At 65.0% G+C, this 41,870-nt stretch carries 31 protein-coding genes and 1 pseudogene; 11 read left to right on the forward strand and 21 right to left on the reverse strand.

What is annotated here, in order from left to right; genetic code table 11:
- The 9 genes from BRAS3843_RS29365 to BRAS3843_RS29405 form a co-directional block, all read left to right on the forward strand.
- Positions 1-833 (forward strand): cytochrome c-type biogenesis CcmF C-terminal domain-containing protein (locus BRAS3843_RS29365; protein WP_035983195.1); only part of this gene is annotated, 833 nt, incomplete at its 5' end.
- 5 nt (positions 834-838) lie between these two features.
- Positions 839-1,327, forward strand: coding sequence for a cytochrome c-type biogenesis protein (locus BRAS3843_RS29370; RefSeq protein ID WP_008972782.1), 489 nt, complete (start codon positions 839-841; stop codon positions 1,325-1,327).
- 131 nt (positions 1,328-1,458) lie between these two features.
- Complete coding sequence (locus BRAS3843_RS29375) at positions 1,459-2,802, forward strand: HAMP domain-containing methyl-accepting chemotaxis protein (RefSeq protein WP_008972783.1); 1,344 nt, start codon at positions 1,459-1,461, stop codon at positions 2,800-2,802.
- Between the two features lie 426 nt (positions 2,803-3,228).
- Complete coding sequence (locus BRAS3843_RS29380; RefSeq protein ID WP_008972784.1) at positions 3,229-5,238, forward strand: methyl-accepting chemotaxis protein; 2,010 nt, start codon at positions 3,229-3,231, stop codon at positions 5,236-5,238.
- Between the two features lie 644 nt (positions 5,239-5,882).
- A complete protein-coding gene (locus BRAS3843_RS29385) occupies positions 5,883-6,689 on the forward strand; it encodes a tetratricopeptide repeat protein (protein WP_083841458.1) in 807 nt (268 codons plus the stop codon).
- A 1,017-nt stretch (positions 6,690-7,706) separates the two neighbouring features.
- Entirely contained in the window at positions 7,707-9,284 is a 1,578-nt protein-coding gene (locus BRAS3843_RS29390; protein ID WP_008972788.1) for a Do family serine endopeptidase, read from the forward strand.
- Positions 9,285-9,575: 291 nt separating this feature from the next.
- Positions 9,576-10,256: a response regulator transcription factor gene (locus BRAS3843_RS29395; RefSeq protein WP_035983198.1), complete on the forward strand. Its 681-nt coding sequence runs from the start codon at positions 9,576-9,578 to the stop codon at positions 10,254-10,256.
- Complete coding sequence (locus tag BRAS3843_RS29400) at positions 10,240-11,700, forward strand: ATP-binding protein (protein ID WP_008972790.1); 1,461 nt, start codon at positions 10,240-10,242, stop codon at positions 11,698-11,700. The genes BRAS3843_RS29395 and BRAS3843_RS29400 overlap by 17 nt, the downstream gene beginning before the upstream one ends.
- Positions 11,697-14,654, forward strand: coding sequence for a bifunctional [glutamine synthetase] adenylyltransferase/[glutamine synthetase]-adenylyl-L-tyrosine phosphorylase (locus tag BRAS3843_RS29405; RefSeq protein WP_008972791.1), 2,958 nt, complete (start codon positions 11,697-11,699; stop codon positions 14,652-14,654). Before BRAS3843_RS29400 ends, BRAS3843_RS29405 begins: the two co-directional genes overlap by 4 nt.
- Before the next feature lie 31 nt (positions 14,655-14,685).
- Here the strand turns inward: BRAS3843_RS29405 and BRAS3843_RS29410 are convergent, their stop codons facing one another.
- From BRAS3843_RS29410 to BRAS3843_RS29430, 5 genes are read right to left on the reverse strand one after another with little or no spacing between them, the layout of a single operon-like run.
- Complete coding sequence (locus BRAS3843_RS29410) at positions 14,686-14,922, reverse strand: formate dehydrogenase subunit delta (protein ID WP_008972792.1); 237 nt, start codon at positions 14,920-14,922, stop codon at positions 14,686-14,688.
- The gene (gene fdhD / locus BRAS3843_RS29415; RefSeq protein WP_175361162.1) at positions 14,912-15,760 is read right to left on the reverse strand and encodes a formate dehydrogenase accessory sulfurtransferase FdhD; all 849 of its coding nucleotides are present in this window, start codon (positions 15,758-15,760) and stop codon (positions 14,912-14,914) included. Before fdhD ends, BRAS3843_RS29410 begins: the two co-directional genes overlap by 11 nt.
- 4 nt (positions 15,761-15,764) lie before the next feature.
- Positions 15,765-18,644 (reverse strand): formate dehydrogenase subunit alpha, encoded by a 2,880-nt coding sequence (gene fdhF, locus BRAS3843_RS29420; RefSeq protein ID WP_008972794.1) that lies wholly within the window; start codon positions 18,642-18,644, stop codon positions 15,765-15,767.
- A 10-nt stretch (positions 18,645-18,654) separates the two neighbouring features.
- Positions 18,655-20,211, reverse strand: coding sequence for an NADH-quinone oxidoreductase subunit NuoF (locus tag BRAS3843_RS29425; protein WP_008972795.1), 1,557 nt, complete (start codon positions 20,209-20,211; stop codon positions 18,655-18,657).
- Positions 20,208-20,684: a formate dehydrogenase subunit gamma gene (locus tag BRAS3843_RS29430; protein ID WP_008972796.1), complete on the reverse strand. Its 477-nt coding sequence runs from the start codon at positions 20,682-20,684 to the stop codon at positions 20,208-20,210. The genes BRAS3843_RS29425 and BRAS3843_RS29430 overlap by 4 nt, the downstream gene beginning before the upstream one ends.
- A 241-nt stretch (positions 20,685-20,925) precedes the next feature.
- Here BRAS3843_RS29430 and BRAS3843_RS29435 point away from each other — a divergent pair, with 241 nt between their 5' ends.
- Complete coding sequence (locus BRAS3843_RS29435) at positions 20,926-21,819, forward strand: LysR family transcriptional regulator (RefSeq protein WP_008972797.1); 894 nt, start codon at positions 20,926-20,928, stop codon at positions 21,817-21,819.
- 19 nt (positions 21,820-21,838) lie between these two features.
- Here the strand turns inward: BRAS3843_RS29435 and BRAS3843_RS29440 are convergent, their stop codons facing one another.
- The 9 genes from BRAS3843_RS29440 to BRAS3843_RS29480 all read right to left on the reverse strand — a co-directional run bounded on the left by BRAS3843_RS29440 (position 21,839) and on the right by BRAS3843_RS29480 (position 32,860).
- A complete protein-coding gene (locus BRAS3843_RS29440; RefSeq protein ID WP_083841459.1) occupies positions 21,839-23,062 on the reverse strand; it encodes a YbfB/YjiJ family MFS transporter in 1,224 nt (407 codons plus the stop codon).
- Positions 23,063-23,168: 106 nt separating this feature from the next.
- Positions 23,169-24,470, reverse strand: a complete 1,302-nt coding sequence (locus tag BRAS3843_RS29445; RefSeq protein ID WP_008972799.1) for a sorbosone dehydrogenase family protein — start codon at positions 24,468-24,470, stop codon at positions 23,169-23,171.
- 164 nt (positions 24,471-24,634) lie between these two features.
- Positions 24,635-25,180 (reverse strand): isoprenylcysteine carboxylmethyltransferase family protein, encoded by a 546-nt coding sequence (locus tag BRAS3843_RS29450; protein ID WP_008972800.1) that lies wholly within the window; start codon positions 25,178-25,180, stop codon positions 24,635-24,637.
- Positions 25,181-25,241: 61 nt separating this feature from the next.
- Positions 25,242-25,664 (reverse strand): ester cyclase, encoded by a 423-nt coding sequence (locus BRAS3843_RS29455; RefSeq protein ID WP_008972801.1) that lies wholly within the window; start codon positions 25,662-25,664, stop codon positions 25,242-25,244.
- 355 nt (positions 25,665-26,019) lie between these two features.
- Positions 26,020-28,344, reverse strand: a complete 2,325-nt coding sequence (locus BRAS3843_RS29460; RefSeq protein WP_008972802.1) for a PAS domain-containing sensor histidine kinase — start codon at positions 28,342-28,344, stop codon at positions 26,020-26,022.
- 208 nt (positions 28,345-28,552) lie between these two features.
- Entirely contained in the window at positions 28,553-29,941 is a 1,389-nt protein-coding gene (locus BRAS3843_RS29465; protein ID WP_008972803.1) for a cation diffusion facilitator family transporter, read from the reverse strand.
- A 111-nt stretch (positions 29,942-30,052) separates the two neighbouring features.
- Complete coding sequence (locus tag BRAS3843_RS29470) at positions 30,053-31,021, reverse strand: zinc-binding dehydrogenase (RefSeq protein WP_008972804.1); 969 nt, start codon at positions 31,019-31,021, stop codon at positions 30,053-30,055.
- A 132-nt stretch (positions 31,022-31,153) separates the two neighbouring features.
- Positions 31,154-31,570: a CBS domain-containing protein gene (locus BRAS3843_RS29475; protein ID WP_008972805.1), complete on the reverse strand. Its 417-nt coding sequence runs from the start codon at positions 31,568-31,570 to the stop codon at positions 31,154-31,156.
- 279 nt (positions 31,571-31,849) lie between these two features.
- Positions 31,850-32,860, reverse strand: a complete 1,011-nt coding sequence (locus BRAS3843_RS29480; protein WP_008972807.1) for an NAD(P)-dependent alcohol dehydrogenase — start codon at positions 32,858-32,860, stop codon at positions 31,850-31,852.
- Between the two features lie 81 nt (positions 32,861-32,941).
- On the opposite strand from BRAS3843_RS29480, the gene BRAS3843_RS29485 reads away from it, so the two are divergent.
- The gene (locus BRAS3843_RS29485) at positions 32,942-33,289 is read left to right on the forward strand and encodes a MerR family transcriptional regulator (RefSeq protein WP_035983200.1); all 348 of its coding nucleotides are present in this window, start codon (positions 32,942-32,944) and stop codon (positions 33,287-33,289) included.
- Between the two features lie 176 nt (positions 33,290-33,465).
- On the opposite strand, the gene oxlT (BRAS3843_RS29490) is transcribed toward BRAS3843_RS29485, so the two are convergent.
- The 7 genes and pseudogenes from oxlT (BRAS3843_RS29490) to oxc form a co-directional block, all read right to left on the reverse strand.
- Positions 33,466-34,794, reverse strand: a complete 1,329-nt coding sequence (gene oxlT, locus BRAS3843_RS29490) for an oxalate/formate MFS antiporter (RefSeq protein ID WP_008972809.1) — start codon at positions 34,792-34,794, stop codon at positions 33,466-33,468.
- 233 nt (positions 34,795-35,027) lie between these two features.
- Complete coding sequence (gene oxlT / locus BRAS3843_RS29495; protein WP_008972810.1) at positions 35,028-36,338, reverse strand: oxalate/formate MFS antiporter; 1,311 nt, start codon at positions 36,336-36,338, stop codon at positions 35,028-35,030.
- Positions 36,339-36,576: 238 nt separating this feature from the next.
- On the reverse strand, positions 36,577-36,714 hold the full coding sequence (locus BRAS3843_RS41725; protein WP_175361163.1) for a hypothetical protein: 138 nt from the start codon (positions 36,712-36,714) through the stop codon (positions 36,577-36,579).
- 225 nt (positions 36,715-36,939) lie between these two features.
- Positions 36,940-37,197 (reverse strand): annotated as a pseudogene (locus BRAS3843_RS29500) (CoA transferase); the annotation flags it as partial.
- A gap of 139 nt (positions 37,198-37,336) precedes the next feature.
- A complete protein-coding gene (locus tag BRAS3843_RS29505; protein ID WP_008972812.1) occupies positions 37,337-38,845 on the reverse strand; it encodes a tetratricopeptide repeat protein in 1,509 nt (502 codons plus the stop codon).
- Positions 38,846-39,234: 389 nt separating this feature from the next.
- Complete coding sequence (gene frc, locus BRAS3843_RS29510; RefSeq protein WP_008972813.1) at positions 39,235-40,512, reverse strand: formyl-CoA transferase; 1,278 nt, start codon at positions 40,510-40,512, stop codon at positions 39,235-39,237.
- A 63-nt stretch (positions 40,513-40,575) separates the two neighbouring features.
- A partial coding sequence (gene oxc / locus BRAS3843_RS29515; protein WP_035983202.1) for an oxalyl-CoA decarboxylase occupies positions 40,576-41,870 on the reverse strand: 1,295 nt, incomplete at its 5' end.

Below are 41,870 nucleotides of genomic sequence, written 5' to 3' on the forward strand. Positions count from 1 at the left end.
CGGTCGGGGCGCCGTTCTTCAATCTCACCTTCGGTCCGCTGTTCGTGCCGCTTCTGGTCGCCGTCCCGTTCGGGCCGATGCTGGCCTGGAAGCGCGGCGACCTGCTCGGCGCCGCCCAGCGTCTGCTGGCGGCTGGCATCGTCGCGCTGGTCGCGATCGCCTTGGCCTGGGCCTGGGCGCGTGGCGGCAGCGCGCTGGCGCCGATCGCGATTGGGCTCGGCATCTTCGTCATCGCCGGCGCGGTGACGGATCTTGCCGAGCGCATCGGCCTGTTCAGGATGCCTGCGAACACCGCGTTGCACCGGGCGCGCGGCCTGCCGCGGGCGGTCTGGGGCACCGCCTTCGCCCATGCCGGCCTCGGCGTGGCCCTGATAGGGATCGTCTGCGAGACCACCTGGAACAGCGAACTCATCGGCACCATGCGTCCGGGCGACGTCAGAGGGCTTGCGGGTTACGAGATCGCATTCAACGGCATGAGCCAGCGTCAGGGCCCGAATTTCAACGAGCTGATCAGCTCGTTCTCGGTCAGCGTCGACGGCCGCCGGATCGGCGTGATGACGCCGTCGAAGCGCAGCTTCACCACCCGCGGCATGTCAACGACGGAAGCCGCGCTGATGACGCGCGGCGTCAGCCAGCTCTACATTTCGCTCGGCGATACGACCGCCGACGGCGGCATCGCGGTCCGCGCCTATCACAAGCCGCTGGTGCTTCTGATCTGGTTCGGCCCGGTGCTGATGGCGTTTGGCGGTCTGCTGTCGCTGTCCGACCGGCGTCTGCGCGTCGGCGCTCCGCAACCGGCGCGCAGCCTGCGCGGCCTGCAGCCGGCGGAGTAGCGACCATGCGGCGGATGTTCCCGGCGATGTTCCTGATGCTCGCTCTGTTGGCGTCGCCGGCGGTTCACGCGGTGCAGCCGGACGAGATCATGGCCGATCCGGCCAAGGAGGCGCGGGCGCGCAACCTGTCGCGCGAACTGCGCTGCATGGTCTGCCAGAACCAGTCGATCGACGATTCCGAGGCGCCGCTGGCGCGCGATCTGCGCCTGCTCGTGCGCGAGCGGATCGCGGCCGGCGACAGCGACCATCAGGTGATTGACTTCCTGGTCGCCCGCTACGGCCAGTTCGTGCTGTTGAAGCCGCGCTTCGAGCGCGAGACGCTGGCGCTCTGGCTGCTGCCGCCCTTGGTTTTACTCGGCGGCGGCATCGCGCTCTGGCTGCAGGCGCGGCGGCGCGGACAGCGCGCCATCGATGCAACGCCCCGCCTGTCCGCCGAGGAGGAGGCGCGGCTCGCCGCGTTGATGTCGGCCGAAGGCAAGCCGCCGCTGTCGTGAGCGGTATTGCGCGGCGCGATGCGCGCAACGGAGGGCAGCTCCGTGCTTGTCACGCGGCCAAACTTACCGCTTATTTTACCTTTCTCTGGAACTTTGCGGGCTATGCGTCCACGTAGCTCTGAGCAAAGCCGATGTTCTCCAACAGCAATCTGACGATCCGCTTCCTGGTCGGAGGCGTGGTGGCGTCTCTTCTGTTCCTGCTGGCGATCGGCGGCGGCACCGGCTTCATCGCGGTGCTCTATCTGAACAACCACATCACGAGCCTGTCGTCGGATTTCGCGAGCCTGAGCGGACCGGCGCGGGAGCACGCGACGCTGATCTATCAGCAGGCGCAGTCGGCCTTCTCCTATTTCCTGATCGCCTGCGCCGCGATCGCCGTGTTCGCCTGCACCGTCTGCCTCACCACCTATGCGGCCGTGCAGAACGGCATCCTGCGGCCGCTCGCCGCGATGGTGCGCGCGATGCGCGACGTCGCCGATCAGAAATTCGAGACGAAGATTCCGGGCCTCGGCCTCTCCAATGAGATCGGCCTGCTCGCGAGCGCGCTCGAAGTGTTCAAGACCAACGGCATCGAGCGGCAGCGCCTGACCGAGCGCGAGCGGCAGGAGGCGCAGCGCCAGGGCGAGCGCTCGCGTTATCTCGACGGCCGCATCGAGACCTTCAACGACATGGTGGCCAATGTCGTCGGCAGCGTTGCCTCCTCGGCTGTGCGGCTGAAGAGCAATGCCGAGACGCTGTCGCGCGCCGCCAACGACACCACGACCAAGGCCAACGCGGTCGCGGCTGCGGCGAGCCACGCCAATCGCAGTGTGCAGACGGTCGCCGGCTCGACCGAGGAGATGACGCAGTCGATCGGCACCATCAGCCGCCGTGTCTCCGATGCCACCCAGCGCGCCGAAGGCGCGGCGTCGCAGGCCGAGAAGAGCAAGAATACGATTCACGCGCTGTCGGACGCGGCCGAGAAGATCGGCGCCGTGGTGCAGCTGGTGCAGGCGATCGCCTCCCAGACCAACCTGTTGGCGCTCAACGCCACCATCGAGGCGGCGCGCGCGGGCGAAGCCGGCAAGGGCTTCTCGGTGGTCGCATCAGAAGTGAAGAACCTCGCCGACCAGACCAGCAAGGCCACCGACGAAATCTCCTCGCACGTCGCCAGCATCCAGGGCATCACCGCGGAGACGCGCGGCGCCATCGACGGCATCTCGACCACGCTGTCGGAGATCAGCGCCATCATGTCCGGCATCGAGGTCGACACCTCGCAGCAGCGCAACGCCACCCAGGATATCTCGAAAAGCGTCCAGGAAGCCGCGCGCGGCACGCTGGATGTCTCCAACCACATCGCCCAGATCACCTCGACCTCGGCCGAAACCGGCAAGATGGCCAACGACGCCCGCGACGCTGCCGGCGAACTGTCGCAGCAGGCCGAGACGCTGAAGCGCGAGGTGGATGCGTTCATCATCAGCGTCAAGGCGAGCTGACGCGCGACCTATTCCGTGTCATCCCCGCGCAGGCGCCGCGGCTTAGCCGTCTTAAGCGCTGTCGCCACTATCACCGTCATTCCGGGGCAAGGCCGCAGGCCTTGAACCCGGAATCTCGACATTGTCTTGCGCAACAATCTCGAGATTCCGGGTTCAATCGCCAACGCGCATTCGCTTCGCGTCTGCGCATTGACGATTGCCCCGGAATGACGATGCTGGTGACGCCAGCGGAACCGCCATCCATCACGTAGCCCGCGCTCAGCCCACGGGGGCATCTCTAACCCGCTATTAGCAAATGTCGCGCATTGTGCACGCTGCTCAGCATTCATCGCCGCCCGGCGATCGATGCTGCAAGAAGGGCGCCTGGCGACCTCGGCTCGCTGGGCTGCCTCCGCGTCTCATAAAAATAGCGGACAGTGGGTGGAAATGGTGGGCTTCCGTTTGAAGATCAGAGGGCGTCTTTACGCCGGCTTTGCAGCGCTGGTGGCCGTGGGCGTGATCATGGCGGCCGTGGCGGTCTGGAACCTGTGGGCCGTCCGCGACCAGGTCGCCAACCTGTCGACGCTCTCCGACAGCACCGCGCGGATCCTGCAGATCTCGAACCATCTGCAGGCGATCCAGCGCGCCAATTTGCGCTATATCCATGACGGCAACGAGCCCGCGCTGAAGGAGGCTGCGGATCGCGAGACTGCGGTAACCGAGCTGCTGCAGGCCGCCGCGAGCGGATCACTGTCCGCGGAGCGCCGAAAGCTCTACGACGATCTCCTCAGCGATATCGCCAAGATGCGAACGCAGCGCGACGCGCTCCAGGACGCGGTCAAGCAGACCAAGACGGGCCGGGCGACGCTGCTTCCGGGAGGCGAGGACCTCGCTGCCAAGTCCGCCAAGCTCGGCATCGCGGCGCGCGGCTCCAAGGACGCCGAGATCATCACCGCGGTTGCGGATATCGAATCCCGGCTCCAGCTGGTGCGGATCGCGACCTGGCGCTTCCTGGCCTTGCGCGACACCAAGTCGGCCTCGGCCTTCCGGGCGGGTGTCGACAATGTCGAACAGCGACTGGCGGCACTGGAGAGTGCGACGCCGCCGGCGAACGTCCAGTCTGCCATCGCGCCGGTGAAGGTCTCGCTGGAGCTCAACAAGAACGCGTTCGAGGCGACGGCCGCCGCAACGCTCAAGTCCGAGGACATCTACCTCAACAATATCGAGCCGCTGATCGCCAAGAGCATCGAGACGCTCAAGGCCGCAGAGACCAGTATGAATGCCGAGTCTCAGGTCTCGCGCGCGACCGCCGAGCGCGCCATTGCCAGTACGACGTCGATGCAAATCAAGGTCGGCGCGGTTGCCGTCCTGTTCGGCTGCCTGGTCGCGTTCCTGATCGCCCGTGGCATCGTCGGTCCGCTGGCGTCGATGACAACAGCGATGGGATCGCTCGCGAGCGGCGACGTCGCCGTCGAGATTCCCGGCCGCGGCAACAGTGACGAGATTGGCGCGATGGCCAAGGCGATCCAGGTGTTCAAGGACAACATGGTCGAGACCGAGCGCCTGCGCGCCGAGCAGAAGGACGCCGAGGGGCGGCAGGCCGCGCAGCGCAAGGCCGACATGGTCGCTCTGGCGCAGCAGTTCGAGCAGGCCGTGGGTGATATCGTCGGCGCGGTGTCCTCGGCCTCGAGCCAGCTCGAAGCCTCGGCCGGCTCGCTGACCACCACGGCCTCGCGCGCCCAGGACCTGTCGACGGAAGTGGCGGCGGCGTCGCAGGAGGCGTCCGCCAACGTGCAGGCGGTCGCCTCCGCGGCGGAAGAGCTCTCGTCCTCGGTGAGCGAAATCTCGCGCCAGGTGCAGGAATCGGCGCGCATCGCCGGCGAGGCGGTGGCGCAGGCGAGCCGGACCAATGAGCGCGTCGGCGCGCTCTCGAAAGCCGCCACGCGCATCGGCGACGTGCTCGAGCTGATCAGCACCATTGCCGGCCAGACCAATCTGCTCGCCTTGAATGCCACCATCGAGGCGGCGCGGGCCGGCGAGGCCGGCCGCGGCTTCGCCGTGGTCGCCTCCGAGGTCAAGGCGCTGGCCGAGCAGACCGCGAAGGCCACCGGCGAGATCGCCCAGCAGGTCTCCGGCATCCAGGCCGCGACGGAAGAGTCGGTCGGCTCGATCCGGGAGATCGGCAGCACCATCGGGCGCTTGTCGGAGATTGCGGCGGCGGTCTCGGCGGCGGTGGAAGAGCAGGGCGCCGCCACGCAGGAAATCTCCCGCAACGTCCAGCACGCCGCCAGCGGCACGCAACGCGTCTCGACCAACATCGACAACGTCCAGCGCGGCGCCTCCGACACCGGCTCGGCCTCCTCGCAGGTGCTGACGGCCGCAAGGTCGCTGTCGGCCGAGAGCAGCCGCCTGAAGCGCGAGGTCGACGCGTTCATCGTCCGCGTGAAGGCAAGCTGAGCTAGTAGTTTGTAGGCGGATTGGCGCAGCGTAATCCGCCATCGTCGGCCGAGACCGCCGCGCAGCGGCTTACGCCTGCGGCCCCCAAGCGCGTCTGGGTCCCGGCTCTGCGGTGCGTCACTTTGTGCCGCACCGCGTCCGGGACAAGATATCCGTCGCTCAAATACTCCGCCGTTTTGCGACTTCGCACCCGCTCCGTGTCCCGGACGCGGTGCAGCACGGAGTGCTGCGCCGCAGAGCCGGGACCCAGCGATGCCCAATGTGAAGATTGAGATGGTGCGGTAGCTCGAGTATGCAGGCACGGATTAATTAGCACGAAGCGCAGCCCCATCCACCATGCCGCATCTCTCCCCCGTCATTCCGGGGCATTCGCGCAAGCGCATGAGCCCGGAATCCATAACCTCGAACCATCATTGTCGGCGAAAGCCGTCGGTGCATCTCGTTCCGACCATTGCCGGCAGTGGTTATGGATTCCGGGCTCGCGCTATCGCGCGCCCCGGAATGACGGCGGAGAGAAGTTGCAAAAGCTCGATGAGCGGTTAGCCTGTAGCCCGGATGAGCGAAGCGATGTCCGGGTTCTCGGTCCCGCATGTCGCTGTCGCTCATGCGGGCTACATTTGCTAGATGACGGGATCGAATGATCAATGAGTTGCCGTGCTATTCAATGCATAGCCGTTGCTGAGTTTTTCGCTGGCGCTTTGTTCGGCACGCCGGCTGCAGCAGAGATGTCGCAAGAATGGATGGTGTGTTCGGGCAAAGTTCCCGCCGCTCAGCCCGATCAACGAGTGGCAGCGTGTACCGCGATAATCGAGGCGGGTGGCGAAACGCCGACAAATTTGGCCGCTGCGTACTGTGCTCGCGGTGTCGCCTATCATGCCAGGGACCAAGTCGATCGTGCCATGGCGGACTACAAGGAGTCCATCAGGATCGCGCCGAATAGCGCTAGTAGCAAGCTGTGCCGCGGCTACGGAAATCTCGCAAAGGGCTCTGTGGAGGACGCGATTCGCGACTTAAGCGAAGTCATCGCAGTCGATCCTAGCTCTGCGTCGGCCTTTCTGGGCCGTGGTCGTGCATACCGTATGAAAAAAGAATTCAATCGCGCGATCTCGGACTATGATGAGGCTATCCGTCTCAATCCGAAAGATGCTTCGGCTTTCAACAACCGCGGCGCGGCAATGATCTATGTGCAGAACTACGAGCGCGCGATCCAAGATCTGGACGATGCGGTCCGGCTCAATCCAAGCTATTCAGAAGCGTTCATGAACCGTGGTCTCGCTCACGCTCGTCTGCGGGAATCCGAGCGCGCGATTGCGGACTTTACCGAGGCGATCCGTATTGATCCGAGGAATGCCGTTGCATTTCATAATCGGGGCGTCGCATACGCTGCGAAGGGAGATGGCGCGCGGGCAAAGGCGGACTTTGATCAGGCAAGATTCCTAACAGGACGATAAATCGATATACGCGTTTCAGTATCCCAGCGGTGGAATCCCTCGTCGGGCAAATCACCTGAAAACTCCGTCAAGACCTTCGGGAAAACATAAATCGCTTGGCGCTGCCCCCAAATCAGCCGTATCCTCTGCCCGTTCCGTTCCGCTGAGGGGACGTATCGCGATCGTCACGGACGTCGGAGTCGGAATGCGATGGACGCGGGCTGCCGCAGCGGGGCTTTCGCTTCGCCGACGAACGGCATGACCGCGGACGTGAAATCGTGTGGTCCTGGCCTCCCGGTGCTGAGGCCGAGTCGGTGGTGATGATCCGCCGATGATGGGGGCAAGAGAGCCGGTCCCCAAGGAGAGCGCGTATAAGCGTTAACACCGTCGCGCAGGGAAGGCCGGGTGTGTTCGGCCAGACCTGTGGTTCCTGCCCCGTGCATTTTCTCCCGCACGGGGGCCACGGGCGCGGCCAGCGCCCGGCCTTCCCTGTGCCCTCTGTCCTGGAGAGGGCGACATTGACGCAAAGCTCGGGCGCGGAGCGCGCCGCGAGGCGGCGGACGTATGTCGTCGTGGAGTGGCTGTTCGAGATTGTGGATCGGTAAGCTGCGCAGCGCGGCGTCATTCGCCGCGGTGGAGCTTGGCGCGGCGGGTTACGCCTTCGGCTAACCCGCCCGACGCAAGCGCACGGGCGTCATTGCGAGGCGCGGAGCGCCGAAGCAATCCAGAGTCGCGCGCGCAAGGGCCCTGGATTGCGACGCCGACTATCGTCCGGCCGCGCCTTCGCGCGGACCGGGTGGCTCGCAATGACGGAGATGACGGCCAAGGCCGCAACCTCCAGGACACATTGCCACGGGGGTGACCTGGCCGTCTCACGGGGAATCTACGGCCTGCGCCATTCTGACGCAGGTCTATGTCGGTCCATTACAGAAGTTTAACGCGTTCGCCAGCACGCCGTAAGGCGGGACTCCCCATTTTCATCCCTGAACGGTGCTTCACCTCAGCACGTCAAAAGTTTCCCTTTCTGGAGAAAGCCGTATGACCGAACGTCCGACCGACCTGTCCTCCTTCCCATCCTACCGCAAGTCGCGGCTGTCCCTGTTCTCGGCGCGCAAATTCGCGCTGATGGCCTCGGTGGTTGCGGGGCTGGGTGTCGCGGCCTATGGCCTGAGCCCGTCGAACGGTCCGGTGGACCTGTTCTCGAGCCCGGCGCATGCGCAGGTGGCCAATGAGGTGAGCAAGGTCGCCCGGCCGATCGGTTTTGCCGACATCGTGGAGCGGGTGAAGCCGTCGGTGATTTCGGTCAAGGTCAACATCAACGAGAAGGTCGCCAAGGACGACAGCGGCAACGATGACGATTCGCCGTTCCAGCCGGGCTCGCCGATGGAGCGCTTCTTCCGCCGCTTCGGCGGTCAGGATGGTATCCCAGGCCTGCGCGGCAATGGCCGCCGTGCCATCACCGGGCAGGGCTCCGGCTTCTTCATCTCGGCCGACGGCTTTGCCGTGACCAACAACCACGTGGTCGACGGCGCCAGCAAGGTCGAGGTGACGACCGACGACGGCAAGACCTACAGCGCCAAGGTGATCGGCACCGACCAGCGCACCGACGTCGCCCTGATCAAGGTCGAGGGCGGCTCGAACTTCCCGTTCGCCAAGCTGGCCGACGGCAAGCCGCGGATCGGCGACTGGGTGCTGGCGGTCGGCAACCCCTTCGGTCTCGGCGGCACGGTGACGGCCGGCATCGTCTCGGCGATGGGCCGCGACATCGGCAACGGGCCGTATGACGACTTCATCCAGATCGACGCGCCCGTGAACAAGGGCAACTCCGGCGGTCCGGCCTTCAACGTCGACGGCGACGTGGTCGGCGTCAACACCGCGATCTATTCGCCCTCCGGCGGCAGCGTCGGCATCGCGTTCTCGATTCCCGCCTCGACCGTGAAGAGCGTTGTGGCCCAGCTGAAGGACAAGGGCTCGGTCAGCCGTGGCTGGATCGGTGTCCAGATCCAGCCGGTGACGCAGGATATCGCCGACAGCCTCGGCATGAAGAAGGCGGAAGGCGCGCTGGTCGCTGAGCCCCAGGCCAGCGGCCCGGCCGCCAAAGCCGGGATCGAATCCGGCGACGTCATCACCTCGGTCAACGGCGAGTCGGTGAAGGATGCGCGCGAGCTCGCCCGCACCATCGGCGGCCTCGCGCCGGGGACCGCGGTCAAGCTCAACGTCCTGCACAAGGGCCAGGAGAAGGCGATCGACCTCACGCTCGGCAAGCTGCCCGACACCATCGAGGCCAAGGCCGATACCGGCAACGACAACAGCGGTCCGACCCGCGGTACCGACGTGCCGAAGCTTGGCCTGACGGTCGCCCCGGCCAACAGCGTGGCCGGCGCCGGCAAGGAAGGCGTGGTCGTGACCGAGGTCGATCCGAAGAGCGCGGCGGCCGAGCGCGGCTTCAAGGAAGGCGACGTCATCCTCGAAGTCGCCGGCAAGAACGTGAGCTCGGCGGGTGACGTGCGCGATGCGCTCGCCGCGGCCAAGAACGATAACAAGAACAGCGTGCTGATGCGCGTGAAGAGCGGCGGCCAGTCGCGCTTCGTCGCGGTGCCGATCGCCAAGGGCTAAGTGGCGCGTCAGGCTGTTCTTTCGAGACGGAGGAGATCGCCGGCATGTTGCCCCCGCGCCGGTGGGCTCCTTCGGGGGGCGGGCTTCGTGCCCGCTCCCTTAAACCTTCCGTTGGACAACGCCCCCCTCCGTCGGAAGGAACTCGGGCGGTGAAGTCCCCCCAAGCTTCACCGCCCACCTTTCTTGACTTCGTCTGCCTCGATTAACCCCCTGGCGCGGGTCGCCTTGCACCGAAACGGCGGCCGCGCCATGTAGATGGAAGCAGAACCCGTGACCGGCCCCGTTTCCGAAATGCGCCTGTTGATCATCGAAGATGACCGCGAGTCCGCCGATTATCTCGTGAAGGCGTTTCGCGAGGTCGGGCACATCGCCGATCTCGCCAGCGATGGCGAGGAGGGGCTCGCGATGGCCGAGACCGGCGACTATGATGTCCTGGTCGTCGATCGCATGCTTCCCAAGCGCGACGGGCTGTCGCTGATCGGCGTGCTGCGCGACAAGGGTGACCGGACACCGGTGCTGATTCTTTCCGCGCTCGGCCAGGTCGATGACCGCATCAAGGGCCTGCGCGCCGGCGGCGACGATTATCTCCCGAAACCCTACGCTTTCGCCGAACTGTTGGCGCGCGTCGAGGTGCTCTCCCGCCGCCATGGCGGTCCGGCCGAGGAAACGGTCTACCGCGTCGGCGATCTCGAGCTCGACCGGCTGTCCCATCGCGTCGCCCGCGGCAAGGACGAGCTGACCTTGCAGCCGCGCGAGTTCCGGCTGCTCGAATACCTGATGAAACATGCCGGACAGGTGGTGACCCGCACCATGCTGCTGGAAAACGTCTGGGACTATCACTTCGATCCGCAGACCAATGTGATCGACGTGCACATCTCGCGGCTGCGCTCCAAGATCGACAAGGGCTTCGAACGCCCGCTGCTCCATACCATCCGCGGCGCGGGGTACATGATCCGTGACGGCCTTCGGTAAGCTGATCCGAACCACCGCGTTCCGGTTGACGCTGGTCTATCTGGCGCTGTTTGCGCTGTTTGCGGCCTCGCTGCTCGGCTATTTCGCCTGGAACACCCGCCGCCTCATCACCGAGCAGATCTCGACCACCGTCACCGCCGAGATCAGCGAGATGATCGACATCTACTCGCGGCGCGGCCTGCACGGGCTGGGGCTCACCATCGAGAGCCGGGCGCTGCGCCCGGGCGCCAATCTTTACCTCGTCACCACGCCGACCGGCCAGGCGATCGCCGGCAATGTCGGCTCGCTTGCGCCGGGCGTCATGGGCTCATCCGGCTGGTCGGAGACGTTCTACCGGCGCTTCGATGATCGCGGCGAGGAGAACCATCGCGCGCTGGTCTATGTCACACAGCTCAGTAACGGCTTCCGCCTGCTGATCGGGCGGGACCTGGAGGAGCGCAGGCGGATGTTCGGCATCGTGGCCAAGGCCGCGCAATGGTCGGTGCTGGTGGTCGTCGTGCTCGGCATCGGCGGCGGCATCTTCGTTGCGCGCCGGGTGCTGCGCCGGATCGACGCGATGACCGGCACCACGCGCCGGATCATGGCAGGCGACCTGTCGGGCCGACTGCCGGTGGGGCGCAGCGGCGACGAGCTCGATCGTCTCGCCGAAAACCTCAATGCGATGCTGGAGCGGATCGAGGCGCTGATGACCGGCCTCAAGGAGGTTTCCGACAACATCGCGCATGATCTGAAGACGCCGCTGACGCGCTTGCGCAACCGCGCCGAGGAGGCGCTGGCGAAGTCGCGCACCGAGGGCGAATATCGCTCCGCGCTGGAGCGCACGATCGAGGAATCCGACGGCCTGATCCGTACCTTCAATGCGCTCTTGATGATCGCGCGCGCCGAGTCGGGCCAGGCGCGCGGCGACATGGTCGATTTCGACGCCGCCGAGGTTGCGAATGGTATTCATGAGCTTTACGAGCCGCTCGCCGAGGACGATGGCATGGTCCTGCGTGTCAAAGCGGTGGCGGCGCCGCTTCACGGCAATCGTGAGCTGATCAGCCAGGCGCTCGCCAACCTGGTCGAGAATGCGATCAAATACGGCAAGCCCGCTGCGCTGCCGCTCGGTGCCGAGGCGGCGGCTGTTAGCAAAGAGATCTGGATCGAGGCGCGGCGCCAGGGCGATCAGGTGCTCCTGAGCGTGACCGATCGTGGTCCGGGGATTCCCGAAACCGAGCGTAAGCACGCTGTCGAGCGTTTCGTGCGTCTGGAGGCCAGCCGCACCCTGCCGGGTTCCGGCCTCGGCCTCAGCCTGGCGTCGGCGGTGGCCACCCTGCACGGTGGCGAACTCCGGCTCAGCGACGCCAATCCCGGCCTGGTCGCAACCCTGCTGCTACCTGCCGCCGCAGGTCTTCCCGCAAGGCTTGCAGCTCAAACCGCGGATGTGCCACAGAAGGCCGCATGATCTCATCCGCGCCGGGACACGCGGACGGAAACATGCTGGCCGCGCGCTTCGTGAGCGGCCCGCATGTCCGTACGCCCGTCAAAGCCGAAGCTCGCCTCAATGACTGGCTCGCCGAACTGGAGCCGGCCCAGGCGGCCGGCTTGCGGGCTCTGCTGGGAGAGGGTGTTGCGCGAACCATCCTGCTCGGCATCGCCGAGCACTCGCCCTATCTCTTCGACCTCATCCGCGCCGACGCCGCGCGCTTGTTGCGCCTTCTCCGCAGCGAGCCGCAATCGCATCTTGCCGGTCTGATCGAGGGGACCTCGCGCGAGGTGTTCGCCGCGAGCAGCGAGGCCGACGTGATGCGTCTGTTGCGGCGGATGAAATCCGAGGCAGCGCTGCTGATCGCGCTGTGCGACATCGGCGGGGTCTGGCCGGTGATGCAGGTCACGGCGGGGCTGACCGACATTGCGGTGAATTCGGTGCAGATGGCGCTGCGCTATCTGCTCCGGCAGGAGGCCATGCGCGGCCGGCTGCTGCCTCAGGATGCCGAGCGCCCGGAAGCAGGCAGCGGCCTGTTCGCGCTCGCCATGGGCAAGATGGGCGCAGGCGAGCTCAATTATTCCAGCGACATCGACCTGATCGTGTTCTTCGATCCCGAAGTCACGAATCTGGCGCGCGACATCGAGCCGCAACCGTTCTTCGTGCGGGTGACGCAGGCGATGGCGCGGCTGCTTCAGAGCCGCACCACTGACGGCTACGTCTTCAGGGTCGACCTGAGGCTGCGGCCCGATCCCGCTTCAACGCAAGTGGCGATGTCGACCGAGGCCGCGCTGCACTACTACGAGCGGGAGGGGCGCACCTGGGAGCGCGCCGCGATGATCAAGGCGCGCGTCTGCGCCGGCGATGTCGAGGCCGGCGAGGCGCTGCTCGCGGAGCTTTCGCCGTTCGTCTGGCGCAAGCATCTCGATTTCCAGGCGCTTGCCGATGTCCACGACATGAAGCGGCAGATGCAGGTCTATCGCGGCCAGAGCGAGATCTCGGTCGAAGGCCATAATGTCAAGGTCGGTCGCGGCGGCATCCGCGAGATCGAGTTCTTCGCTCAGACTCAGCAGCTGATCGCGGGCGGCCGCCACGCGGACCTGCGCGTCCGCCAGACCCTGCAGGCGCTCGACGTGCTCGCGGCCAGCAACTGGATCACCGATCAGGCGCGCGACGAGCTGGCTACGGCCTATCAGTTCCTGCGCCGGGTCGAGCATCGCTTGCAGATGGTCGCGGACGAGCAGACCCATAGCCTGCCCGAGGATCCCGAGGCGGCGGAGCGGTTCGCGCAGTTCTTCGGCTATGAGAATCGCGACGCCTTTGCCAAGGACCTGCTGTTCCAGCTCGACATCGTGCAGGGCCATTACGCGAAACTGTTCGAGGGCGATCCCACGGGAACGGCGAGCCTGCCGCCGGTCGAATATGGCGTCGGCCCCGAGGAGCCGCGGCTGCTCGAGCATCTCGTCACGCTCGGCTTCCGTGATCCCGTTACGGTGGCGAAGACGCTGCAGCAATGGCTGGCAGGCGAGTATCGCGTGTTCAGGACCGAGACGACGCGTGCAGCCTTCACCGATTTCGTGCCGGCGCTGATCGATTGCCTGGCGCGTGCCGACGAGCCCGACCGCGCGGTCGCCGCGTTCGACCGCTTCCTGCAGGCGCTACAGCGGGGTGGGCGGCTGATCACGCTGCTCGGGCAGAACCGCGATCTGGTCGCGCTGGTGGCGCTGGTGCTCGGCGCCGCGCCGCGGCTCGGCGACATGCTGGCGCGGGCTCCGCAGCTGATGGACGGGCTGATCGATCCGCGCTTCTTCGGCGCCATGCCCGACAAGCGTGAATTGTCGGAGCGGCTTGCGGCGACACTCGCGGACGCCGGAACCTACGAAGAGTTTCTCGATCGTCTCAGGCTGTTCGGCCAGGAAAGCCTGTTCCTGATCGGAACGCGCATCCTCTCCGGCACGGTATCGGCGCAGCAGGCGGGCCTTGCTTTCGCGGACGTCGCCGAGGGCATCGTCCACACCGTGCACGGCCTCGTCACCGAGCGGTTCGCCGCCCAGCACGGCCGCATCAAGGATCAGGAGACCGCGATTATCGCGATGGGCCGGCTCGGCGCGCGCGAGATGACCGCGTCCTCCGATCTCGACCTGATCCTGCTTTACGACTTCGATCCCGATGAGCCGGAGTCGGATGGCGAGCGTTCGCTGCAGGGACCGCATTATTTCGCCCGCTTCACCCAGCGGCTGATCTCGGCCTTCACCTCGCGCACCAATTACGGCGTGCTCTATGACATCGACATGCGGCTGCGGCCCTCGGGCCGCGCCGGGCCGCTGGCCTCGCATATCTCGTCGTTTGCGCATTATCAGGAGCGTGAGGCCTGGACCTGGGAGCACATGGCGCTGACCCGCGCGCGGGTGATCTCGGCCTCGCCGGCGTTTCGGGCCCGGATCGAGGAGATCATTCAAACCGCGCTGCGGCGGCCGCGTGATGCTGCGGCGATCGCGCGCGACGTCGCCGACATGCGGCGCGCGATCGCGATGGAGAAGGGCGAGGGCGATCTCTGGAATCTCAAGCAGGCCGCCGGCGGCATGGTCGATATCGACTTCATCGCGCAATATCTGCAACTCGTGCACGCCGCCAGGCGGCCTGAGATCCTCGACGTCTCTTCGCTCCAGGTGCTCGAGAACGCGGAGCGGCTGGAGGTGCTGCCGCGCGCGGATGCCTATATCCTGCGCCAGGCGGCGCGGCTCTATCAGGATCTCACCCAGATCGTCAGACTCTGCGTCAGCGGCAAGTTCAAGCCGGAGCAGGCCGGCGAGGACCTGTTGCGCGTGATGGCGCGCGCCGGCGACGCGCCGGATTTCTCGGCGCTGGAAGCGCGCGTGCGCGAGACCCAGGCCGAGGTGCGCAGGGTGTTCGTGGCGCTGCTGGAGGGCTGATCGCTTCGGCGCTCAACGCCGCGACAGATTCTCAGGCCTTTTCCTTCGCGGCCTGCTTCAGCGTGGCGATCGCCTCGAATACATCGGGATCGAGGCCGGCGCCGCCGGCATCGTGATGGGCGAAGATCGACTTGCGCATGCGCGGGTCCCAGAATTTCTTGATGTGCTCGGCGACTCCGGCAACCGTCTTGTCGCGGCCCTGGGCGTGAAAGAATTTGCCGATCTGGTTGGCCATGTAGATCAGGCGATCGTGGGTGTCATGCGACATGCATTGTATCCGCTTGGCTGGATCGCGCGTCTGCATCGATAGCGGCGGCGATCCGTTCGGGGTGGGTGAAGATCTCAAAACCGTCGTTGCGGGCCACCGCCACCAGCGTGATGCCGGCGGCGTCGGCCGTTCGTATCGCGAGCGCGGTCGGCGCGGAGACCGCGACCACGACCGGCGCGCCCATCGCGGCTGCCTTCTGGACCATCTCGACCGAGACGCGGCTGGTCAAAAGGACGATGCCATCGTGCGCCGGCGTGCGGGCCTGTGCGAGGCTGCCCGCGAGCTTGTCGAGCGCGTTGTGGCGGCCGACATCCTCGCGAAGGGAGACGATGCCACGCCCTGCGGTCCAGAACGCCGCAGCATGCACGGCGCGGGTCTCATGATTGAGCTTCTGCAGCGGCTCGATCGAACCGAGCGCCGTCATGATCTCGCGCGGGGAGAACCGCCGCCCAGTCGGGACCGGCGAAGGTGGACGGACCGCCTCCGCAATCGAATCGATGCCGCAGAGGCCACAGCCGGTGGGGCCGGCGATATGGCGGCGGCGTTCGGCCATGCGCGCAGCGAGTTCGGGCTTAAGCCACATCCTGATCTCGACGCCGTCATCGAGCGTGACGATCTCGAGTGAGGTGATGTCGTCGCGCGAGGCAACGATGCCTTCGTTGAGGCTGAAGCCGATGCCGAAATCGGCGAGGTCCTGCGGCGTCCCCATCATGACGGCATGGGTGCCGCCATTATAGGTCAGCGCAATCGCGGTCTCCTCCGGCACGCGACGGGTGCCTTCGCTGAAGGCTCCGTCGCGCCAGACCAGACGATCTGCGATGCGCACCGCATCCGACATCAGCTCACTCCGCGGCTTCCACGACGGGCGCGATCCGGCGTGAGTTCCGGGCCTGCTCGTCATAGGCCTTCTGCCAGTCCGACGGACCGTTCGACGGCGAGATCTGCACCGCCGTGACCTTGTATTCGGGGCAGTTGGTGGCCCAATCCGAATAGTCGGTGGTGATCACGTTCGCCTGCGTCATCGGGTGGTGGAAGGTGGTGTAGACCACGCCCGGCGCCACGCGCTCGGTGATCAGCGCGCGCAGCGTCGTCTCACCGGCGCGGCTGGCCAGCCGCACCCAGTCGCCGTCGCGGATGCCGCGCTGCTCGGCGTCGTGCGGATGGATTTCCAGCCGGTCCTCGCCATGCCAGACCACGTTGTCGGTGCGCCGCGTCTGGGCGCCGACATTGTACTGGGACAGGATGCGCCCGGTTGTCAGCAGCAGCGGGAAGCGCGGTCCGGTCCGCTCGTCGGTCGCGACATATTCGGTGACGACGAACTTGCCCTTGCCGCGCACGAAGCCGTCGATATGCATGATCGGCGTGCCCTCGGGCGCCTTGTCGTTGCAGGGCCACTGCACCGAGCCCATTTCGTCCAGCTTGGCGTAGGACACGCCGGTGAAGGTCGGGGTCAGCGCCGCGATCTCGTCCATGATCTCGGACGGGTGGCTGTACGTCATCTCGAAGCCCATGGCCTTGGCGAGGCCAATGGTGACCTCCCAGTCGGCGAGCCCATTGCGCGGGCTCATCACCTTGCGCACCCGCTGGATGCGGCGCTCGGCATTGGTGAAGGTGCCGTCCTTCTCCAGGAAGGTCGAGCCGGGCAGGAACACATGGGCATAGTTCGCGGTCTCGTTCAGGAACAGATCCTGGACGACAACGCACTCCATGGACGAAAGTGCCTGGACGACGTGGCTGGTGTTGGGATCGGACTGCAGGATGTCCTCGCCCTGCACGTAGAGGCCCTTGAAGGTGCCCTCGATCGCGGAGTCGAACATGTTGGGGATGCGCAGGCCCGGCTCAGGGTTGAGCTTGACGTTCCACATCGCCTCGAACTGGTCGCGCACGGCGTCGCCCGCGATGTGCCGGTAACCCGGCAGTTCGTGCGGGAACGAGCCCATGTCGCAGGAGCCCTGCACGTTGTTCTGGCCGCGTAGCGGGTTCACGCCGACGCCGCGGCGGCCGATATTGCCGGTCGCCATCGCCAGATTGGCGATCGCGATCACGGTGGTCGAGCCCTGGCTGTGCTCCGTGACCCCCAAGCCGTAGTAGATCGCGGCATTGCCGCCGGTGGCGTAGAGCCGCGCCGCGCCGCGCAGTTCCTTCGGATCGACGCCGGTGATGAGCGCGACCGCCTCGGGGCTGTTCTTCTCCTGGGCAACGAAGGTGGCCCAGTCCTGGAATTCGCTCCAGTCGCAGCGCTCGCGCACGAAGGCCTCGTTGACCAGCCCTTCGGTGACGATCACATGCGCCATCGCGGTCAGGACCGCGACATTGGTGCCGGGCATCAACGGCAGATGGTGATCGGCCTTGACGTGCGCCGAGCTGACGAGATCAGTGCGGCGCGGATCGACCACGATCAGGTGTGCGCCCTGGCGCAGACGCTTCTTCATGCGCGAGGCGAACACCGGATGCGCGTCCGACGGATTGGCGCCGATCACCATCACGACGTCGGTGTCCTCGACCGAATCGAAGTCCTGGGTGCCGGCCGAGGTGCCGAAGGTGGTGGCGAGGCCATAGCCGGTCGGCGAGTGGCAGACGCGGGCGCAGGTGTCGACATTGTTGTTGCCGAAGCCCGCGCGGATCAGCTTCTGCACCAGATAGGTCTCTTCATTGGTGCAGCGGGAGGAGGTGATGCCGCCGATCGCGTCGCGGCCGTATTTCTGCTGGATGCCGCGCAGCTTTTGCGCAGCGAAATTGAACGCCTCGTCCCACGACACTTCGCGCCAGGGCTCCGCGATGGTCTCGCGGATCATGGGCTTGAGGATGCGTTCCTTGTGCGTCGTGTAGCCCCAGGCGAAGCGGCCCTTGACGCAGGAATGGCCGCGATTGGCCTTGCCGTCCTTGTACGGCACCATGCGCACCACTTCCTCGCCGCGCATCTCCGCCTTGAAGGCGCAGCCGACGCCGCAATAGGCGCAGGTGGTGACCACCGAATGCTCGGGCTGGCCGATCTCGATCACAGACTTTTCGGTCAGGGTCGCGGTCGGGCAGGCCTGCACGCAGGCGCCGCAGGAGACGCATTCGGAGCCCAGGAAACTTTCGCTCATGCCCGGCGACACCCGGCTGTCGAAGCCGCGGCCGGAGATGGTCAGCGCGAAGGTGCCTTGCACTTCCTCGCAGGCGCGGACGCAGCGCGAGCAGACGATGCACTTGGCGGGATCATAGGTGAAATAGGGGTTCGACTCGTCCTTCGGCAGCCAGGCCGGATTGACGTCGCCCTTGGCCTCCGCGAACACATGGTTCTCGCCCTGATAGCCGTAGCGGACGTCGCGCAGGCCGACAGCGCCGGCCATGTCCTGGAGCTCGCAATCGCCATTCGCCGCGCAGGTCAGGCAGTCGAGCGGATGGTCGGAGATGTAGAGCTCCATCACCCCCTTGCGCAGCTTCTTCAGCCGTTCGCTCTGGGTGTGCACGACCAGACCCGCCGCCACCGGCGTGGTGCAGGAGGCCGGGGTGCCATTGCGGCCCTCGATCTCCACCAGGCACAGCCGGCAGGAGCCGAAGGCGTCGACCATGTCGGTCGCGCACAGTTTGGGGATCTGCGTGCCGGCCTCCATGGCCGCGCGCATGATCGAGGTGCCCTCGGGTACCGTGATGCTCTGACCGTCGATGGTCAGCGTCACCATGGTCTCGGACTTGGAGCGGGGCGTGCCGTAGTCGGTTTCCTGGATGAGCGACATGGTGATGTCCTTACTCTGCAGCCTGCAGGCGCGGCTGCTGCGGTCCGAAATCTTCGCGGAAATGTTTGAGCGCTGACAGCACCGGGTAGGGCGTGAAGCCGCCAAGCGCGCAGAGCGAGCCGAGTTTCATGGTGCCGCAGAGGTCTTCGACCAATGCGATGTTCTCGCCGACGCGGTCGCCGCGACGGATCTTGTCGATGGTCTCCACGCCGCGGGTCGAGCCGATTCGGCAAGGCGTGCATTTGCCGCAGGATTCGATGGCGCAGAACTCCATCGCGAAGCGCGCCTGCTTCGCCATGTCGACGGTGTCGTCGAACACGACGATGCCGCCATGGCCGATCAGGCCGTCACGCGTGGCGAAGGCCTCATAGTCGAACGGCGTGTCGAACAGCGCGCGGGGGAAATAGGCCCCGAGCGGCCCGCCGACCTGCACCGCCCGCACCGGGCGGCCGGTGAAGGTGCCGCCGCCGACCTCGTCCACCAGTTCGCCGAGCGTGATGCCGAACGCCGTTTCGAACAGGCCGCCATATTTGATATTGCCGGCGAGCTGGATCGGCATCGTGCCGCGCGAGCGCCCCATGCCGAAATCGGCATAGGCCTTGGCGCCCTCGTCGAGGATGAACGGGATTGCAGCGAAGGAGAGCAGGTTGTTGACCACGGTCGGCTTGCCGAACAACCCATGGTGCGCCGGCAGCGGCGGCTTGGCACGGACGAGCCCGCGCTTGCCTTCGAGGCTCTCCATCAGCGCGGTCTCTTCGCCGCAGACATAGGCGCCGGCGCCCATGCGCACTTCGAGATCGAAGGAGAAGTTCGAGCCGGCGATCTTGTCGCCGAGCAGGCCGGCCTTCCTGGCAATCGCGATGGCTTTCGCGGTCGCCGCGATCGCGTGCGGATATTCGGAGCGGCTGTAGATGTAGCCCTTGGTGGCGCCCACCGCGATGCCGGCGATCGTCATGCCCTCAATCAGGACGAAGGGGTCGCCCTCCATCAGCATGCGGTCGGCGAAGGTGCCGCTGTCGCCCTCATCGGCGTTGCAGATGACGTATTTGCGATCCGCTGCCGTCTGCGCCACCGTCTTCCACTTGATGCCGGTGGGGAAACCGGCGCCGCCGCGGCCGCGCAGGCCCGAGGTCGTGACCTCGGCAATGATCTCGTCCGGTGTGAGCGTCAGTGCGCGGGCCAGCCCGCGATAGCCGCCATGGGCGCGATAGTCGTCGAGCGAGAGCGGATCGATGATGCCGCAGCGGGCGAAGGTGAGGCGGGTCTGCCGCTTCAGCCAAGGGATGTCTTCGACCGCGCCGAGCCGGAGCGGATGCTGACCACTGGAGACGATGGCATCGAGCAACGAGGCCGCATCGGCCGATGTCGCCGGGCCGAATCCGATCCGGCCCGCCGGGGTCGCGACTTCGATCAGCGGCTCCAGCCAATACAGGCCGCGCGAGCCGGTGCGGACGATATCGATCGTGAGGCCGCGCTGGCTCGCGACCGAGGCCAACGCCTGCGCGACCTCATCGGCGCCGACCGCAAGGGCGCCGGCATCACAGGGAACGTACAGACGCAGGCTCATCGCTGGGCCTCCGACACGAGTGCATCGAGCCTGTTTTCGTCGAGCCGCCCGACCAGGCGACCGTCGAGCATCGCCGATGGCGCGGTGGCGCACAGCCCCAGGCAGTAGATCGGCTCCAGCGTGACGCGCTGGTCCGCCGTGGTGTTGCCCAGGGCGATGCCGAGCTTGGCCTCGGCGCGGGCGGCCAAAGCATCGCCGCCGGCGGCCTGGCAGGCCTCGGCACGGCACAGTTTCAGCACATGGCGGCCGGCCGGCCGGCTGCGGAAGTCGTGGTAGAAGGTGAACACGCCGTAAACTTCCGCGCGCGACAAATTGAGCGCGGAGGCGATCATCGGCAGCGCCTCTTCCGGAACATAGCCGAACGCCTCCTGGAGCGCGTGGAGGATCGGCAGGGTCGCGCCCTCCATCTGGCTGTGTTCGGCGATGATGTCGGCGCCGCGCGCCGCCTCCCAAGGTTCGTAGACCGACGTCATTCTTGTCCCAATCAATGTTGCTGGCTTGCCTTGATGAGAATTGGAATTGATCCAAATATCAATAAAGCTGTCCCGTGCTGCGATAGCGAAAGGCAATCGAAGCATTGCTAAAATTGGACGGAAAACAGGCCCTTAGCGGTTCTGCGTCGCAGCTTTGCCATGTTGCGACCGCGTTCGCCATGGTAATGAAACCAGTGTAGGAAAAGCGCTCCGCACCACAACCTCCCGGAAGGCCGCGTTTTTGATCGATAAGCTCGAACTTCTGCTGGCGCTCGCCAAGGAGCGACATTTCGGCCGCGCCGCGGAGGCCTGCGGCGTCACCCAGCCGACCATGTCGACCAGCATCAAGCAGCTGGAGGAGATCCTCGGCGTCATGCTGGTGCAGCGCGGCTCGCGCTTCCAGGGCTTTACGCCCGAGGGCGAGCGGACCCTGGACTGGGCGCGGCGTATCGTCGGCGATTTCCGGGCGATGCGGCAGGAGATCAACGGGCTCAAGGACAAGCTCTCGGGCGAGATCCGGATTGCCGCGGTGCCGACCGTGCTCGGCATGGTGGCGTCGCTGACCACGCCGTTCCGCGCCCGTCATCCGGACGTGCGCTTCCGCATCATGTCCTGCACCTCGGCCGACGTGCTCGGGCTGCTCGAGAATCTCGAGGTCGATGCCGGGCTGACCTATATCGAGAACGAGCCGATCGGCAAGGTCCGCACCATCCCGCTCTATAACGAGAGCTATCGGCTGTTGACCGCGCCGGATGCGATGTTCGGCGACCGTGAGCAGGTGACATGGAAGGAGGTCGGGCAGGTGCCGCTCTGCCTGCTGACTCCCGACATGCAGAACCGCCGCATCATCGACCGTGCGCTGCGGGCGGCCGGCAACGAGGTGACGCCGACGCTGACCTCCAATTCACTGCTCGTGCTCTACACGCATGTGAAGACCGGCCGCTGGGCCAGCGTGATGCCGGCCAAGCTCGCCGAGACGCTCGGCCTGGCCGACAAGGTCCGCTCGATCCCGATCGTCGATCCCGTGATCAACTACTCGATCGGGCTGGTGATTCCCCAGCGTGACCCGATGACGCCGCTGATCGCAGCATTGGTGCACGTCGCCCGCGAGGTCGCGCCCAGTTTGCAGGCGTGACGGGCCGCGCGGCCGCGCCTCAGGCGTGCCGACGCAGCAGGGGCACGATCAGATCGATCGCGAGCGCGGCGGTCACCGCGACGGCGCCGACGGCGAACAGCGCCGTGTAGTTCCCGCCCGTTCGCGCGAAGGCATAGGACAGCCCGTAGGCCCCGATGGCCTGAAACAGCGCGAAGCTCGTGGTCGCCTGTCCCCATGCAGCGCGCTGGTTGGCAGCGTTATGGGGGATGACCTCGTGGATGCGGCCGAGCACCAGCGGTACGATGCCTGGCGTGAAGGCGCCGACGATGACGCTGGAGACGATCAGTGCGGCCGGCGTCACCGTGAGCGCGGGCAATGCAATCGCTATGGCCTCGATCAGGAAGGCGGCGCGCAGCGTCGGGCCGAAGCCCGCGCGGTCGGCGACATGTCCCGTCAGCAGCGGTCCGATCATGGCGCCGATTCCGTACAGCACCCAATAGTCCGATCCGGCCGAGATGCCTTGTCCGAGCCCGCGCGCGACCAGATCGACCAGGAATACCATGTGCGGCACCAGCGCCACCGCGTTGAGGCCGTATTCCGCGCTCAGCAGCAACACCAATGACGACTGTTTGCGCGATCTGGATTGATGACCGGCAGGCGCTTGTGCGCCCCTTATATCGGACGGCCAGGCCCGCCAGCTCACGAGCGTCAACAGCGCCGAGAGCGCGCCGAGTGCGTACCAGGTCTGCATCAGTCCCTGCTGCAGGAGCAGCGGGACCAGCGTGCCGGATGCGGCAATGCCGAGGCCGACGCCAGCAAAGATCACCCCGCCGACGATGCCCCTCTTGTCAGGCGGAGTGTGCGGCAGGATGGTTGACGCCGCCAGCACCATGATGACGCCACCGGACAGTCCGGCCAGGACCCGCCAACCAAAAAACCAGGCGAATGATAGCGGCGACGCGCAGGCAATGCAGCAGAGCGAGGCCAGCACCATCATGGCGCGCAGGCTGAAGACCGCGCCGACGCGCGCGGCCAGCTGACGCGCAAGCACGGCACCGCCGAGATAGCCGGCGAGGTTGGCCGCGCCGAGATACACCGCATCCGATGGCGCAAACCAATGCGCCGCGATCAACGCCGGGATCAGCGGCGTGTAGGCGAAACGCGCCAGCCCGAGGCCGACCAGGGACGCGCAGAAGCCCGCCAGCGCCAAGGGCCACAGCGGTGCGCGGGCGCGGTGACGTGTTGTTGGCTCAGGATGACGGTTGAGACGGATGCTCGACATGGCATGGTGCTAGCCGTTCCGAGCATGCGCGAAAAATGGTTTGCTGTGATGAGAGCCATCGCTGGGCGCGATGGCGCGGCATGTCGGCGGAGACGCCTCGCTCGCCTCACGCCCCCGTCACGCGCCAGATGCAGTCGCCGACATCGTCGGCGACGAGCAGCGAGCGGTCGGGGCCGAGCGTGACGCCGACCGGCCGGCCATAGGAGGCGCGCTCGTCGGGCGCGAGGAAGCCCGACAGGATGTCGCGTGGCGGACCGGATGGGCGGCCGTTCTCGAACGGGATGAACACGACCTTGTAGCCACTGAGCTTGCTGCGGTTCCAGGAGCCGTGCTGGCCGATCACCATGCCGTCGGGAAAGCCGGGCAGGTGGCCGGCCGGCATCCAGCACAGACCGAGCGAGGCGGTGTGGCCGCCGAGCGCGTAGTCCGGCTGGATCGCCTTGGCCACCATGGCCGGATCCTGCGGTACGCGGTCATCCACCGTCTTGCCCCAGTAGCAATAGGGCCAGCCATAGAAGCCGCCCTCGCGCACCGAGGTCAGATAGTCGGGCGGCGTCTCGTCGCCGAGGCCGTCGCGCTCATTGACCACGGTCCAGAGCACGTTCGTGGTCGGCTCGAAGGCGAGGCCGACCGCGTTGCGCAGGCCTGAGGCGAAGATGTGGCTTTCGCCGCTGGCGACATCGAGCTCATAGATGCAGGCGCGGCCTTGCTCGACCTCGAAACCGAGCTCGGCGATATTGGTGAGCGAGCCGACTCCGCAATAGAGCTTCTTGCCGTCCGCGCTCGGCAGCAGGCTGCGCGTCCAGTGCCCGGCGGGCTTGAAGGTGGTGAGCCGCCGTCCTTGCGCGGTGATCTTGTCGGCCCCGGCCGCATAGGGAAACGCGACGATGCCATCGGTGTTGCCGACATAGAAGGTGTCGCCGATCAGCGCCATGCCGAACGGCTGGTTCAATCCTTCCATGAAGGTCGTTTGAACCTCCGCAACGCCATCGCCATTGTCGTCGCGCAGGCGGGTGATGCGGTTGGCGCTGATGCCGAGCGCAGCGGCGCGGCGCATCGTTGCCTGCATCGCGTACTGAAAGACGTTCCGGGGCGGCGTGGCGACCTGCGTCGCCTCGGCGACGAGGACGTCGCCGTTGGGCATCACGTTGATCCAGCGCGGGTGTTTCAGCCCGGTCGCGAAGGCATTGACCTTGAGCCCCGCTGCCGTCGTCGGGACGTGCCCGGCGCTCCAGCCCTGCGCGGTCGGCATCTTCAGGGTCGGGAGCGCGCCCTGCGGCTTGGCGGTGGGGATCTCCGGTTGCTGGCCCCAGGCCGGCTTCGGCGTGTCGCCCTGCAACCGCCGCCATTGCAGCGCCGCACCACCCACCAGCGCGACACTGCGCGCGAAGATGCTGGAAAAACTCATGGGGTTCCTCTGTCGATTTTCTGCGCTCTGGCGTCCCGGCCGATCAGGCGCCGCCGATTAGACGCATTGTCGATCTGCAAGTCTACCGGCCGAACGGGCCGCCAATCGCATAGCTCCGTCGCATGCCGAGGAGATGACGGCCGGCGCGCGGTGGCGCGGCAGCTTCAATACTCCGCGAAGGCCTCGCGCATCACCGTCTCCTCTTGGCGGATGCGCAAGGTGAGCGGTACGGCATAGACGATCAGGCCGACGATCAGCGTCGCGAAGGCGTGGAGCGTCAACGCATAACCGATCAGCTCGGGCAGGATATTGAGGAAATAATTGGGGTGACGCACGGCCCGGAACAGCGGATGCGTGACCAGTCGATGATCGCGCGCGATGAACAGTTTCACGGTCCAGAACCGCCCGAGCAGCCGCGACACCACGAACAGCATCACCGCGCCGAACAGGTAGATGGCGAAGCCTGCCGCGCTGATCGCGTCAAAGGCGGCTGCGCGGACAATGCCCTCGGCCGTTGCAGCGAGATAGAATGCAACGTGGGCGATGGCGAGCCAGCGCGACACCGGAGCGCCATATTCGGTGGCGCCTTCGGCACGCAGGCGCTTTTCGTTTCTGATGGAGACCGCGAGCATCGCGAAGCGATATGCAAAGGCGGCGACGATGAAGAGATAGATCACGCTGACAATCCGATGGTTTGGATGCGCAGCCATAATTGCTGATCCATCGGATCGTCAATTGTCATCTGCGATGCTCGCGCAACGAGCCGCTGCGTCACGCCATCGGGGGAGGGCTGGTCCAGCGCTCCTGCGCCAGCGGATCGCTCCAGGCCGAGCCGATCGGCTGCAGCGTGACCCACGTCTCGGCGAGCTTGCCATTCTCGACGCGGTAGCTCTGCAGGCCCGCCCGGGTGCAGATCTTTCCCTCGCCCTGATCGGTCCACTTCATCGTGAAGCGATACCAGGCCCGATTGCCATGGAGCGCATGATCATAGACGATGATCCGTATATCGGGCCTGGCCTGCCTCAGCTTGGCGAGCTCGGCTGCATAGGCCTCTCGGGTCACGGTTCGGTCGCCGGCTTCGTCATGCCTGATGTAGTGCGGGCAGACGCATGCGGAGACGAGGTCGAAGCGTCCTTCATGCCAGACCTGTTCCCATCGGTCGAACAGATCGCGGAGCGGTGTCGGCTCGGCCATCATTGGACCTCATCATGAACCGAGGCGCCAAGTATGGTGCGCGCCAGCTGCGCGTCAAAAGTGGCTTATCCGGCAGTCGCGTCAAGCTGCAAATATGTGCAAAGAGGCCTGCGTCGAAATGCGGAGTTCGTCCGCCGTTTCAACGCGAAGCGCGTTATCCAGATCTCCGAGATGGCAACGTCGTTGCATCAATCGCGGTCATCATCACCCGCGAAAGCGGGTGATCCAGTACGCCGAGACGTCTCTGCTAGTAACCGCTGTCTCTGGAATACTGGATCGCCCGGCCGAGCGGGGCGATGACGGTGGGGCGTGGGCGTATTGAATCGCAGATCAGACCAAGCTCGGTCCGCGCAGCTCACGCTGCAGCGAAAATCGCTGCAGCGGCCTTGTAGGCATCGCGCGGCAGGGTCACGCGCACCACCGTGCCGGATTCGAGCTTGGAGCGCAGCCGCATCGAGCCGCCGTGCAATTGCGTGAGCGAGCGCGCGATCGCAAGCCCCAGGCCCGAGCCGTGATAGGTCTTGGTCATCTGGCTCTCGACCTGCTCGAAGGGCCGCCCGAGCCGTGCCAGCGACTGCGGCGGAATGCCGATGCCGGTGTCGGCGATGACGAGCACGATTCTGTCGCCGAAGATGCGGCTGCGCATGGTGACGCGGCCGCCGTCCGGGGTGAACTTCACGGCGTTGGAGAGCAGGTTGACGACGATCTGCTTGGTGGCCCGACGATCGGCGATGATCGGAATGCTGCCCGCGATGTCGGCATCGAGGACCAGGCTCTTGTCCTGGGCGCGCCCGGAGACCACGCGCAGCGATTCCGCGAGCGTCTTGGAGAGATCGAGCGGCTCCATGTCGAGCTTCATGCGGCCGGCCTCGATCTTGGACATGTCGAGGATGTCGTTGATCACCTCGAGCAGATACTGACCCGAGGTCAGGATGTCGTGGCAATATTCCTGATACTTCTCCGAGCCGAGCGAGCCGAACATGCCGCTGCCCATGATCTCGGAGAAGCCGATGATGGCGTTGAGCGGCGTGCGCAGCTCGTGGCTCATATTGGCGAGGAATTTGGATTTGGTCTGGTTGGCTTCCTCGGCGCGGTTCTTCTCCTGGGCATATTTCTCGGCGAGGTCGGCCAGCTCGATGGCCTGCCGCTCCAGCACCGCCTGCGAGCGCTGCAAGTCGATGACCGTGGCGCGCAGCCGCAGATCATTGTCGACCAGTTTCTGCTCGTGCTCCTTGATGCGGGTGATGTCGGTGCCGACCGAGACATAGCCGCCGTCCTTGGTGCGGCGCTCGCTGATATGCAGCCAGCTGCCGTCGTCGAGCTGGGCCTCGAAGGTGCGAGCGCCGGGAAGGTGCGGGCCGCTGTCATGCAGCCGGGTGCGGACCTCCGGCATCTTGCCGACCTCGATCACCGTCTCATAGGAGGTGCCGGGAATGACCGCCGACTCCGGCAGCTTGTGCAGCCGTTGGAAATGGGAGTTGCAGAGCACGAGCCGGTTGCTCGCGTCCCACAGCACGAAGGCCTCGGGGATGGTCTCGATCGCGTCGCGCAGCCGCAGGTCGGCTTCGACGGTCTTCTCGGCGAGGCTCTTCTGCTCGGTGATGTCGACGGCGATGCCGATCAGGTGCAGGCCGGACTCGGTTGCGCCCTGGCCCAGCTCGCAGCGCACGCGCAGCCAGATCCAGTGGCCGTCGGTATGCCGCATGCGGAAGCTCTGGTCGATCTGGGCGATCTCGCCCGCGACCAGCTGGTCGGCGATCGCAAACAGATCGATGTCGTCGGAATTCACCAGCGCATTGACCTCGCCGAAGGTCAGGAGGTCGCTGCGATTGTTGAGGCCGAGCATCGCGAACATCGAGTTCGACCAGAAGATGCGGCCGCGCGACAGGTCCCAATCCCACAGCCCGCAGCGGCCGCGATTGAGCGCGGTGTCGATGCGGCCGCGCACCGCGTCGTTGATGAGATCGCCTTCGCGGGCGCGGGTGGACTGCCAATGGAAGGCGAAGCCGAGGATCAGGACGACGAAGCCGGTGGTGGCCGACAGCGTCACCGAGAGCGCGGCATCCGATCCCCAGATCGGCTCGAGCTTCTCCTGGATCACGACGACGCGGCCTGGCAGCGCCTTGATCAGCTGCGAGATCGCGAGCGCGCTGCGGCCGTTCGGCAGGATGATCTCGGTGACGGTGCCCTGCAGGCCCGGTGTGGCCAGCAGCTGTGCCGTCGAGATCAGGTCGAGGATGCGGTCGTTCTCGCCGAGGCTGGAATCGATCGGAACCCGCGCAAGAATACGGTGATCGGCGCCGGTGACGATGACATGGCGGCCGGCGGCGATACCCCAGGCCGGGATGAGATCCGGCAGCAAGGTCTGCAGACGCTCGATATTGCTGATGCGGTCGGGCCGCGTCGACAGATGGCCGATCCGGTCGGCCAACAGATCGGCGACGGCGGCGAGGTCCCGCTTGTTGGCTGTCCGCTTCTGCCGGCTCTGGTCGAGGACCTGCACGAAGGCGCCGAGGCAGATCGTGACCAGAAAGGCGATGATCAAGGTTGGGACGGCACGACGCAAGACCGGCTCAGCGGTCAACAGCCTCTGATAGGCTGGTTTCGCAATCGACTGCGCCAACCCTTTGATCGAGTCAGAAGATTGGACATACGCGTTCGCGGCATGCGCACGCGCCATGCTGAAGACCCCCGCAAAACTTCGATGAACACCTAAGTTTCGAAAGAGCCCCCAGCACTTCCGAATCAACCTGATTTGAATCCAGTTTTTGTGGCCTGTCGAGAGTCAACGATTTGGTTAAGGCGAATAAATCTTATCCAATGAGGAATCGCGGTGGCGAAAAGCCGGCTGAACGAGTCCGAAGCGGGAACGTCGTGTGACGTTCGCTTCAAGCATGTGGCGGTTCTGCGTGGCTGATGACACGTTTCACGCTGGGGAAGGCGCGACGCAGGCTGCGCTCGATGTGATCGACATTGTCGTGCACCTTGAGCACGCTCATCGACGGCGCCGCGCGGCAATGGAAGTTGACGATCTCGCCGGCCTCGGTGTTGCGCACGCGGACGTTATGGACGTCATAGACCTCGGTCTCCGCCGCGAAGCGCTGGAGCGCCGCGGCGATCTCGTTGACGCGGTCGGGGGCGGCATCGGCACCGAACGGCAGTTCGGGCTCCAGCGGCTCGATATGGGTATCGACCTCGACATCAGCGCCGAATTCGTCGCGAATGCTGACTTCGAGCCGATGCGCGATGTCATGAGCTGCCATCAGGCTCATATTGCCGTCGACCTCGAGATCAATGGCGACGATCAATTGCCCGCTGACATCGTGCACGGTCACGTGGTGGATGGCGAGGCCGGAGTTGCGCGCGATCACCATGATGCGTTCGCGCACGCTCTCATTGCTCAGCGCCACCGGCACGGTGGTGAAGGTGACGTCGGCGCCGCCGAGCCTGGCGTCGACGGCGGCCTGGGCCTTGCGCTTGATCTCGTCGATCCGATCGATCGGATAGGTGCGCGGCACCTTGACCGTTGCGTCGACGAAATGCGTGGCCCCGACCAGCCGGACCCGCAGCCGCTCGATCTCGACCACGCCCGCCACCGAGCGGATCGCGCCGCGCGCCTTGTCGGCAGCGCCTTCAGGGGCGCGATCGAGCAGTGTTTCTACGGTGGAGCGGGCGAGCCGGAAGCCGAGGACGGAGATCATCAACGCGACCGCGATCGCCGCGGCCGCGTCGCCCCACCAGAAGCCGAGCGCGGACAGCCCAAGGCCGATGATGACTGCGATCGAGCCGAGCACGTCGGATGCGAAGTGCAGCGCGTCCGCCGCCAGCGCCTGGCTATGCGTCTTGTGCGCGGCCTGGTGCAGCGCGCGTGCCCGCCAGAAGTTCACGGCGATGTCGACCAGCAGCACCAGGAACGGAATCGCCGAGATGATCGGAGCAGGCGCGGCCTCCCGCAGCCGGCTGTAGGATTCGACCAGCACGCCGCCGGCCAGCACGTAGAGCAGGGCGATGACGCCGAGCGCCGACAGGCTTTCCAGCTTGCCATGCCCGTAGTGATGCTCCTCATCGGCCGGGCGATCGGAGACGCGGACCACCATCCAGGTGATCACGGTGGCCACGACGTCCACCGCGCTGTGCAGGGCCTCCGAGATCAGGGCCAGGCTGCCGATGATGACGCCGACCACGAGCTTGGCAGTGGCCATGCTGGCGCTGGCGACAATCGAGATTGCCGCGACGCGGGTCTTGCCGTGGTCGGTATGGGCGAGGGCATCCGTCATGGGCGCGGATTTAGCAGCCCGTTTCCGGCGTTGAAAGCCGGGATCGCGCGGGAAGCCACTATTCCCCGCGCATTCCGTTTTTTACTGCGTCTAAATGTCAGAAGCGCGTTGTCACAGCGTCACGACGATCTTGCCGAGATGCTTGTTGGCTTCCATGTGCGCGAACGCCCGGCCGATGTCGTCGAAGGCGAAGACGCGATCGATCGGCAGCCGCAGCGTGCGCGATTCGACCGCGCTCCAGATATCGGTTTTGACCGCGTCGAAGATCTCGCGGATCTCCTCGATCGAGCGCGTGCGGAAGGTGACGCCGATATAGGTGATGCGTCGCGCCGCATGCAGATCGAAGTTGAAGTCGGCATGGGTTCCGCCGAGGCGGCCGACATTGACGATGCGGCCCTTGACCTTGGTTGCCGCGAGATTCTGGTTGGCCACTTGGCCGGAGACCTGGTCGATGATCAGGTCGGCGCCCGCGCCATCGGTTGCCTTCAGCACCTCGTCGACCCAGGCAGGATCTTTGGAGTCGATTGCAAGGTCGGCGCCGAATTCCTTGAGCCGGCTACGCCGCGCCGGATCGGTGGAGGAGCCGATCACGCGCGCAGCACCCTTGAGTTTGGCGATCTGCATCGCCATCAGGCCGACGCCGGAGCTCGCGCCTTGAACCAGCACGCTCTGGCCGGGCTGCAGCGCGCCATTGGTGACCACGGCGTTGTGCATGGTGGTCAGCGCGATCGGCAGGGTCGCGGCCTCGTCGAAATTCATGTTCGACGGCGCGTGCAACAACCGGCCGTGATCGGCGAGCGTATATTCGGCGAAGGCGGCCGCACCCGATCCCATCACCTTGTCGCCGATTTTGATGCCCCTGGCTTCAGGGCCGAGCTCGGCCACTTCGCCGGCCCATTCCATCCCGAGCACGGTGCCGACACCGCCGGCCGAACCATGGACATGGCCCTTGGTCATGCCGAGATCGGCGCGGTTGAGGCCGCAGGCCCGCACGCGGATGAGGACCTGCGTGCCTTTCGGCGTGGGCTTCGGAACGTCTGAAATCGCGGCGCCATTGGCGCCGTAGACATAGGCCTTCATTGAGCTTGTCCCTGTCAGGCGAGAGGAGCAGGGACTCTACTGCGGCAGCCTCCAATGCACACCGGCCAACACGGCATGGCGACTGCACCAGTCGTTCATCGGTGCAGCCTGCCCACGGCGGTCAGCGCTCGCTCACGCGGCGACGGCGGCGGCCTCGTCGAACGCCGCCGAGACGTCGCGCATGCTGATGACGCCGGCGAGCGCGAAGTCGTCGATCACGGGGAGATGCCGGATGTGATGCACGTTCATCAGATGGCGGACGTGATCGAGCGTATCGGTGGTGCTGCAGGAGATCAGCCGCTGCACCGAGATCAGCTGCGACACCTTCATGGTCACGCCAGCCGCGCCATGTTCGGCAACGGCGCGGACCACGTCGCGCTCGGTGAACATGCCGACCGCCGTATTGCCCTCGGTCCGCACCACGTCCTTGACGACGAGGGCGCTGATGTTGCTGGCGCGCATCAATTGCGCGGCCACGCCAACGGTCTCGTTCATCCGCACTGTAACCACGCGCGCTGTCTTGTTGCGCAGGATGTCTCCGACGTTCACGGCACCCTCCTTGGTTTATTGATATTGGACGGATCAAATCCTGGTATACAAAATGCCAATTGTCAATTGCTTTAGCAGGGAATTCACGACCGAGAAGCCTTTGAGATAACGTAAGTAATGCTGTCGGACTGTCTGGTACATTTGGAAGAATAGCAAAGGAGGCGAGTTACTGGCATGCCAGAACGGATGGTGAGCATTGGATTGATCGATCGAGCCTCGCTGCGGCGGCATGAATTGCCGCCGCACATCGGCCATGAGCCCTCAAGCCAGGGGCGCTCTCTACAGCTTCACGACGACCTTGCCGAAATGCGATCCGGCCCGGAGATCGGCATACGCGTCGGGGACGTCGTCGAAGCCATAGGTGCTGTCGACGATCGGGTGGATCGCGTGTTCCGCCAGGAAGCGATTCATCGCGGCGAAATGCTCGACCGATCCGACGGTGACACCGATGATGTCGGCATTCTCCCATTGAAGGCGCGCGAGATCAGGCTTCGGGCCGAACCCGGTCAAGACGCCGATCTGAACGATCTTGCCACCCGAAGCGACCGATCGGATGGATCGGTCATAGGTCGCGGGACCGCCGAGTTCGAGGATATGACTGGCGCCTTGGCCGTCCGTGGCTTTCATGACGGCAACATCCCAGTCGGTCGTGTCGCGGTAGTTGATGAGGATCGAGGCTCCCAGCGCCTTGGCGCGGTCGAGTTTCGCGTTCGAGGATGAGATGACAATGACGCGTGCGCCAAGCGCCACGGCGAACTGAAGGCCGAACAGCGCGACTCCCCCCGTCCCCTGAACCAGCAGCGTGTCGCCCTTGCTCAAGCCCCCGCGCGTGATGAGGCCGTGCCAGGCCGTCACGGCGGCACAGGGCAGGGTCGCCGCTTCCATCACACTGAGATGCTCCGGCACGGCAACCAGCGCGGTGGCCGGCAACACAACGTACTCTGTCAGGAGTCCGTCCAGCGTGCGGCCACCGTGCGCTGACGCAACATAGCCGGATTTGAATGGCCCCGAGATCCAGTCGCGAAAGAAGGAGGCCGCAACGCGGTCGCCGACATGCCATTGCGTGACGTCGGAGCCGACGGCATCGACGACCCCCGCGCCGTCAGAGAGCGGCACGCGGCCGTTGAGGCCGCCTTGTCCGGCCGCATCGAGGGTCAGGAGGTCGCGGTAGTTGAGACTTGCCGCCTCGACCCGGATGCGAACCTCGCCCTTGGCAGGTTCGGGCTTGGTGACGTCGGCACGCACAAGGCTGCCGACGCCGGCATCGCCGTGGAGATGATAGGCTTTCATCGTTGCTCCTTTGCAGGGGTCTTCACTTGCAGGAGCACAGTCTGTAAGGTCTGACAGCGCTGTTAGGGTCAAGAGGTTTCAGTGAAGATCGGTGAACTCTCCCGGAGGACGGGGGTCAGCGTTCGCATGCTGCGCTACTACGAAGAGGAGGGATTGCTTTCTCCGCAGCGAACCGATGCCGGCTACCGCGACTATGGTCCGGCGGAAGAAGAAGTCGTGCGCCGGATCAAGGTGCTCGGCTCGGCCGGGATGACACTTGAAACGATCCGGCAGTTGCTTCCGTGCGTGCAGAACACCCGGCCGGATTTTACGCCGTGCAACGAGCTGCGCAGGATACTCGCCCAGCAGGTCGGCCTGATCGATGACCGCATCGACATGCTCACCCAGAGCCGGACCATTCTGGCGCGCTTCCTGTCGAGTGTGAACTGATAGTCGTGGACTGATTGCCCTGGCGCCGACGCCAGGAATTGCGGTGACGGGACTGGAGTGCAGTGAGATCGAAGCTGCTCCAAGCTTTCAGCGTCCACCAAGAGAAGCGGTGCACACTAAAACACAAAAAAAGGGCGCGCCATGGCGCGCCCTTTTGGGTTCGAGCGACGAGCGTCTCAGGCCGTGCGCGCATCCTTCGCGGCCGGCTCGGTTGCGGTCGCCTCGTTGCCGAGAATGAAGCTCCGCCGCAACGGCTTGATCACGAACAGCGCCATCAGCGCTGCCGTCGCATTGAGGGCAACCGCGACGACGAAGACCGCCTGCCAGCCATAGCTGGCGGAGATGACGCTCGCCAGCGGCACCAGCAGGGATGCAGTCCCCTTCGCGGTGTAGAGCATGCCGTTGTTGGTGGTCGCGTATTTGACACCGAACGTATCGCCCGAGGTCGCCGGGAACAGGCTGTAGATCTCGCCGAACACGCCGAAATAGACGGCGGTGGCGAGCACGAACACGATCGGGACGTGACCGTAGGTCGAGAGCGTCAGCAGCATCAGGGCCGCGGTTCCGAACGCGATGAACATCGTGTTCTCGCGACCGATCGTGTCGGAGATGAAGCCGAACAGCGGCCGGCCGAAGCCGTCGAAGATGCGGTCGAGCGAGATCGCAAAGGTCAGCGCCGCCATTTCGAAGCCGGCCAGGCTCACCGGCGTGTTGGCGATCTTGAAGTCATGGGCGATCGGCGCGATCTGCGCCGCCGTCATGAGGCCGCCGGAGGCCACCATCACGAACACCAGATACATGATCCAGAAGATCGGGGCGCGCAGCACCTGAGGCGGGGTGTAGTCGATCTTGGTCTGCGGCAGGTTCAGCTGCTTCTTCCGTGCAGGCACCACGACCGACGGCGGGCGGAGGAAGATCGCCAGCACGAACACGATAACGCCCTGTCCGATGCCGAAGGTGAGGAAGGCGCTCTGGTAGCCGCTGGACGCGATCATGCTGGCGATCGGCACGACGGTGAGAGCGGCGCCGGCGCCGAAGCCGGCGGCGGTGGCGCCGGCGGCGAGGCCGCGGCGATCGGGAAACCATTTCAGCGCATTGCCGACGCAGGTGCCGTACACGGCTCCCGCGCCGATGCCGCCGACCACAGCGCCGGCGTAAAGCAGGGTCAGCGAGTCGGCATTGGCGTTGATGATCCAGGCGAGCGCGATCATGACGCCACCGAACATGATGACGATGCGCGGGCCATATTTATCGACGAACCACGCCTCGACCGGGACCAGCCAGGTTTCCGTGACCACGAAGATCGTGAATGCAAGTTGGATGGCCGCGCGACCCCAATGATATTTCGCATCGATGGGGTCGACGAACAGTGTCCAGCCATATTGCAGGTTCGCGATCATCGCCATGCAGACGATGCCCATCGCGAGCTGGAGCCATCGAGAGCCACTGTGTTGTACTTGCTGTGGTGCTTGGGCGGGCGGTGCCGCCCTTTCACTGGAAACCATGAGTCCTCCCATGACCGCGCTCTGTTGTGGTCGAAACCGGTGCAGGCGGGTTTGTCGTTCGCGCGTCGTTGTATACTGGTATAATATATTCCAGTGCGCAACATCGACTTCAGCTGCGGTGCAACACGAGCGCCGCAGCAGCCTACGGTAGTTTTTGCGTAAGTCAAAGAAAAGGCTCGGCAAATTGCCGAGCCTTTGATTGGTCACGTCGGGCTGCTTTATTATTGAGCGGTTCAGCCGGTCCGTCCGTATGTGCTGTCTATGGCGGATTTGGCAACGACCACCTTGCGCCAGGGCTTGAGCACCGCGATTGCAAGCAGGGACGCCAGGATGTTGGCGCCGGCGGCAATGACGAAAACGCGGTCCCAATGACCGGTCGACTGCTGCGCATAATTGGCGAGCGGGACCAGCAGGGCTGCCGTGCCCTTGGCGGTGTAAAGCAGGCCCGCATTGGTGGTGGCGAATTTGGCGCCGAACGTGTCGGTGCAGGTCGAGGGGAAGAGGGAGTAGATCTCGCCCCAGGCGAAGAATACCAGGCCCGAGAGAATGACGAACCAGACCGGATCGTGGCCGAACATATAGAGCGCCCAGATGCCGATGCCTTCCAGGCCGAAGGCGATGAACATGGTGTTCTCGCGTCCGATCTGGTCGGAGATCCAGCCGAAGAACGGCCGCGTCAAGCCGTTGAGCACCCGGTCGATGGTTGCCGCAAAGGTCACCGCCGTCATCGTCATGCCGATCAGGGTGACGGGGATGTTGTCGACCTGCCAATCGCCGGCGATCGGCTTGAGGTTTGCCGTCACCATCAGCCCGCCGGCGCCGACGATCACGAACATGAAATACATCAGCCAGAAGATCGGCTGATGCAGGACTTCGGTCGGATTGTAGTTGCGCCGGCTCTGCACCAGGTTCGCGTTCTGCGCGACGGCGGGGACCTGGCCTTCCTTCGGTGCAAACAGGAAGAAGGCGAGGATGACGATGATGAGGCCCTGGCCCAGCCCGAAATACAGGAATGTGGTCTGAAAACCGGAGTCGCGGATCATCGCCTGAATGGGGGCGACGGTGAGCGCGGATCCGGCGCCGAAGCCTGCCGCGGTGATGCCTGCGGCGAGGCCGCGCTTGTCGGGAAACCATTTCAGCGCGTTGCCGACGCAAGTGCCGTAGACGGCGCCGGCGCCGATGCCGGCGACGATCATGCCGAGATAGTAGCCGTTCAAGGTCGCGGCCTGGGCGTTGATGGCCCAGCCGGCGGCGCACAGGATGCCGCCCACGAGAACGACGACCCGGGGGCCGTATTTATCGACGAACCAGCCCTCGACCGGCACCAGCCAGGTCTCGAACAACACGAACAGCGTGAACGCCCATTGGATCGAGGCGCGATCCCAGCCGAAGGTCTTGGCGATGTCAGGGACGAAGAAGGTCCAGCCGTACTGATAGTTGGCGATCATCACCATGGCGGCGACGCCGACCGCGAGCTGCGTCCAGCGATAGGCTTCGCTTGCTCGCGCCGATGCGGGAGCCCCCGCGTGAACCACGTCTGTCATTCGTCCTCCCATAGCGCTTCTCGGTTGGCGCGTCTGGGGTATCCTCTTATGCCTCATCCCGAGGCATCAAGCGCCGACCCGGACACAGCGCCAATTTGCCGCACAGCCGTCAATCGCTCTTTGGTTGAGCCAGTCGTGCCGCGCTTAAGGGAGAACGAAAAAAATGGCCCCGGGGAAGCCCGGAGCCATCAGTCGGGAGGTTTGGGTGGTTGCCTTGGCCGCAACGGCGGCCGGGGCATCAAAGCCCGAAATAGGGGAGGTCGCCGTTGCGGACGGCGGCGCGGGCGCTCGCCATCAGGACGCGATCAAGGGTTGCGATCATGCGGCCGATCAGGCTCACGGGCTGAACAAGGGGGAGGGCGACGGTCTTGGCCATGGTCATGTCTCTCAATCAAGTTGCACTGTGTGACGCTGATTGAGCATAATCTACGTATACCAGATGCCAGATACAACGGATCTTATTGCATAGCACCATTATCTGTTTGCGGTGCAGCACATATGCCACGATTTGGATTTCCAATCGATTTTAGAGTTTTCGATACGAAAAAGCCGCCCAACGGGTGGCTTTGCGCAACTTTTGTTCGTGGTGGTCCCGGAGGCCTTACTCGGCCGCCTGCTTACGCGGCGGATCCAGCGCGCCGGAGTCGTGGATTTCGGCCACCTGGTGATCGCTGAAGCCGAGCACCTCGCGCAGGATCTCGTCGGTGTGCTCGCCGAGCAGCGGCGACCGCTTCACGTCGGCCGGGCTGTCCGACAGCTTGATCGGGTTTCCGACTGACAGGTACTTGCCGCGGGTGGGGTGGTCGACCTCGACCACGGTTCCGGTCGCGCGCAGCGACTGGTCCTCGGCCAGTTCCTTCGTTGCGCCAGATGTCCGGTTCAGCTTCTGAAGCGGCCTTCGCAACGGGGCAACTCGCAGGTCCGATATGGGCCGGCCAATAGGTGACATTCGAGATGGAATAGACCGTCAACGTCAGCAAGCAAACCGCATCTCCGGCTCATTGCTCCCCGACGCCTCCCTTTCTCAGCCCGTCGAGGATATCGTCGATCTCACGCCGAAACTGCGGGTTGGTCGAGATTGAGTATGTGAGATCACGGTACCATTGGATCGTGAAGTCTGGACGGAGCTTGTTCAATTCAGTCAAGCTCTGCTGTGCCTGCTCCAATTGCCCCGTGGCGCCATAAGCCGATGTCAAATCGACATAGGCATACCAGTACGAGTTATTCAGATTGACCGACCGCCTGCATTCCTCGATGGCTTCTCCATATTGATGCAGGTGCAAGTGGGCGTGGCAAAGCCAGAAGCGCCAAAGGAAAGCAAGAGGATCTCTGGGACTGAGACGGAGAGCCAACTGGAGCGGCGAGAAGGCTTCGCGCGCCCGCCCGGTGACGACAAGTGTAATTGTTTTGCCAGCGTAGACAGCTGGATTATTTGGATCAATTTCAAGCGCTGCATCGTATTCAGCCAATGCCTCCTCAGGATGTCCAAATAGAAGAATGGTTCCCTTGGTCAAATGAGCACTCGCGCTTGTCGAGCTTTTTGACAGAACTCTGTCGATGAGATCGATGGCTTGCTTTCTGTCTTCAACAACGGACGCAGACCATCGGTTGTTCACACCGGCCGCTAAACACCGCGCTTTGCCAATCATGGCCTCCACGTTATCCGGATCGAGGCGTAGTGCACGATCGAACAGGTCCTGTGCCTGGGCATTCTGGATTTTCGACTGCGGCTCGTAGAGCTTTGCCCAGCCACGCATCGTGAAGTCCACGGCATCTGGGTTCGTCGGCCGGTCCACTTCGCTGCGGCGGCTTTCGGCCTGGATCAGTTCAATGTTCAGCGAGCGGGCGAGCCGCGCCGTGATCTGGTCCTGCAAGGCGGCGAGGTTCGCGCGATCGCCGTCGAAACGATCGGACCAGACGTCCCGACCGCTCGCCACATCCGTAAGTGACACGTTGACCCGGACCTGATCCCCGTTACGCCGCACCGCGCCCTGGACTGCCCAGCGGATGCCAAGGTCCTTGCCAAGGGTCCTGAAGTCGATCTGCTTGTTCTTGAATGTAAAGGCCGTCCCGCGTCCGATAACGAACGCGCCGGGCATTTGCGCGAGGTCGGTCGTCAGATCGGTCGTAATGCCATCGGCGAAATAGTCCTGCTCCGGATCATTGTTGAGGTTTGCGAACGGGAGGACGACGAGTGACAAGCGGGGAGCGATATCGGGCCGGGCAGTCGCTTCCCTCTGAGTCTGGTGCTTGTCCGGAAACACGTCGGTGCGGAGCGTCTTCCATACAGTCCAGTAGCCGATGAGGCCACCTGCGATCGCGCCTATTGCGGCAATCGAAGCGAGCGCCCCGCTGATGAACTGCAATCGCGCTCGGAGGCGATCCTTGCGGTTGAGATTCGATGCCGATGCGTCCGTTGGCGCGTTATCAGTTGGCGTTTCATTCAGTGGGCCATTATCGGATGCCGGCTTGTCCGGTAGGTCGTTGGAGAATTCCGAGTTCGTCATCCTAGCCTCCCGGAGGGGCCGAACGCCCGGATGCTCAAGCCTAGCAGAGTTTTTGCGGCTTCACTTGGTCAACGTTGCTGACCAAGTTTTCACGCCTCTTGCAAATCGTTGCAGGACGGTGGTCGCTCTTACGACGTTGAATAAATTTCCGGTTAGGGTCACAACGATTGCGCCGCTTCCGCTCCATCCTCAAGACCGGATCAGCAAGCTCACGGGCCGCGACGTGATCTCTGTAGACTTGACCTCTGTAACGAGCTTACGCGGGAGAGATCGATCCTCCGAATAGCGGAATCAAAAAGCCGCCGGGATGCCGGCGGCTTTTTTTCGACGATAGCCGTATTCGGCGGCGATCTCGCCGCGACTGTCTTCTCTGACGCTACGCCGTCGCCTTACTCGGCGGCCTGCTTGCGCGGCGGATCCAGCGCGCCGGAGTCGTGGATTTCGGCCACCTGGTGGTCGCTGAAGCCGAGCACTTCGCGCAGGATCTCGTCGGTGTGCTCGCCGAGCAGCGGCGACCGCTTCACGTCGGCCGGGCTGTCCGAGAGCTTGATCGGGTTTCCGACGGAAAGGTACTTGCCGCGGGTGGGGTGGTCGACCTCGACCACGGTTCCGGTCGCGCGCAGCGACTGGTCTTCGGCCAGTTCCTTCATCGACAGGATCGGGCCGCAGGGGATGTCGAACTCGTTGAGGATCTCCATGGCCTCGAACTTGGTCTTGGTCATGGTCCACTGCTCGATCCGCCCGAAGATCTCGTTCAAGCGCGGCAGGCGGGCCGCCGGCTTGGCGTAGTTCGGGTCGGTCTTCCAGGTCGGCTCGCCGATCACGTCGCAGATCTTCTCCCAGACCGGGGCCTGGGTGATGAAATAGATGTAGGCGTTGGGGTCGGTCTCCCAGCCCTTGCACTTGAGGATGCGACCGGGCTGGCCGCCGCCGGAATCGTTGCCGGCGCGCGGCACGCTGTCGCCGAACGGCACGCCTTCGCCGAACTGGCTGTATTCCTTCAGGGGCCCGTGATCGAGGCGCTGCTGATCGCGCAGCTTGACGCGGCAGAGATTGAGCACGCCGTCCTGCATCGCGGCGGTGACGCGCTGGCCGCGGCCGGTCTGGGTGCGCTGGTAGAGCGCGGTGACGATGCCGAGCGCCAGATGCAGGCCGGTGCCGCTATCGCCGATCTGAGCGCCGGTCACCAGCGGCAGGCCGTCGCGGAAGCCGGTGGTGGAGGCCGCGCCACCGGTGCACTGGGCGACGTTCTCATAGACCTTGCAGTCTTCGTACGGGCCGGGGCCGAACCCCTTGATCGAGGCGACGATCATCTTTGGGTTGATGCTCTGGATCTTCTCCCAGGGGAAGCCCATGCGATCGAGCACGCCGGGGCCGAAATTCTCGACCAGCACGTCGCACTTCTTGATCAGCTCGGTCAGCACCTCCTTGCCCTTCGGGTTCTTGGTGTCGAGCGTGATCGAGCGCTTGTTGTGGTTGAGCATGGTGAAATACAGGCTGTCCACGTTCGGGAGGTCCTGCAGCTGTCCGCGGGTGATGTCGCCGACACCCGGACGCTCGACCTTGACGACGTCGGCGCCGAACCAGGCCAGCAACTGCGTGCAGGTCGGCCCCGACTGAACGTGGGTGAAATCGAGAATACGAACGCCCTCAAGCGCCTTGGTCATGTGTTTCTCTCCGTAACTGAATGGTCATCCCGCGCGAGCGGGCGTTGATGCCGGCGGGTTGCCTTACTTCTTCTTCAGAACGCTCTGCGGGTTGAGGTTGCCGATGCGGCCGCTTTCGGAGCCCGCGGCGGGATCGATCACCGCGTTGATCAGGGTCGGCTTGCCCGAATCCATCGCCGCGTTGACGGCGCGCTTCAGCTCATCGGGGCTCGTCGCGTTGACGCCGACGCCGCCGAAGGCTTCCATCATCTTGTCGTAGCGCGCGCCCTTGACGAACACGGTGGTCGCAGGATCGTCACCGCCCGCATTGACGTCGGTGCCGCGATAGATGCCGTCATTGTTGAAGATCACGACGCAGACCGGCAGGTTGTAGCGGCAGATGGTCTCGACCTCCATGCCGGAAAAGCCGAACGCGCTGTCGCCCTCGATCGCCAGCACCGGCTTGCCGGTCTCGACAGCGGCCGCGATTGCCGTGCCCATGCCGATGCCCATCACGCCCCAGGTGCCGACGTCGAGCCGCTTGCGCGGCTGGTACATGTCGATGACGCCGCGGGCGAGGTCGAGCGTATTGGCGCCTTCATTGACCAGGATCGCGTCGGGACGCTCCTTGATAATGGTGCGCAGCACGCCGAGCGCGCCGTGATAGTCCATCGGCGAGTTGTTGTTCATCAGCCGCGGCGCCATCTTGGCGACGTTGTCCTCGCGCTTCTTCTGCACCGCGCTGGTCCATTCGACCGGCGCCGCCGGCCAGTTCGCTCCCATCGCATCGACGAAGGCGGAGACGACCGAACCGATGTCGCCGACCACGGGCGCCGCGATCTCGACGTTGGAGTCCATCTCCTTCGGCTCGATATCGACCTGGATGAACTTCTTGGGCGCATCGCCCCAGGTCTTGCCCTTGCCATGCGACAGCAGCCAGTTGAGCCGGGCGCCGATCAGCATGACGACGTCGGAGTCCTTCAGCACGGTCGAGCGCGCAGCGCCCGCGCATTGCGGGTGCAGGTCAGGCAGGAGGCCCTTGGCCATGCTCATCGGCAGGAACGGCACGCCGCTCTTCTCGACGAAGGTCTTGATCGCCTCGTCCGCCTGCGCATAGGCGGCGCCTTTGCCGAGGATGATCAGCGGACGTTTTGCGCTCTTCAATACGTCGAGCGCGCGCTTGACCGCCGACGGGGCAGGGAGCTGCGCCGGCGCCGGATCGATCACCTTGACCAGCGAGGCCGCGCCGGCCTGCGCGTTCATCACCTGGCCGAACAGTTTTGCCGGCAGGTCGAGATAGACGCCGCCGGGACGGCCGGACACGGCGGCACGAATCGCCCGCGCGAGGCCGATACCGATGTCCTGGGCGTGCAGCACGC

This window comes from Bradyrhizobium sp. STM 3843 (genome assembly GCF_000239815.1).
Lineage (GTDB): Bacteria > Pseudomonadota > Alphaproteobacteria > Rhizobiales > Xanthobacteraceae > Bradyrhizobium.

Coding starts and splice junctions, on each gene's coding strand:
- BRAS3843_RS29370 (WP_008972782.1), top strand. CDS start 839: ATGCGGCGGATGTTCCCGGCGATGTTCCTGATGCTCGCTCTGTTGGCG.
- BRAS3843_RS29375 (WP_008972783.1), top strand. CDS start 1,459: ATGTTCTCCAACAGCAATCTGACGATCCGCTTCCTGGTCGGAGGCGTG.
- BRAS3843_RS29380 (WP_008972784.1), top strand. CDS start 3,229: ATGGTGGGCTTCCGTTTGAAGATCAGAGGGCGTCTTTACGCCGGCTTT.
- BRAS3843_RS29385 (WP_083841458.1), top strand. CDS start 5,883: ATGAGTTGCCGTGCTATTCAATGCATAGCCGTTGCTGAGTTTTTCGCT.
- BRAS3843_RS29390 (WP_008972788.1), top strand. CDS start 7,707: ATGACCGAACGTCCGACCGACCTGTCCTCCTTCCCATCCTACCGCAAG.
- BRAS3843_RS29395 (WP_035983198.1), top strand. CDS start 9,576: ATGCGCCTGTTGATCATCGAAGATGACCGCGAGTCCGCCGATTATCTC.
- BRAS3843_RS29405 (WP_008972791.1), top strand. CDS start 11,697: ATGATCTCATCCGCGCCGGGACACGCGGACGGAAACATGCTGGCCGCG.
- BRAS3843_RS29410 (WP_008972792.1), bottom strand. CDS start 14,922: ATGTCGCATGACACCCACGATCGCCTGATCTACATGGCCAACCAGATC.
- fdhD (WP_175361162.1), bottom strand. CDS start 15,760: ATGTCGGATGCGGTGCGCATCGCAGATCGTCTGGTCTGGCGCGACGGA.
- fdhF (WP_008972794.1), bottom strand. CDS start 18,644: ATGTCGCTCATCCAGGAAACCGACTACGGCACGCCCCGCTCCAAGTCC.
- BRAS3843_RS29425 (WP_008972795.1), bottom strand. CDS start 20,211: ATGAGCCTGCGTCTGTACGTTCCCTGTGATGCCGGCGCCCTTGCGGTC.
- BRAS3843_RS29430 (WP_008972796.1), bottom strand. CDS start 20,684: ATGACGTCGGTCTACGAACCTTGGGAGGCGGCGCGCGGCGCCGACATC.
- BRAS3843_RS29440 (WP_083841459.1), bottom strand. CDS start 23,062: ATGTCGAGCATCCGTCTCAACCGTCATCCTGAGCCAACAACACGTCAC.
- BRAS3843_RS29445 (WP_008972799.1), bottom strand. CDS start 24,470: ATGAGTTTTTCCAGCATCTTCGCGCGCAGTGTCGCGCTGGTGGGTGGT.
- BRAS3843_RS29450 (WP_008972800.1), bottom strand. CDS start 25,180: ATGGCTGCGCATCCAAACCATCGGATTGTCAGCGTGATCTATCTCTTC.
- BRAS3843_RS29455 (WP_008972801.1), bottom strand. CDS start 25,664: ATGGCCGAGCCGACACCGCTCCGCGATCTGTTCGACCGATGGGAACAG.
- BRAS3843_RS29460 (WP_008972802.1), bottom strand. CDS start 28,344: ATGGCGCGTGCGCATGCCGCGAACGCGTATGTCCAATCTTCTGACTCG.
- BRAS3843_RS29465 (WP_008972803.1), bottom strand. CDS start 29,941: ATGACGGATGCCCTCGCCCATACCGACCACGGCAAGACCCGCGTCGCG.
- BRAS3843_RS29470 (WP_008972804.1), bottom strand. CDS start 31,021: ATGAAGGCCTATGTCTACGGCGCCAATGGCGCCGCGATTTCAGACGTT.
- BRAS3843_RS29480 (WP_008972807.1), bottom strand. CDS start 32,860: ATGAAAGCCTATCATCTCCACGGCGATGCCGGCGTCGGCAGCCTTGTG.
- oxlT (WP_008972809.1), bottom strand. CDS start 34,794: ATGGTTTCCAGTGAAAGGGCGGCACCGCCCGCCCAAGCACCACAGCAA.
- oxlT (WP_008972810.1), bottom strand. CDS start 36,338: ATGACAGACGTGGTTCACGCGGGGGCTCCCGCATCGGCGCGAGCAAGC.
- BRAS3843_RS41725 (WP_175361163.1), bottom strand. CDS start 36,714: ATGGCCAAGACCGTCGCCCTCCCCCTTGTTCAGCCCGTGAGCCTGATC.
- BRAS3843_RS29505 (WP_008972812.1), bottom strand. CDS start 38,845: ATGACGAACTCGGAATTCTCCAACGACCTACCGGACAAGCCGGCATCC.
- frc (WP_008972813.1), bottom strand. CDS start 40,512: ATGACCAAGGCGCTTGAGGGCGTTCGTATTCTCGATTTCACCCACGTT.